The following is a 55886-nucleotide window of genomic DNA, read 5'->3' on the forward strand; positions in this document are numbered from 1 at the left end:
CGCGATCGGCGGCGAAGCCGTCGTAAGACCTGTACAGGTACTTACCTGGCTCATCGCAGGTGCATGTTTTGCGACGGCTTCGCCGCCGATCGCGGGACAAGCCCGCTCCCACGGATTCGCCGCCGATCGCGGGACAAGCCCGCTCCCACGGATTCGCCGCCGATCGCGGGACAAGCCCGCTCCCACAGGATTCGCCGCCGATCGCGAGGACGGAGCCAAGCTGTGGGCAGGCTTATCCTGCGCGACCCACCAACACCGCGCATTCCACCCGGTCGATCACCTTCACGCTGATCGAGGGATCCAGCAACCGCCCCAGCCGCGACATGTGCCGGTGCCCCATGACGATGAGCTCGCAGCCCAGCGCCTCGGCCTGGCCGACGATGGCGTCGACCGGGTCCGCCGCGACCAGCTTGCCTTCGCAGGTGAACCCGCTCTCGCGCAAGCCGGTGACGGCCTTGAGCATGGCGGCATCGCCCAGGCGCTGTTCTTCACAGGCGGCGGGATACTCCTGTTCCTCGTCCAGGCGTATGGGGGCGAGGTGGTCGTGTACGGCAAAGGTCGAGTCGATGGCCAGCAGCACGTGCAGGTGATGCGTGCCGGGCTGGCAATAGCGGCGGGCAAGGTCGAGCAGGCTGCTGGCGTCGGGGGAGGCGTCGATGGCGATCAGGACGTGGCTGGGCATGCGGTCTCCATGGGATCAAGGTCAATCCGGCATTCTTGTGCATGCACAATCATCGATAAATGGCCTGCCATGCACTCTGTAGTTGTGTCGGGCGCAAACCGGACAAGCTGGTAATATTTCCCGATCCCGTCACCGCACATGGAACCCCCGGCAATGCAGCTCCCGGATATGAACCTGCTGGTCGCACTCGATGCCCTGCTCGATGAGGGCAGCGTGGTCGGCGCGGCGCAGCGCATGAACCTCAGCCCGGCGGCCATGAGCCGCACGCTGGGGCGGATTCGCGATGCCATGGGTGACCCGATCCTGGTGCGCGCGGGCCGCGGCCTGGTGCCGACGCCCCGGGCGCTGGCACTGCGCGAACAGGTGCGGGCGCTGGTGGAGCAGGCCGGTCAGGTGTTTCGCAACGGCCCTGAGGTCGAGCTGGCCAACCTCGACCGGGCCTTCAATATCCGCACCAACGACCTGTTCATCGCCCTCTATGGCGCGCAGCTGCTGCGCATGATGCACGAGCAGGCGCCGCAGACGGTGCTGCGCTTCGTGCCCGAAAGTGGCGGCGACGATGATGCGCTGCTGCGCGATGGCCGCACTGACCTGATCATCAGCTCGACCATCGACCTGGGCCCGGAGATCAAGGTGCAGAGCCTGTTCAATACGGTCTACGTTGGCCTGGCCCGGCGCGACCACCCGATTTTCGATGACGAGATCACCCCAGAGCGCTTTGCCGCCTTCCCGCAGATCAGCGTGTCGCGGCGGGGGCGGGCCAATGGGCCTATCGATGTGGAGCTGGCCAACTACAAAGTGCGGCGTCGGGTTGCCTTGATTACCCCGAGCTTTCATTCGGCGATGTTCTCGCTGCCCGACTCTGACCTGCTGCTTCCGATGCCCGCCAATATCCTCAGCAGCGTGACCAAGCTCGGCCTGCCGCTGCGCTCGTTCCAGATCCCATTGCCGATGGAGCGGGTGACCGTGATGCAGGCCTGGCATCCACGACACGACAACGATCCCGCCCATCGCTGGCTTCGCCAGACCCTCAAGGTCTGCTGCAGCGTCGATCCATAGCCTTTCCAGAGCGCTCGATTGCGTTTGACGCAACAGTAAAGTGCCGATATGTCAGTTTTAATCAGCATTCAGGGTTCTTAAAATTGTCCCTGGAAAATTTGTTGCCGGAGATTTCATCCCATGAGTTCGCTGACCGCGCCTGCCGCTGCGCTCGCTGCCGCCCCCGTGGCCAGCCCGCCCGTGCCCGCGGCTTTCGATCTGCGCGTGGTGATCGGGCTGTTCGGCGTGCTACTGGCGGTGCTTTGCGCTGGCCTCAATGAGACGGTCACCAAGGTATCGCTGGCCGATATCCGCGGCGCGATGGGCATTGGCGCCGACGAGGGCGCCTGGCTGCTGGCGGTGTATGCCGCCGCCTCAGTGTCGGCCATGGCCTTTTCGCCCTGGCTGGCGACGACCTTTTCGTTGCGCCGCTACACCCTGTGCGCCATCGGCGCCTTTGCCGTGCTCGGCCTGGTCCAGCCGTATGCGCCGGACCTGCACAGCCTGATGCTGCTGCGGGTGCTGCAGGGCCTGGCCTCTGGTGCGATGCCGCCGATGCTGATGAGCGTAGCGCTGCGTTTTCTACCCCCGGGCATCAAGATCTATGGCTTGGCCTGCTATGCCCTGACCGCCACCTTCGGGCCGAACCTGGGTACGCCCTTGGCGGGACTCTGGACCGAATACGTCGGCTGGCAGTGGGCGTTCTGGCAGATCGTGCTGCCTTCGTTGCTGGCGATGGCCTGCGTCGCCTGGGGCCTGCCCCAGGACCCGCTGCGCCTGGAGCGCTTCAGGCAGTTCGACTGGCGCGGCGTGGTGCTTGGCCTGCCAGCGATCTGCTCGCTGGTGATCGGCCTTAGCCTGGGCGACCGCTGGGGCTGGTTCGATTCGCCGCTGATCTGCTGGCTGCTCGGCGGCGGCAGCCTCCTGCTGGTGCTGTTTCTGTTCAACGAATGGTCCGAGCCGCTGCCGTTCTTCCAACTGCGCATGCTCGGCCGGCGCAACTTGAGCTTTGCCTTGCTGACCCTGGCCGGGGTACTGATCGTGCTGTCTGGGGTGAGCAGCATTCCCTCGGGCTATCTGGCGCAGATACAGGGCTACCGCCCGGCGCAGACCAGCCCGCTGATGATGCTGGTGGCCATGCCGCAACTGCTGGCGCTGCCGCTGGTGGCGGCGCTGTGCAATATCCGCGGGGTGGATTGCCGCTGGGTGCTGGCCGCAGGCCTGGCCATGCTCGCCCTGTCGTGCCTGGGCAGCAGCCAGCTGACGTCGGAGTGGATCCGCGACGACTTCTACACGCTCTATTTGCTTCAGGTGTTTGGCCAGCCGATGGCCGTTCTGCCGCTGCTGATGCTGTCCACCAACGGCATGAGCCCGCAGGATGGTCCCTTTGCCTCCGCCTGGTTCAACACGGTCAAGGGCCTTGCGGCAGTGATCGCCGCAGGTTTGCTGGATGCCCTGGGCACCGTGCGCCGGCATTTTCACTCCAACCACCTGGTGGACAGCCTTGGCAATTCCCCGCTGGTCGATGACCGCACCCCAGGCCTGGCCCACCGCATTCATGAACAGGCCGTGGTACTGACCTCGGCCGACCTTTACCTGGTCATGGCGATGATCGCCGTGGCCCTGATCTGCCTGATTCCCTTCGTGCCTACCCGGGTCTACCCACCCCGCGCGGTGGCCTGATCCCTGGATGAGACTGCTGAAATGACCAACAACCGTAAAACCCTCCTGATCGGCTCGGTACTTGCCGTGGCCGTGCTGGCCGGCCTGTTCGGCCCCTGGCTGCTGGGCAGCGATCACGAGCAGAGCACCAACGACGCCTATGTGATTGCCGACTACACCGTGGTCGCGCCCAAGGTCGCGGGTTTCATCAAGGACGTACTGGTGCAGGACAACCAGCAAGTCAAGGCCGGCCAGTTGCTGGCGCTGATCGACGAGCGCGACTACCAGGCCGCCCTCGACGCCGCCCAGGCGCAACTGCTGGTGGCCAAGGCACAGAGTGAAGACGCCCGCGCTACCCTCGACCGCCAGGGCTCGATGATCGCCCAGGCCCAGGCCGCGGTCAGCGCCGCCCAGGCCGAGACAGCGTTCGCCAATCACGAAGTGGCCCGCTACAGCCGCCTCGCCGAGCAAGGCGCCGGCACCGTGCAGAACGCTCAACAGGCGCGCAGCCGCGTTGACCAGGCCAAGGCACGCCTGGCCAACACCCAGGCGGCATTGCTGGCAGCGCGCAAGCAGGTCGATATCCTCAACGCCCAGGTGGCCAGTGCCGACGGCCAGCTCAAGCGCGCCGAAGCCGGGGTCGAGCGGGCCAACCTCGACCTGTCCTATACGCGCATCGTGGCACCCGTCGACGGCATGGTCGGCGAGCGTGCGCTGCGTGTCGGTGCCTACGTCAATCCGGGCGCGCGCCTGCTCTCGGTAGTGCCGCTGAGCCAGGCCTATGTAGTCGGCAACTTCCAGGAAACCCAGCTGACCCATGTGCAGCCAGGCCAGCCGGTGAGCATCAGCGTCGATACCTTCTCGGGCGAAACCCTGCGCGGGCATGTCGAAAGCATCGCGCCCGCCACCGGCGTGACCTTCGCAGCGGTCAAGCCCGACAACGCCACCGGCAACTTCACCAAGGTGGTGCAACGCATCCCGGTGAAGATCGTCTTCGACGCCGACCAGCCGCTGCTCGACCGCCTGCGCGTCGGCATGTCGGTCGAGGCAGTCATCGACACCCGGGGCGACACACTGCACGGCGCAGAGGTGAGCGCACGATGAAACCTGCATTACGCCTCAGCCCCTTGCTGCTTGCACTGGCGATGGCAGGCTGCACGCTCGGCCCGGACTTCAAGCGTCCCGACGGCCAGGCGCCCAGCGACTGGGCCGCGCTGCAGGGCGAGGCCGCGCCCAGCCAGCCGGCCGCCGAGCCACTGGAAATGCGCTGGTGGGAGAACTTCCACGATGCCCGTCTCAGCGCTTTGATCGACCGGGTTGCCGAGCGCAACCTCGACCTGCGCATCGCCAGCGCGCGGCTGCTGCAAAGCCGCGCCTTGCGCAGCACCATCGCTGCCGACGAAACGCCGTCAGTGGGTCTGGATGCCGGCTACAACCGCGCCCGCAACAGCGCCGAAGGCCTGAGCGACCCGTCGGGCAACAGCGGCAAGCAGGCCTTCGATCTCTGGCAGGGCGACTTCACCGCCAGCTGGGAGCTCGACCTCTGGGGCCGTGTGCGGCGCCAGGTCGAAGCGGCGGACGCTTCGGTGCAGGTGGCCGAGAATGACCGGCGCGGAGTGCTGCTGGCATTGCTGTCGGAAACTGCGGGCGACTACATCCGGTTGCGTGCGGTACAGCGCACCTTGCAAGTGACCCATGACAACCTGGGCGTAGCCCGGCACGGTTTGAGGCTGTCGCAGCAGCGCCAGGACGAAGGTGTCGCCACCCGCCTGGACGTGGCCCAGGCCAGCGCCCAGGTGGCGTCGATCGAAGCGCGTCTACCCACCCTCGAAGCACGCCAGGCCGACCTGATAAACGCCCTGAGCCTGCTCGCCGCACAACCCCCACGCACACTCCAGGCCGAGCTGCTGCAACCCGGTGACCTGCCAGCGCCGCAGCAGCGCTTCGCCATTGGCGTGCCGTCGGAACTGGCCGAGCGCCGTCCGGACATCCGCCAGGCCGAAGCCCGGCTGCACGCCGCCACGGCGAGCATCGGCGTGGCGAAGGCCGACTTCTACCCCAGTATCCGCCTGTCCGGCAGTGTCGGTTTCCAGGCGTTGCAGCTGAGTGATTTCGGCGGTTGGGATTCACGTCGGTTCGGTATCGGCCCGCAACTGAGCCTGCCAATCTTCGAAGGCGGCCGACTCAAAGGCACGCTCGAGCTGCGCGAAGCCCAGCAGCAGGAAGCCGCGTTGCATTACCAGCAGGTGGTGCTGCATGCCTGGCACGAGATCGACGACGTGCTGCGCCTGTACAACGCCAGCCAGTTGCGCCGTGACCATCTGGCCGAGGCCGTGCGCCAGAATCGCATCGCCCTTGAAACCGCCCAGGCCCAGTACATCGAAGGCGCGGTGGATTTTCTCAACGTGCTGAGTGTGCAGAGCGCGCTGCTGGCCAGCGAAGAGCAGTGGATCGACAGCTCCGCCGCGGTGTCGCAGGCGATGGTAGGGCTGTACAAGGCGCTGGGTGGAGGGTGGCAGGCGTTCGAGGCCTGAGGGCTAGCATGGGTCGGATAGATGTTTTGTCTGTCCCGGCCTCTTCGCTGGCTTGCCAGCGAAAGGGCCGGACCTGGCGCCGGAAAAACCTGGCCTTGGCTAAAGCGGCCGCAACAACCCAAACCGCTTCTTCAGCACCGTGTCCAGCACCCGCTGCGGCAGCAGCCGGGCCAGCAGCGGCAGCGCGGTACTACCATTACCCAACCGCACCAACCCCGGCACAGGCACCTTGCGAGTCGCCGCCAGCACCCCCTGGGCAAACACCGCCGCTGCCGTGGGCCGATCCTGCGACGCCCGTGCCCGCGCCTGCACATGTTCACGCAACGGCCACCACGGCGACTCCGCTGCCAGCACCTCCTCAGCCTGACGCTGGGCGTTGCTCGCAAACTGCGAAGCGATAGCCCCCGGCTGCACCTCCATCACACTGATCGAAAACGGCGCCAGCTCCAGGCGCAAGGCATCGCTCAAGGCATGCACCGCGGCCTTCGACGCGCAGTAGGCGCCCGCGAACGGGGTGACCAGCACCCCCGAAACGCTGCCGATATTGACCACCAGCCCACGCGAGCGGCGCAGCAGCGGGAACAGCGCGCGGGTCACGCCGACCAGGGCGAAGACGTTGGTCTCGAATTGCTGGCGCATGGCATCGACACCGCCGTCCAGCAGAGGCCCCATGGCGCCGTACCCGGCATTGTTGATGAGGATATCCAGCCCGCCAAGACGGTCGTCCAGTTCCTCGGCCAGTGCTCGCAGGGCATTGGCGTCGTTCACGTCAAGCGGCCTGGCATTGAAGCCTGCGGCGGCCAGTACCTCGACATCTGCAGGCTTGCGCGCGGTCGCCCAGACCTCATGGCCCGCGTCGCGATAGGCATCGGCAAGGGCGCGGCCGATGCCGCTGGAACAACCGGTGATAAGAACGGTGGGCATGGAAGGATCTCGCGGTGGGTAATGATCAGTTGGCGAAGCTGCCTTGCAGGTGCTCGGCGCGGAATTCCAGCGTCTGCGGGCGGTAGCCCGAGCGCAGGGGTGGCAGGGGAAGGCAATCGCTCCACTCGGCGTCCGGCTGCAGTTCGCCGGGACCGCGGTAGCGAGGGGCGCTGTAGGTGTTTTCGGCAAGGTTGACCGTGTCGCCCGGCGCATACGCCGCAACCCGCCAGCGCAGTGCTTGCAGCGGGACGTCGTTGGCGTTCTTCATGCGCACCTGCAGGGCGCGGTCGGCGGGGCATTGGTCCGGGGCGTAGGCCAGGCGCAGGTCGAGGCGAGCCAGTTGCGTGGATTCGCGATTATCCTGCCAGACCACCCACAGTGCCACGAGACCGAGGCCAAGCACGGCGGACAGGGAAATGGGCAGGGCCTTGGCCGGGTAGCGCAGGAGCAGCACCAGCCAGGTGAGGATGAGCAGGGCACCGATGAGCATGGACACGGACCTTGTTGGCGCGGGGTCAGGTCATCGTAGCGGGAAATGCGGTCGGGCTCAAAAAAGCGGGAGGGCCGCTACGCGGCCATTGCGGGACAAGCCCGCTCCCACTGGTATATCGCAGTCCTGCTTTCAGCGCAGTACCTGTGGGAGCGGGCTTGTCCCGCGATAGGGCTGCCGCGTTTACTGCGCGATGGTCTTCACCGAAACCCCACGCTCGATTGGCGTGGAGCTGCGGCCATACACATCCTCGAACCGCTCGATGTCGTCCTCGCCCAGGTAGCTGCCGGATTGCACTTCGATGATTTCCAACGGGATCTTGCCCGGGTTGCGCAGGCGGTGGATCGAGGCGATGGGGATGTAGGTCGACTGGTTCTCGGTCAGCAGGAACACGTTCTCGTCACAGGTCACCTCGGCGGTGCCGGAAACCACGATCCAGTGCTCGGCGCGGTGGTGGTGCATCTGCAGCGACAGGCTGGCGCCAGGCTTGACGGTGATGTGCTTGACCTGGAAACGGCCGCCCATGTCCACCGAGTCATACGAACCCCACGGGCGGTACACCTCGCAGTGGTTCTGGGTCTCGCTGCGGCCTTGCTTGTCGAGGGTATTGACCATCTGCTTGACGCCCTGGACCTTGTCCTTGTGGGCAATCATCATCGCGTCCTTGGTCTCGACCACGACGATGTTCTCGAGCCCGATCACCGACACGAGCTTGCCGTTGCCATGGATCATGCAGTTGTGGCTGTCCTGCACCACCACATCGCCCTTGGTGACGTTGCCGTTGTCGTCTTTTTCATGCACATCCCACAGCGACGACCAGCAGCCCACATCGCTCCAGCCGGCCGACAGCGGCACCACGCACGCGCGCTGGGTCTTTTCCATCACCGCGTAGTCGATGGAGTTGTCCGGGCAGCAGGCGAAGGTCGCTTCGTCGATGGCCACGGTGTCGCCGGTCTCCTCGCTGCGCTCCAGGGTCAGCAGGCAGGTGTCGTAGATGTCCGGGTCGTGCTTTTTCAGCTCTTCGAGGAAGCGGCTGGCACGGAACAGGAACATGCCGCTGTTCCAGAAGTAGCCGCCGGCGCGGACAAACTCGTTGGCGCGTTTTTCGTCAGGCTTCTCGACAAACTGGGCAACGCGGGCAACACCCTCGGGCAGCAGGGCGTCCTGGCTCGAACGGATATAGCCGTAGCCGGTTTCGGGCTTGGTCGCCGGGACGCCGAACAGCACCATCTCGCCACGCTCTGCGGCCACGGTGGCCAAGGCCAGGGCGCGTTGCAGGGCTTTCTGGTCGTCGATCACGTGGTCGGCCGGCAGCACCAGCATCAGCTCGTCACGGCCTTCGTTGACCAGCTTCATCGCGGTGATGGCGACAGCCGGTGCAGTGTTGCGCCCGAAGGGTTCCATGAGGATGGCCTGGGTCTCCAGCTTGAGGCCGTCCAACTGCTCGTTGACGATGAACTTGTGGTCCTTGTTGCACACCACGATCGGGGTATCCATGCCTTCGAACACCAGGCGTTCCAGGGTCTGCTGGAACAAGGTGTGCTCGCCGGTCAGGGCCAGGAACTGCTTGGGGAACTGCTTGCGCGACAGAGGCCACAGACGCGAACCGCTACCACCAGAAAGAATTACCGGGATCATGTTGTTTCTCCAAAGGTTCGATAGGGGGCAGAGGATCAGTTGGTGGACACTGGGCGGGTAACCCAGACCGGCGACAGGCTGCTGCCTTTGCCGGTTACGTACAGCACGGCTGCTTCGCCGCGTTCCAGGGCGACCGGCTTGAGGTCGCTGACTTTCTTGTCGCCTTCATACAGGGCCATGTTGACCTTGACCGGGTTGATCTCGCGCTCGCCACGGCCCTTGGCGGCCACTGGCTTGACCACTTCGGTCTTGCCATCGGCGGTCTTGAGGGTCAGCGACTTGTCGGTGAGGTTCTGCACCCGCACCAGAGCCTTCTGCTTGTTCTTGAACGGCGGTTCTTCGATCAGCTGCGGGCTGCCGCTGCCGTTGTTGACCAGGGTGTAGTACTTGTCGGCGGCAAGCTTGACCGGGACGGTCTGGCTGCCGACCTTGGCGCTGTAGTCGCCTTGGGGCATGAAGCTGAAATCGCTGCTGCCCTGGGCGCCGACCTGGCTGATGGACGTGTTGCCGACATTGGCCGCCACAGGCGTGCTGGTGGCGTTGTACAGGCGCACGAAGGTCGAGCCCTTCGGCGCGCTAGGGCCGTACAAGGCAGCGTCGGCACCGGCGAATGCCTGCAGCGACAGCACGCTGAGGCCAGCGGCGAGGGTCAGGGCTTTGGCGATGGAAGTCTTGGTGGTCATGTGCGTTTTCCTCTTCAGTGGTCCGTCCGATTGGACGACAGAGCCAGGTTTTCTTCGGATTTACGGGTGTTTTTCAGCTGCGCGATCCACTGCGGATCGAACGCGCTGAGGTCGTTTTTCATTGGCAGATATCGTTCAGGAAACTCCCAGACCAGCACCTGTGGGGCATTGGTCTTGAAAGCATCGCTTTGCAGGTACTTGAGCATCGGCAGCAGCGGGCCATGGCCGTCTTCGGCGTAATTGACCACGTCGCTGCCCAGTGCCTGCTGCAAGGCGCCGAGGAAGTTCCAGTGCGGGTTGGCGCTGTAGCTGGTGCCCACCAGCGCCACCGGGATCTGGGCGTCGTCGAACAGGGCATCGCCGCTGTCGCCCGGGCCTTCGACGGGGCGGGTGCTGCGCTGCTGCAGGGTGTCGGGGTCGGGCAGCAGATTGCTGAACAGCGGGTCGAGCGGCAGGAAGTTGGTCAGGTCGCCCTTGTACGGCGCGCTGTTGCCGGTCTCGGTGACAAACGCCTGTGGCTCGCCGCTGAGCAGGCTCTGGCGGGTGACCGCTTCGGCCAGCGTCTGGGCAGCGACTTCGGCGCCCATCGGCGTCCAGTGGGTATCGGTACGCAGGAACACCTGGCCGCGGGCCTTGGCCGCTTGCATCGGTGCCAGCAGGTCCGGAGCGAACACACCGGCCTGCCGGGCATCGGCGTGGAAACGGTTGTACAGGTCGCTGTGCAGGCTGGCGGGTGCCTCGGCGCCGATATGCTCGGAGTACAGCCGCGCCTTGGCCGGGACGATCGCCAGCACCAGCTGCACGCCATTGCGTTGCAGGGTGTCGCGCACGCCGCGGATCAGGGCGAGGTTGTCTTGCATCAACTGGTCGGCGCCAGCGGTCGGCTTGAATTCCTCGTCCGAGAACAGCCATTCATCGCGACCCAGCACCACGCCAGGGCGGCCTTCGTTGAACAGCTTGAAGTCCAGCGCCGCCCACAGGTTGGTGCTGATGCGCTTGATGGGGAACTCGTCGTCGTAGTGGGTCTCGGCGGCCTTGGCCAGCTTGCCGTCGAGCACGCTCATCTGCGGGGTACGCTGGAAGCTGCTCAAGCCTCCCAGCGACCACAGTCCCAGCGCCAGCAGCAGGCCAAGAAACAGCAGCGAGTAGAAGATGCGTAAAGTCCGGGTCATGTCATCGGCCTCAGAACTGGAAGTACAGGAACGGCGAGTAGCTTTGCGCCGAGAGCTTGAGGATCGATGCCGCGAACAGCGCCAGTACCAGGGTGCGGCTCAGCACGCGGGTCCAGTCCATGCTCATCGTGCCGTCGGCATGCACCGCCACCGGGGTTGCCTTCGGCGTCGGCTTGGCATTGCGATAGAAGTCGCGCAGGCCGAAGAAGGCGAGGGTGGCGTAGGCCACGGCCAAGGTGGCGACCTGCAGGCCGGTGAGGTTGGCGCGGTTGAGCTCCGAGAGTTCCCACTCACCGAAGCTGAACATGGCGCCGTACATGCGCGCGGCCACATGCAGGTTCTCGGCGCGGAAGATTACCCAGCCGACCACGACCAGCAGGAAGGTGAAGGCCCACTTGACCGGATTGAAGCGCTGCGGATTGGTGTCCAGGCCCAGTGCCCGTTCGATCGCCAGCCACATGCCGTGCCAGGCGCCCCAGATGATGTAGGTGAAGTTGGCACCGTGCCACAGGCCGCCCAGCAGCATGGTCAGGAACAGGTTGCGGTAGGTGTTGAAGGTGCCTTTGCGGTTGCCGCCCAGGGTGATGTACAGGTAGTCGCGCAGCCAGGTCGACAGGCTGATGTGCCAGCGCCGCCAGAACTCGGTGATCGACTGGCTGATGTAGGGCTGCTTGAAGTTCTCCATGAAGCGGAAGCCCATCATCAGGCCCAGGCCGATGGCCATGTCGCTGTAGCCGGAGAAGTCGAAGTACAGCTGCGCGGTGTAGGCCAGGGCGCCAAGCCAGGCGTCGCCCGTGGTCGGGTTCTGCAGGGCGAAGCAGTGGTCGGCCACCACGGCCAGGGTGTCGGCGATGAACACTTTCTTGATGAAGCCCTGCATGAAGCGCGTGCAGCCTTCGGAGAACTTGTCCAGCGTGTGGGTGCGATGGTTGAACTGGTCGGCCAGGTCCTTGAAGCGCAGCACGGGACCGGCGATCAGGTGCGGGAAGATGGCCACGAACGCTGCGAAGTCGATCAGGTTGCGCGTGGCCGGGGTATCACCGCGGTACACGTCGATGATGTAGCTGATCGACTCGAAGACATAGAACGAGATACCGATCGGCAGCAGCACGTGGGTCAGGATGAAGGGCTCCAGGCCCATCGACGTCATGATCTCGTTGATGCTGTCGACGCCGAAGTTGGCGTACTTGAAGTAGCCCAGGATGCACAGGTCGACGGCAACGCCGAGCAGCAGCCAGCGCTGGGCCGGCTTGGTGCGCACGCCAGCGGCGCCCACTTTCAGGCCGATCCAGTAGTTCCACAGGGTGACCCCGGCGAACAGCGCCAGGAAGTCGATCCGCCACCAGGCGTAGAAGACGTAGCTGGCGAGCAGCAACAGCAGGTTGCGGTAGCGTTGCCCGCTCAGGTAGTACAGGCCGAGGAATATCGGCAAGAACAGGAACAGGAACACGTTCGATGAAAAGACCATCCCGGTTCTCCTAATTGTTGTTCATATCAGGGGCAGCAGCCCCCCCAAACCCCCCGCGCTGAAACGCAAGAGGCACATAGATCTCCTACAGGTACCGCGTTATTTCTTGTCTTCAGCCTGCGGGTCGTAGACCCGGGTCATGTCACCACCCAACCGGAAACTGTTGAACGGCTGCATGTGGTGCTTGCGCTCCAGGGTGTCGTTGTTGCACTGGTACAAGCTGCACCACGGCTCCAGCCACACGTACTTGCTGTGGATCTTGAGGTCATGCATGTTCTGCTGCTCGCCACTCTTGGCCTTGAACGCGCTGGAGTCGCGCGAGCCGAGCAGCACTTTCTGGCCCAGGCGCTGCAGCGCATTGTTGTTCTCGCTGCGCAGGTCCACGCCGTTGGCCTTGGCAAAGCTTGCGATCATCGCCAGCGGCGGCAGGGCGTAGTTGTGGTAGGCGAGGGCGCGCTTCTTGCGTTTCAGCTCGTTGGGCAGGAAACCCTGCGCATCGACCTGGTTGGCGCCAACCTTGAATTCCTTTACCGCCCAGTCGAACAGGTCGCGGCGGTCGGTGGCCACGGCGGTGGCCATCACCGACCAGGCCGCCCAGTAGCTGTGGTTGTTGATCTTCTCCAGCGGCAGGTCGCTCCAGTCGCGCACGGTCTGCTCGGCCAGCCGTGCGAACCAGCGTTCGATGGCCTCGGCCTCGGCCTGGTGCGCGGCCAGCGGCCGGGCGTTGGAGAATTTCAGGCGCAGCCACGACGAGCTCATGCTGCCCAGCGCCCATTTGCGCATCGACTTGCCGGTGTGGTTGTAGTCGGTCGACATCAGTGCATCGGCACGCGCCCAGCTGCCCAGCCACGACAGGGTGCAGTCGAGCTGTTGCGCACGGCCATCGCGCATGTACTGGCCGACCATCTTGGCCACGCCGCGCTCGAGCGTGGTGATGTCGGCGGTGGAGTCGCGGAAGGCTTTTTCCGAGACCGTGTTCAACGTCGCGCGGGCCTTGTCCGAACCCTCGTACTTGCTGCGGAACTGCAGCGAACGGGTATAGGGCGTGGGCACCGCTTCGCACGTGAAGTTGTTTTCACCGGTCTTGATCTTCTCGATCCCCGCGTAGTAACCCTGCGGGGGGACCAGGGCAGCCTGGGCGGCAGTGCCGAACAGGGCCAGGGTGAGCAAGGCCGGAGCGCCGAATTTGCGATAGGTCTTCATGTTCGCCTCACTGGCCGGCATGCGCGGTGTGTTGCGCGCTGCTGGCGAAGTTGTTGCGTTTGCAGAGCTTGGCATCGACTTTCTGGGTGCCGCTTTCCGGGCCCTGGAGTTCGACGGCGAGCAGGGTCTGGCCCGCCCAGTCCTCGTCCTCGCGCAGCTGGAAGACAAAGCGGCCGTCGGTGTCGGAGGTTTCCGGCTTGTCGATCTTGATGTCCTCGTGGCGGCCGTTGAGGTACCAGAGGGTGGCCTGCAAGGTCTTGACCGACGTGTCCTCGAAGCGGATGTCCATCTGCAGGTTGCGGTTGACCAGGTCCTTGATCACGCCGCCCTTGCCATTGACCATCAGCTCGTTCTTGCCAGGCTTGAGCGTGGTGCTGGCGCTCATCTGGGCCGGACGGTCTTCGCAGCCGTTGTCGAGCAGGCCGAGCATCTGCCGCCAGATGGTTTCCTGGTCCAGGCGGTACAGCGGCGAGAATTCCCAGACGAGGATCTTCGGCGGGTTGTTCTTGAATTCCTCGCTGCCCAGGTACTGGATCATCGCGCCTTCAAGACCGCCACCGGGGAAGGCGACGTTGAGCACGTCGGCGCCGATGTACTGCTGCAGGAAGCCCGAGAAGTTGTAGTTCTTGCCGCTGTGGCTGGTGCCGACCAGGGTGATCTGCGGGTTGCCGGAGTCGCCGAACAGGTCGTCGCCACCGCTCTCGCCCTTGGGCTCGGTGCTGAACTGGTCCATGTACTGCACCGCGTAGCTGGTGCTGCACAACTGGCCTGCGACGTTGTGCAGGGTGCCGGTCTTGCCCATGCGGCCAGAGGTGTGAGTCTCGAACTCGCGGCGCGGAATATCGGCGAAGGCAGGCATCTTGTGCACGGTGTCGGCGACGATCCTGGCCGCGCGCTCGGCGCCGTACGGTGTCCAGTGCTGGTCACCGCGGAAGTAGAAGTCCTTGCCCTGGTCGGCGGCCGCCAGCTGCTCGTTGGTCAGCGGCGACAGGTCGGGCACGTTGTACCCCATCTTGCTGAAGCGCCCGAGCATGGCCTGGTAGTTGTGCAGCGCCTTCTGGTAGTCGAAGGCGGCCTTGTCCTCTGGCTTGAGCATGTTGCGGTTCACCAGGCCACGGGTCGGCTGGTAGACCACCACCAGCTCGATGCCACGTGCCTTGAAGGCGTCGTGGATCTGCTGCAGGCGCTTGTAGCCGGCTGCGCTGGTGTCGAACTCGGTGCGCAGGTCTTCACGGGTACGGAACAGCCAGTCACCCTGGGCTTGCACCAGGGTGGTGAAGTTCTGCTGGTAGCGGGTGGTGTAGCGGCTGGCGTCGTGCGCCTCGGGGCACAGCTGGCAGCAGGGCTCGGCGGTAAAGCTTGGCGCCTGCACCGTGTCGCCTGCGCTCGCGCCATTGCTGATCGCCAGGAGAGCGGCGCCCAGGCCAAGCAGTTTGATCAGGTGTGGGGTGGTCATGGTCGGGCTTCCTCATCCAGCATATCGGTCTGGCGTTCGACCGGGTCGATCAGCACGGCTTTCTGCTGGCGTACCAGCAGGTCGAGAATTTCGTCCTGGCGCTCGCCCAGCACACCGTTCAGGCTGATGCCGTTGGACTTGCGCGGCGCCAGCATGGACACGCGGTACAGCTCCACCGAGAGCGGCGAGTCGATCGACAGGGGGCCGCTGCCGTTGGCCGCCAGCTCACCGCCGACCACCAGCAGGGACACCTTGGTGTCGAACGGGTCGAGGTCGATGTCGCGGTCGGTATCGGACAGATCCTTGATGTGCCCGTACACGCCGACCAGGCCATTGGCCATGGCGAGGTTCTCGTACAGGCGGATGTTCACGCTGTTGCGCACGCGGATCCCGTGGCGACGGTTGCTGATCAGCTTGTTGCCCCAGATCAGGTTGTCGCCGCTTTCGTACACGGTGATGCCGTCGGTGTGGTTGCGGTAGATCTCGTTGTAGGCAATGAGGTTGTTGACGCTGTTACGGTCGATCACCACGCCGGAGAGCTTGTTGTCGTAGCTCTTGTTGTTGAAGATCCAGCTGTCGTTGACCTCGCGCGAGATGATGATCCCGTGCTTTTTCTTGGTTCCATACACCGTATTGCCGGCGATGATCAGGCGGTGCGAGCGGTCGTGCGGGTCGATGCCGTAGACGATGTTGTCGCGGTAGGTACTGTCCTTGACCACGAAGTCGCTGGTCTCGTAGCAGTAGAAGCCGTACCACATGTCGCTGAATTCCGAGCCGATGATCCAGCCGGTCGGTTCGGCGCGGCCCATGCGCTTGGCCATGTTGGGCGTGTACTGCGAGATGCTCACGCCATACGACTTGCTCTTGGCGTAGCCGAAGCTGGCCATCTTGGTGTTGACGATGTACGTCTCGGTACCGCCCCAGGACAGCAGGAACGGGCGGAAGGCCGTGGGCGAGCGGAAGGTTGCGGGGCCGTTGGCCTTCTCGCGCCAGCCGGTGACCTTGGTGTCGGTGACGAACAGCTTGCCGTCGTTGACCATGAACGCGCCGCCTTCCTCGGACAGGCGCAGCTCCTTCACCTTGCCGTCGATTTCCAGCACGCCTTTCTGGCCGACCACGATCGGCAGGCGCGCCAGGAAGACGCCCGGCTCGACTTCGTTCAGGTACTGCCTGGGCACCTGCTTGCTCAACTGCGCCATGTCGACATGGCCGTCATCGACGAAGATCGCCTGGGGAATGCCGTGCTGGCGCTGGACCCATTCGGCGGCCTTGTTGTCGCCACCGATGAATTCCTTCAGCGACTCTTCCTGGAGCATGCGGCGCACGCTGACCTTGCCCTTGTGGCGGCGGTCGATCTTTTTCTGTACGGCCTCGGCGGTAAAGCCGGTCAGGTCGGGCAGCTTGGGCGGGTCGAGCAGCAGTGGCTCGATCGGCGCGCTGCTGACGGTGTAGGTCTTGGCGAGCTGAAGTTCCTTGGCGAGCGGCTTGGCCGGCTCGGCCAGGGCGATGCCACCGCTGGCGAGCAGCAGGGCACTGGCCAGCAGGCCACGGCGCAGATTGGGGTGAAGGTTCATGTCATTTCACTCTTCAAGTCATTGCCAGCATCAGAAGCGCCAGATCACATCGACAAAGGCGCGATGCATGTAAGAATCCGCTTCCTTGCCGTAAGCGTCGCCCGGCTTGAACACCCCGCCACGGAAGCGCACCAGCGCCGACGGCTCGTCGATCGACTGGCTCAGCGCGGCCGGCAGCAGGCCCTGCTTGAAGTACTTGGTCACGACCAGGTCCATTTCCTGGCCAAGGTCTTTTTCGCCACGCACCAGCGGACGGCTGATACCACCGTCGTTGACCTCGGCATTGATGCCGCTGCTGCCGATGTTCTGGTCGCCGTCGACGCGCCAGAACTTGTGGTAGACCAGGCTCGCGTCGTAGTCGTCGCGCAGCTGCCAGGAGGTGAACAGCGTGGCGGCCTGCAAGTTGCCCAGCTCGCCGCGGAAGGCTTCGCCGAAGCGGTGTACGCGCGAGCGGGTGCCGGTGAAGTTGGAGCGGTTGCTTTCAAGGCCGGTCTGCTCGAAGTTGCCCGAGCCGTCGTCGCCACCGCCGCCGCTGCCGCGGGCGTACGCGGCGCCGACCTGCCAGTTGGGGTCCAGGCGCAGGCGGATGCCAAGGTCGGTGGCCCAGGCGTTGACGTCACCGCTCTGCTTGCCGCTGGCGACCTGCTCGTTGCCCACGGTGGTGGAGTTCAGGCTGTCGCGGTCACCGGTGAGCCAGGTCAGGCTGCCCCAGTAATTGACGGTGTTCTGGTTGCGCCAGTTGTAGGCGTCGCTGTTGGCCTCCAGGCCCAACCAGGTAAGGTCACCGGTACGGGTCTTGTCGAGTGCGTCGACAGTCTCGCCAACACTCTTGAGCTTGCCGTCGTCATGGGTGTGGTGAGCGCGTACGCCAACCCAGTGGCCGGGTGTCCATTGCGTGGCGATGTCGCCATAGACGTGCAGGCGATCCTTGTCTTCAGGCGCCAGCTCGGTGAGGTCGGTGCGGTACTCGCTGAAGCGCTCGGCCACGCCCAGGTTGGCGCGCAGCAAGGTGGTGTCGAAGGTCCAGTTGAGCGCTTCGATGTTGGTGTCGCGCCACATGCCATCGTCGTTGCGCAGGCGCTGGCGGCCAAGGCGCAGCTGCTCGCCGGGGTAGGCGGTGAGGCCACTGTAGCCGACCCAGAACTCACGCATGGCCAGGTAGCTTTTGTCAGGCACGCGGCTGTCGTCCCCGGACTGCACTTCGCTGCCGTCGTCGGACTGTCGCAGGGTGTCGGTCTCGATGATGTCGGTAGCGGCGACGGCCTGGCCCATGGCGAAGGCGCTCCAGTTGCCACGCTCGCCGTACACCCATGGACGCAGGTCCAGGCCCAGACCGGCGACATCACCGCCCGAGCGGGTGCCCAGGTCGCGGTCGTCTTCGGACTGGCCGGTGATCTTCACGTCCAGGCCGAAGTTCTTTTCGGCAGTCATGTCGGCCAGGGTCGGGCACGACCACAGCAGTGCGAAGCTCAGGCCTATACCGGCCTTCATGAATGGGTTGAGCGTCATAGGGCGTCCTCACCGTCGTCTTCTTCTTGCAGCGCTTCCTGGGCCAGGGCATTGCCGCCCGGGGCCATGGCGCCGCGCGCCTGTTTTTCCTGGGCGAGCAGGCCTTGGGCCTGGCTGCGCTGTTCAGGCGTCAGTTGCTGGTCGAGTTGTTGCAGCAGTTCGGCCGATTGCGGCGATGGTGTGGCCTGCGCGAGCTGCGCGAAGACCCAGGCATTGCCAGGGTTCTGGCGAATGCCGTGGCCTTCGCTGTAGAGCTGGGCCAGGGCGTAGTCGGCGCTGAGCTGGCCACCGCGGGCGGCGCTCAGCAGGTGGTCGACGGCCTTCTGCGGCTCGACCGTGCCGAGGTAACCGCGGCGGTACAACTGGCCCAGGTAGTAATGGGCGCTGATCTCGCCGGCGTTGGCGGCGGACAGCAGGTGCTGTTCGGCCTTTTTTGCGTCGGCGGGCAGCGTCTTGCCTTCGTAGTAGAGGCGGCCCAGCAGCAAGTCGGCGCGAGGCTGCTGCGCCTCGCGGCCTTTCTCGATGTAGCCGAGCAACTGGTCGGTATCGCCCAGTTCGGGGAAGTCATAGAGCAACTGCGCCAGGCTGACCCAGGACGCCGGATTGGCCGGGGCGACCTGTTCGAGCAGGGCCTGGGCGGTTTTTTCGTCGGTCTGGCCCAAGCTGCGGTCGGCCAGCACGCGGGCAACGCTGTCAACCCGGCTGGCCGGTACGGCGCCACGGGCGTGGGCGCTTTTCAGCTGTTCGATCAGCGCGGCCTGCTGCTCGGCCTGGGCGCGTTTCTGGTAGACGGTGGCCAGCTCCACGTAGCAGATGTCGGTGCTCTGCAAGGCGGCCTTGCAGATGCTCTCGACCTCGTCCAGGTGCTGGTCGTAGGTGTTCTGGGTGCGGTACAGGAGCACCTGGGCCAGGCCCGCTTCGGGATTGCCGGCCGCGCGCCACTGATCGATCTGCTGCTGGGCGTTGACCTCAGGGAAACTCTGCGGGTATTGCAGGTAGAGCATCGCCAGCGGGATCAGGGTATTGCTTTCGCCCTGGGTGGCAGCCTGCTTGAGCAGGGTCTCGGCTTCTTCACGCTCGGCCTGGGTGCTGTCGGGCTTGGCCACCAGCAGGCGGCCAAGGCGGGCCTGGGCGCGGGACGAAGTCGCGGCTGCGGCGCGGTATGTCGCCTCGGCCTGCTTGATCTTGGCCGGGTCCTGGGTGGCGACCTGGATGTCCGCGAGGCCAACCTGGGCCTCGCTGTAGCCCAGGTCGGCCAGGGCCTTGTAGTTTTGCTCGGCCAGGGCGGTGTCGCCGCGCTTCATGGCCTCGTTGGCCAGGCGCTGGTCGGGCAGGCCGGCACAGCCGGCCACGGCGACGGCCAGTGCACACAGCCCCAGCCAGCCACAGGTCCCTCGGTGTCCTGAACGCATCATCAGATCCTCTTAGAGCCCGCGAGCCGCGGCCTTGTCGATCAGCCAGTCCAGGGATGGCCCACGGTCGCTGTTCACCGACGCCGGACGACCGGCCAGTTCGGCAGGCAACGCACCATCAGGCTTGATCTGCACACGGATGTCCGAGGCCAGGTCTTCGCTGTTCAGGCTGGAACTGCTGACGATCAGGCCAGTGCGCACTTCGTCTTCGCCGGCCACCTGGAAGTTGACCCGGGTACCTGGCTTGACTTCGTCGAACTGGCGGTAGGTGAAGCGCGCTTCCACGGTTGGCACGGTGGTGCGTGGCACCAGTTGGAAGATCACCTGGCCTTTGCTGGCGTACTGGCCGTCGTCCACCAGCTGGCGCGACACCACGCAGTCGCATGGGCTGGTCAGGGTGCCGCTGAGCTGCTTGCCGAACAGTTCCTCGACCTTCGAAGGCTCCAGTTGCTGGTCATCCAGGTGACCCTTGAGCAGGTCGAGCATGCTGGTGCTGAACGATGCAAGCGGCGCGCCCTTGATCACATCACCACCGCCCTGCACCAGGCTCTGCACGGTACCGTCGCGGGGCATGGTGACATTGGTGGTGGGCACCGCGACCACGCCGGCCTGGGCGTGGCTGACGAAGTAGAGGCCATACATCGACTTGGCGATGAAACCGAACGCCGCCACACCGACCACGAACACGCCGAGGCTGCCCGCCACCGCACGCAGGCGGCCGAAGGCGCTCATGCCCGCGCCGCCGTCCTTCTGCTTGCGCGCCTTGGTGAAGTTGTCGCGCTGCAGGGTGCTGAGCACGTCACCCACGCTGATCAGCTCGCCCGAGAGGTGCGAGGTGATGATGTGGCGCAGGGTGGAGATGTCACGCGGCTCAAGGTTCTGGAACTGCGCGCCGGTACGTCCGTCAGCGCTGTTGAACGAGCGCACCTGGAACTCGATGTCCATCGCCAGGCCCAGGTTGTCGACCACGAACTGCAGGCGGCCGCGCAGCACTTCGCCGACCTTCAGCGGCTGCTTGGCATGGAAGCACAGGCCACCGGCCGACAGGTCCTCGACCTTCACTTCCTGGGTCTCGCGGTTAGCCCCCAGGTAACGCAGCTTGGCCGGAATTTTCACCCGGGCGTGCTGGCGCTGGGCTTCGGACTCATGCACGACATTGACGTTCACGGCGGTATTCATGGCGATTTTGTTCCTGTTAGATCTGATCCGGGTTGGGCTCACACGACCATGAACAGCACAGCCACGAAGATGCTGGCCGCCGAGAAGGTCATGGTCCGCGAGGACCAGGTGTTGAACCATTGTTGAAAGCTGGCAAGGTCACGCTTGAGGGCAGTGGGCTGGCGAGTCCAGGACTGCTTGTCGAGGCGGAAGAACACGTAGATCTTCATCATTGCGCCGACGATCTGGTTGTAATAGAGGATCAGCGGGTAGGCCGGCCCTACGCTGTGGCCGGAGCACAGCAGCATGATGGTGAGGATCAGGCGGGTGATGCCGATCCACAGCAGGTACACCAGCAGGAAGCCCAGACCGAACTTGAAGCTGGCGATGACCGCGACGGTCAGGCCCAGCAGGCTGGTCCACATCGACACGCGCTGGTCGAACAGCACCACGCTGGTGAACAGTCCAAGGCGCTTGACGCCAAGGCCCAGGGCGCGGGAGTTCTGCCGCAGGTTGTTGCCGTACCAGCGGTACATCAGCTTGCGGCTGGCCTTGAGGAAGCTCTTTTCCGGCGGGTGCTCGACCGTGTTGATCGCCGCATCCGGCACGTAGAAAGTGTCGTAGCCCAGGCGCATGAGGCTGAACCAGCTCGACTTGTCGTCACCGGTCAGGAACTTGAAGCGGCCCAGGCGCCAGTGCTGCAGCGAGTCGCTTTCGACATCGGCGATGAACTCGGGGTTGGTGACCACGCTTGCGCGGAACATCGACATGCGGCCGGTCATGGTCAGCACGCGCTTGGACAAGGCCATCGAGCACATGTTGATGTGGCGTTGGGCGAAGCGCAGCTTGTGCCACTCGCTCATGATGTAGCCGCCACGCACTTCACAGAATTCGTTGGTGGTAAGGCCACCGACCGTAGGAAACAGCTTGAACCAGGGCACCGTCTTGCGCACCACGCCGTCACCCAGCACGGTATCGCCGTCGATCACCGCGACCACGGCGTGCTGGTCTGGCAGCATCCGCGAAATGGCGCGGAAGCCGAAGGCCAGGCCATCGCGCTTGCCGGTACCGGCGATGCGCACGATGTCCAGCTTGACGTGCTCGGGCGGGTTGTACTTGGCCCACAGGCTCTTGACCAGCAGCTCATCGGACATCTCCACCAGCGAGCAGACCACGGTAGTCGGGAAGCCGCAGTTGATCGCTTCGCGGATCACCGAGCTGTAGACCTGCGCGGTGGTCAGCGCATCGATGCGGAAACTGGTGACCATCAGGTAGACGTGCGACGGATCGGCCGCCTCACCCAGCTTGCGCACCTTGCGCCGCAGGTAGGGGTAGACGCCGTAGAGGAAGATCATCCCGCGCACGAAATGGGTCGCGCCCATGGAGTAGCGCCAGATACCGACGGCGCCCACCAGGAAGATGAAGTGCTTCGACTGCGGGTCGAAGATATCGCTGGGCAAGGCCAGGGCGATCAACATGAGCAAGCTCACGTAGAACAGCCACCCGGCGCTTTGCAACAGCACTGTCTTGAGCCTTTGCATGTTCTGCATCCGTCGCGAGAAAAAAGGGGCGGGGTGCGGCGCCAGACGGCCCGCACCCCTGCCTGGGTTTACCAGCAGATGCCTTCGGTACGGCTGACAGGGCAGGTTGCCGCGCCCATGAAGCCAACCAGGTCGATCACCTGCTTGCCGGCCGGAGCCTGCTGAGCCAAGGCGCGGAACTTCTCGTCACGGTTGCCCAGCACGATGATGTCGGCGTTGTTGATCACTTGCTCGAAGTCGGCGTTGAGCAAGGACGACACGTGCGGGATCTTCGACTCGATGTACTCTTTGTTGGCGCCGTGGACGCGGGCGTACTCGACGTTGCTGTCGTAGATGTTCAGCTCGTAGCCCTTGCCGATCAGGCGCTCGGCCAGTTCGACCAGCGGGCTTTCACGCAGGTCATCGGTGCCTGCCTTGAAGCTCAGGCCCAGCAGGGCGACCTTGCGCTTGTCGTGGCTTTCGATGATGTCGAAGGCGTTCTGCACCTGAGATTCGTTGCTGCGCATCAGCGAGTCGAGCAGCGGTGCCTTCACGTCCAGGCTGCTGGCGCGGTAGGTCAGGGCGCGTACGTCCTTGGGCAGGCACGAGCCGCCGAAGGCAAAGCCTGGGCGCATGTAGTACTGAGACAGGTTGAGCGTCTTGTCCTGGCAGACGACGTCCATCACTTCGCGGCCATCGACGCCGACCGCCTTGGCGATGTTGCCGATCTCGTTGGCGAAGGTCACCTTGGTGGCGTGCCAGACGTTGCAGGTGTACTTGATCATCTCGGCCACTTCGATCGGCTTGCGGATGACCGGTGCGTCCAGTTCTTCGTACAGAGCCTGCAGCACATCACCGCTGGCGCTGTCGAGTTCGCCGATGACAGTCATTGGTGGCTGGTCGTAGTCCTGGATCGCCGTGCTTTCACGCAGGAACTCAGGGTTGACCGCCACGCCGAAGTCGACGCCGGCTTTCTTGCCCGAGCACGCTTCGAGCATCGGGATCACCACGTTCTTCACGGTGCCCGGCAGCACGGTGCTGCGCACCACGATGGTGTGGCGGCGAGTAGTGTCGCGCAGTACGTTGCCGATCTCGCGGCACACCGCTTCGATGTACTCAAGGCCCAGGTCGCCGTTCTTCTTGCTCGGCGTGCCGACGCAGATCATCGACACGTCGCTGGCGCGGATGGCCTCGGCGAAGTCGGTTGTGCCACGCAGACGACCGTTGGCGATGCCCTGTTGCAACAGCGCCTCGAGCCCTGGTTCGACGATGGGCGACTTGCCCTGGTTGATCAGGTCGATCTTGGTCTGTGAAACATCCACACCAATCACTTCATGACCGCGTGCCGACAGGCAGCCAGCACAGACTGCACCCACATAACCCAAACCAAAGATGCTGATACGCATCGCATTCACCTCGTGTGTTTTTCACGCCGGCTCGATAAGCAAAAGAGCCAGACCTGTTGATTGATCAGCAGTATCCGGGCGCACGGAGTTGTGGCAGTAATAGTCACTGCTCCGAACGCAGGCATATAAATACGGAGTGCAAAAGTTATGCACTCGAAGTTGGCAGCCAAAGGCCAAAAGTTTGAAGGCGTGCCCTGTTATGTCGCCGTCTTTATTACAGAGCGCTCACTGCGCGCTGCTGTGCTTGTGTTTTCAAGTGAAGTAAATCCTTTGAAATCAACCACTAGGACGATTTGAAGGGGCGCGTCTCTCCTTGCTCTGAACGGGGGCATCGGGTCGATGCGCGGGTCCGTTAAGTTTATGGGCAGATAGCGGATATCTGCCACAGTCCCTGTGTAAGTCATTTCGTACGTCGCCGCATGAAATTCGTTACGGGTCCTATGAGCGGATAAAAAGACCTAAGTTCCTGCACGGCCTGAGGGGGTATGAAAGATTTCTGAATATTTCTTCAGGCGAAGATAGTTTCATTATGATGGCACAGCAGGAGGGCGCCCTTGCATATAAAGGGCCAGAATGGGGTGAGATGGTTTTGTGCCAGTATCGAAAAAAAATTTTCAGAATTCGTCAAAAAACTACGAACGGTCTTATGTCGTTTTGCGATTATTAGAAGTGTGATAGTTTTTTGGCGTCGAAATTATGGCGTAGTGGCGTGGTGATTCAGGCCCTTTTTTGGTGCCTGATGTATTGTAGGGCCGCTTCGCAGCCCCCAATTCATCAATCCACCAAAGAACTACGCACCCACCTCATCCCGCAGGAACACCAGCTTGTCCCCGGAGGACTGCTCCGCACTGTAGTAATACCCCTGCGCATCAAACCCCTTCAGCCGCTCCGGATCCCCGATCCGCTCCTGGATCACGAACCGGCTCATCAATCCACGCGCCTTCTTGGCGTAGAAGCTGATGATCTTGTACTGCCCGTTCTTCCAGTCCCGGAACTCGATGTCGATCACCCGCGCCTTGAGCGAACTGCGCTTCACCGCGCTGAAATATTCGTTGCTGGCGAGGTTCAGCAGCAGGTCATCGCCCTGGTCGACCAGCGCCTGGTTGATCCACTCGCTGATCCGGGTGCCCCAGAATGCATACAGATCCTTGCCGCGTGCATTGGCAAGCTTGGTACCCATCTCCAGGCGATACGGCTGCATCAGGTCGAGCGGTCGCAACAGCCCGTAAAGCCCCGACAGCATGCGCAAGTGATCCTGGGCATACGTGAAGTCATCCTCGCTCAGGCTTTCGGCGTCGAGCCCGGTATATACGTCCCCTTTGAACGCCAGCAGCGCTTGCTTGGCGTTGGCTGGGGTGAAGTCCGGAGTCCAGCTGCCGAAGCGCGCCGCGTTGAGCCCGGCCAGCTTGTCAGAGAGGTGCATCAGCTCGCTGATCTGCACGGGCGAGAGCTTGCGCAGCTGCTCGATGAGCACCTGGGAGTCATCCAGATATTGCGGCAAGGTGTGGCGCTGGGTTACCGGGGGAGTGTCGTAGTCGAGGGTCTTGGCGGGGGAAATCACCGTCAGCATTGGGTTCGGCTCCTGAAGTCTTGGCCGCGATTCTACGGGGGCAGGGCGGTGATCTCCAGCTATGGGCACAATAGCCACAGACCATCCGCCCGGCAGCCGTTATAGTGCGCGGCATGCCCTTGGGAGAGTCCGAACGTGCGCATTGCCCTGATCCTGCTGGCAGGCCTGCTGAGCCTGACCACACAGGCCGCCCCGTTGCCCTTTGTCAGTATCGACCGCGGCGTCTGGCCCGAGCAGCTGGAGAGCCCGGTGTTGTTCGATGTCGCCTCGCGCGCCGAGATTCTCTCGTTTGCCCAGGTGCTGCAGGAAAGCGAAATGCTCGACGAGGCCCAGCTGGCCACGCGGCTGCAGCTCAGGCAGGTCAATCTGCAGATGATCCGCGCCGTGAGGGCGCGCATGTGGCAGCGGCTCTGGCAAAACTACGACCATGCGCGGCAAAGCTGCGAGCAGGATGCGTCGTTCTGCTACCCGGTCGAGTCCATCGCCGACTTGCAGGCACAAGCCGCGACGTTCGCCGCCAATGTCGGCGAGTTCTACACGCAATGGGTCGAGCCCGCGCGGCAATTCCATACCCGCTATCTCAACGAGCAACTGCGCAAGGCGGCGGTATTTGCCCAGACTGGCAGCGAGATCGAGCGCTATTCGGAGGACGAGCGCAACGGCGACGAACTCAATGACCGGCTGTTTCTGCTGACCTTCGCGGGCGGACCGGGCCCGCAGGGCGGGGCCACCGATGCACTTGCCGACTACCTGCGGCGGCAGAAGCTCGCGGCGACCTTTTTTGTCCTCGGCAACCGTTTCGATCAACGCCGCGCAGCTTCCGCTGGCGACGGCTTGCGCACCCTCTATGCCGGTCAGTGCGTCGGGATTCAAGGCTGGGAATACCGCTCCCATGCACAGTGGCAGGACTGGCAGGACTCGCTGCGCCGCAGCCAGGCGCGGGTGCAAAGCGAAGTCCCGGATCAGTACGTGCCGCTGTTCCGCCCACCCTATGGCCAACGCCGCGCAGACGGCCAGGCCTTCATGGCCAGCCAGCAGCTGCAGGTGTCGCTGTGGGATATCGATGCGCAGGACGAAGGACCTCTAACCGCTGAAGAGTCGGCCCAGCGCGTGCTCAGCCTGATGCTGCTCTGGCGCAGGGGCGTGATCCAGTTCCATGACAGCCTGCCCAAGGCGCAGCCAGCGGTGGAGTGGCTGCTGCAGCATACGGCGCGCAGCGGGATTGGCTGGCAGGATTGTCAGGCGTACAGATGAATGGAGAAGGTGCCGATCTCTGAATGAAGAGGGTGCTGATCCTTGAATGTAGCGTCAGTCTGACCATCCGCCAAGCCCGGTCAGTCAATCGGAAAAATAAACTTCACTTGCATGTAAAAATGCTTTTTACGTTCACAGGTTTGCGGTATCAAGGAGTCAGACAGCCGAGCCCTGCAGCACAGGTGGCGTCATCGGGCCCCACCTTGCTCGGAGTCCTCCCTACCCGTAACAACGCGGGTGCGGGGAGACCGGCGGTCACTCTGCGGCGCTGCCCTGCGGCGCCGTCTGGCTCTTGCATAAGGTGACCGAGTATGGATGACCATGGACGCACCCCTTCCTCCACCCAGCCAATCCTGTATGTGCTCGATACCAATGTACTGATTCACGATCCCAACGCTTTGCTGAACTTCGAGGAGCACCACGTCGCGATTCCGATGACGGTGCTGGAGGAACTCGACAAGCTCAAGACGGGCAAGCATACCGTCGCTGCAGAATGCCGCCAGGCCATCCGTCTGATCGACCAGACCCTGGGCGATGCCTCGCCGGCGGACGTCGAGCTGGGTGTGCCGATCCAGCGCAACAAGAGCGGACCCAAGGGTTTCCTGTCGATCCTGATGAGCCCGCGCAATGAGCCAAACCGCCTGCTGCCGGAAAACCTGAACGACAACATCATCATCAACCAGCTCCTGGAATTGCGTGCCACGCGCAAGGACGTGGACGTGGTGCTGGTGACCAAAGACATCAACATGCGCCTCAAGGCCCGCGCCTGTGGGATCGCGGCGGAAGACTACAGCACCGACCAACTGGTTGACGACGTGTCGTTGCTGTCCAAGGGTTACCACTCGGTGACAGGGTCGTTCTGGGACCGGGTCAGCAAGGTCGAGACCCGTCAGGAGCGCGGGCGTACCTGGCACCGTGTGCAACTGACCGACAACCTGCCGGCTGTGCACGTCAATGAGTTCATCATCGACGAGCAAGGCTTCGTCGGCTGGATCAAGGGCATCAGGGAGGACGAGCTGCTGCTGCTCGACCTGCACCAGGAGCCTTTGCTGCACCAGGAAGCGTGGGGCCTCAAGCCACGCGACATCCACCAGAGCCTGGCGCTGTTCGCCTTGCTCGACCCGGATATCCACCTGGTCAACCTGACCGGCGCCGCGGGCTCCGGCAAGACCATCCTGGCCCTCGCCGCGGCCATCGAGCAGACCATGGTGAGCAAGCGCTATCGCCGTATCATCGCGACCCGCAGCGTGCAGGGGCTGGACCAGGAGATCGGTTTCCTGCCGGGCACCGAGGCAGAAAAGATGGAGCCTTGGCTGGGCGCCATCACCGACAACCTCGAAGCGTTGCACATGGATGACGAGAGCACCCACGGCAGCGTCGAGTACATCCTCGAGCGCGTGCCGCTGCAGTTCAAATCGCTCAATTACATCCGGGGGCGCAGCTTCCAGCAGAGCCTGATCCTGATCGATGAATGCCAGAATCTCACCCCGCACCAGATGAAAACCATCATCACCCGTGCCGGCGCCGGATCGAAGGTGGTCTGCCTGGGCAACCTGGCGCAGATCGACACGCCTTACCTGTCCGCCACCAGCTCCGGCCTGACCTACCTGACCGAGCGCTTCAAGGACTTCCCCCACGGCGTGCACATCACCCTGCAAGGGGTGCCGCGTTCGGTGCTGGCCGAATACGCCGAAGGGCATTTGTAATCCCCACGCCGGGCGGCTACTCGCCCGGCTTCTTTTCGCTCACAAAAGCTGACCTGCGGGTTTACACTCTTTGCTCCTGAACAGGAGGAAAGCTGTGCTGACTCATCTCGATTCCCAGGGGCGCGCCACGATGGTCGACGTCACCGAAAAAGCCGTGACCCAGCGCGAGGCGGTAGCCGAAGCGCGGGTGCGCATGTTGCCGCCGACCTTGCAGATGATTGTCGACGGGGAACACCCCAAGGGTGATGTGTTCGCCGTGGCGCGCATCGCCGGTATCCAGGCGGCGAAGAAGACCAGCGACCTGATCCCGCTGTGCCATCCGCTGATGCTCACCAGCGTCAAGGTCGAGCTCAGCGCCGAGGGCAGCGACTGCGTGCACATCGTCGCCCGTTGCAAGCTCGCCGGGCAGACCGGCGTGGAGATGGAGGCACTGACGGCCGCGAGTGTCGCCGCGCTGACGATCTACGACATGTGCAAGGCCGTCGACAAGGGCATGGTCATCGAGCAGGTGCGCTTGCTGGAAAAGACAGGCGGCAAGAGCGGCGACTATCAGGTGCAGGCACGATGAACATCCAGGTGGTGTATTTCGCCCGTTACCGCGAGGCGCTGGGGCAGGATGGTGAGGCGCTTGCCGGTGATTTTCTCAAGCTCGACGACGTCCGCCAGGCGTTGCTGGCCCGTGGGGGCAAGTACGCGCTGCTCGCGGAACAGAACCTTATGTGCGCCCGTAACCAGGACCTGTGCAAGCTTGACGAGCCTGTGGCCGAAGGCGACGAAGTGGCGTTCTTCCCGCCTGTGACCGGGGGTTGAGATGAGCGTTCGTGTGCAGCAGGAGCAGTTTGATCCGGGGCATGAGGTCAATGCCATGCATGCCGCCAATGTCGGTGTGGGGGCGGTGGTCGGCTTTGTCGGCTACGTGCGCGATTTCAATGATGGCCGCGAGGTGGCCGGGATGCTCCTGGAGCATTATCCGGGGATGACGGAAAAGGCGCTGGGCAAGATCGTCGATGAGGCCAATGGCCGCTGGCCGCTGCTCAAGGTCGAAGTGCTGCACCGCATCGGCGCCCTCGAACCGGGCGAACCGATCGTGTTCGTCGGGGTGGCCAGTGCCCATCGGCAGGCGGCGTTCGATGCCTGCAATTTCATCATGGACTACCTGAAGACCCGGGCGCCGTTCTGGAAGAAGGAGACGACGGGGGACGGGCCGAGGTGGGTTGAGGGCAAGGCAAGTGACCAGGAGGCGGCGGGGCGCTGGTAAGTGCCCGCCGTGGTTCGGTGGTGCCGATTCGCTCCTACACCATGTGAAGGCCCGTGAGGACTAGCTATGCTTGCGCGGCACCGGCTTGATCAACTCGTCCGGGGGCATTTCGCAGGCGATCTTGCGCCCTAGCAGCGCTTCGATGCCTGGCAGCTGGTAGGAATCGTCCTCGCCGGCAAAGCTGATCGACACGCCGCTGCTCCCGGCACGGCCGGTACGGCCGATACGGTGTACGTAATCGTCCGGATCTTCGGGCAGGGTGAAGTTGATCACGTGGCTGATGCCATCGATGTGAATCCCCCGGCCGGCCACGTCGGTTGCCACCAGCACGGTGATACGCCCTTCACGGAACGCTTCCAGCGTGCGGATGCGCTTGTGCTGCGGCACATCGCCCGACAGCTGCGCGGCGTTGACGCCATCGCGCACCAGGCGCTCTTCGATGCGCCGGACTTCGTCCTTGCGGTTGGCAAAGACCATGACCCGTTCCCACTTGTTGATGGTCACCAGGTTGTACAGCAGCTTGTACTTGTCGCTGCCGGCCACGGCATAGACGTGCTGCTCGACGCTGTCGCTGGCGACGTTCTCGGGCTCGATCTCGACGATGGCAGGGTCGGTGGTCCACTGCTTGGCGAGGTTCATCACGTCATCGGTGAACGTGGCGGAGAACAGCAATGTCTGGCGTTCGCTCTTGGGCGGGGTCTGGCGGATGATCTGCCGTACCTGCGGGATGAAGCCCATGTCGAGCATGCGGTCGGCTTCGTCGAGCACCATCACCTCGACCATGTCCAGGTGCACCTCGCCGCGCTGGTTGAAGTCCAGCAGGCGGCCCGGGGTGGCGACCAGGATGTCGCAGTGACGCGCTTCCAGTGACTTGAGCTGCTTGTCGAAGTCCATGCCGCCCACAAAGCTCATCACGTTGAGGCCGGTGTATCGGGTCAGGGCCTCGGCGTCCTTGGCGATCTGCACCACCAGCTCACGGGTCGGGGCGATGATCAGCGCGCGCGGCTCGCCCATGAAGCGTTCCTTGGGCGGCGGCGTCTGTTGCAGCTGGGAAATGATCGAGATCAGGAAGGCCGCGGTCTTGCCCGTGCCGGTCTGGGCCCGGCCGATGGCGTCCTGGCCGCGCAGGGTGTAGCCCAGCACTTCGGCCTGGATCGGGGTGCAATAAGGAAAGCCCAGGTCATGGATGGCGTGCATCACTTCGGGCGAGAGCTTGAAGTCGTGGAAGCGGGTCTTGCCTTCCTGCGGCTCGACCACGAAGTCCTCGAGCTTCCACAGCGACGCCTGTGGCTTGGGCTTGCGCTCGCGGCGCGGTTTTTCGGCTGTGGGTCTTGCGGCAGCCGGTTGATCGGCAACCGGTGTTTCCACTACAGCAGGAGAGGGCGCGGCGACTGCTTCGGCCTGGATCGGGGCTGGGGCCAAGGCCGGAGCGGGGGCAGGGCGGGCAGGGGCGGCGGGCGGTGTCACGCTGGCAATGGGCTCGGGGGCCTGTGGCTCACCCTCGCTTTTGCCGAATATTTTCTTGAGTGCCTTGAGCACGGTCATCTCATCAATTGATTAAGGAATGTACGCCGGGCAGTGTAATGCAAGAATCGGGCGCGGCGTAGTGGAATGCTCGAGCAGCTACATCAGCGGCGTTTCAGCGCAGGCGTTCGCTGAGCCAGTGGTAGACATCGCTGATTTCCTGCTGCACCACCTCGTGTTCCATGGGGTACTCCAGCCAGTCGACGGTAACGCCCCATTGCTTGAGGTGCTCGTAGGCCGTGCGGCCCATCGACGGAATCACCACCTGGTCATGCACGCCATGCAGGCAAAGCGCGGGCGTGCGCTGCTGGCAAGCGGTCAGCTCGATGTCCTCGGCAAAGGTGGGGGCATAGGTGGACAGCGCGAGCACCCCACCGAGCGCTTCCTGCCACTTTATATAGGCAGTGTGCAGCACCACTGCGCCACCTTGGGAAAACCCGGCCAGAACGATGCGCGCCAGGTCGATGCCCTTGGCGCGCTCGGCCTCGATCAGTGCGATGACCTGGTCTGCAGACTCTTCGAGCTGGTCCTGGTCGATGGCGCGCGCGGGGCTCATGGCCTTGATGTCGTACCAGCTGGGCATGGCGTAGCCGCCATTGATCGTCACGGCGCGGGTCGGCGCCTGGGGCATGATGAAGCGGGTGCTGACCAGATGCTCCTGCAACGCTTCTGCCACCGGTAGGAAGTCGTAACGGTCCGCGCCAAGGCCATGCAACCAGATCACACAGGCATCAGCGGTTTTCTGCGGTTCGAGAATCAGCGGGTTGGTCATGACTGCTCCGTATGAGTGCGCACGGTCTTATTGAGTGCATGGAAATGTGGCGTTGCATGGAAATCTCAGAAATAGATGTCGCAACTCTAAAACTTTTCCTACTTGACTGTCGCTTAATCGCTTAAGCCTGCAACTGTGGTACGCGCTTTGCTTATTCACAACTCGATGCAAAGGAAAGCGGTTGCGACGGTAACACCCTTCGCACCGGTGAAGGCTGTCACAGAACGGCCCATTGCGCCAATTGACCCAAAAACAAGCCAACAAGGGGTCGGGTGCGCCTCATAAGGGTGCGGTGCAATTCCGGCTCGTACAACAAGAGCGATTGGAGGTTGTGAATGAAGTTTCTGAAATCCACCCTGGCAGTGCTGGCCGCTGCAACCGCCCTCGGCGCCACCGGCCTGGCCCAGGCAGGAGCAACCCTGGATGCAGTCAAGAAGAAAGGATTTGTCCAGTGTGGCGTGAGTGATGGCTTGCCGGGCTTCTCGGTCCCGGATGCCAAGGGCAACATCGTCGGCATCGACGCCGACGTCTGCCGCGCCGTGGCCGCCGCCGTGTTCGGCGACGCGACCAAGATCAAGTTCAGCCAGCTCAACGCCAAGGAACGCTTCACCGCGCTGCAGTCGGGCGAAGTCGACGTCCTGTCCCGCAACACGACCTGGACCAGCTCGCGAGATGCCGGCATGGGCCTGGTGTTCGCCGGCGTGACCTACTACGACGGCATCGGCTTCCTGGTCAACAAGAAGCTCGGCGTTTCCAGCGCCAAGGAACTCGATGGCGCGACCATCTGCATCCAGGCCGGCACCACCACCGAGCTCAACGTCTCCGACTACTTCCGGGCCAATGGGCTGAAGTACACGCCGATCACCTTCGACACCTCCGATGAAAGCGCCAAGTCGCTGGAATCCGGCCGTTGCGACGTGCTGACCTCCGACAAGTCGCAGCTGTACGCACAGCGCTCCAAGCTGGCTGCGCCGACCGAGTATGTCGTGCTGCCCGAAACCATCTCCAAGGAGCCCCTGGGCCCGGTGGTGCGCAAGGGCGACGAAGAGTGGTTCAGCATTGTCAAGTGGACGCTCTACGCCATGCTCAATGCCGAGGAAATGGGCGTCACCTCGAAAAACGTCGAGTCCGAGGCCAAGGGCACCAAGAACCCTGACGTGGCCCGCATGCTGGGCGCCGATGGCGAGTACGGCAAGGACCTGAAACTGCCGAAGGACTGGGTCGTGCAGATCGTCAAGCAGGTCGGCAACTACGGCGAAGTCTTCGAGAAGAACCTGGGCAAGGAAACCCCGCTGCAGATCGACCGCGGCCTGAACGCGCTGTGGAACAACGGCGGCATCCAGTACGCACCACCGGTGCGCTGATGGCTGCACCTTGCGGTGGCGAAGGCCGCCGCAAGGTGTTCGGTTCCCTTTCTACCGGGGCATTTCATGCAAAATCAAATCGGCGCACCCAAGGGGTTTTCCCTGAGTGATCCACGTGTGCGCGCGTGGCTGTTCCAGATCCTGACGGTGGCCTTCGTGGTCGGCCTGGGCTGGTACCTGTTCCACAACACCCAGACCAACCTGCAACACCGGGGCATCACCTCCGGTTTCGACTTTCTCGAGCGCAGCGCCGGCTTCGGCATCGCCCAGCACCTGATCGACTACACCGAGTCCGACAGCTATGCCCGGGTGTTTGTCATCGGCCTGCTCAATACCCTGCTGGTCACCTTCATCGGGGTCATACTGGCTACGCTGCTGGGCTTCGTCATCGGTGTGGCGCGTCTGTCGCCCAACTGGATGATCAACAAGCTGGCGACGGTCTACGTTGAGATCTTCCGTAACATCCCGCCATTGCTGCAGATCCTGTTCTGGTACTTCGCGGTCTTCCTGACCCTGCCGGGACCGCGGGGCAGCATCAACATCGGCGACTCCTTCTTCATCAGCAACCGTGGCCTGAACATGCCTGGCGCCAACATGGCCGAGGGCTTCTGGCCGTTCGTGCTGGGCCTGGTGCTGGCAGTGCTGGCGATCGTGCTGATGGTGCGCCTGGCCAACCGCCGTTTCGAGGAAACCGGCCAGCCCTTCCACAAGGCATGGGTGGGCCTTGCGCTGTTTATCGGTATTCCTGGCCTGTGCGTGCTGCTGTTCGGCAGCCCGGTGACCTGGGAGACGCCGCAGCTCAAGGGCTTCAACTTCACCGGCGGCTGGGTGCTGATTCCCGAGCTGCTGGCTCTGACCCTGGCGCTGACGATCTATACCGCGGCCTTTATCGCCGAGATCGTGCGCTCGGGCATCCGTTCGGTCAGCCATGGGCAGACCGAGGCCGCTCGTTCCCTGGGCCTGCGTGAAGGGCCGACCTTGCGCAAGGTGATCATTCCCCAGGCGCTGCGGGTGATCATTCCGCCGCTCACCAGCCAGTATCTGAACCTTGCGAAAAACTCATCGCTGGCGGCGGGCATCGGCTATCCGGAAATGGTCTCGCTGTTCGCCGGGACCGTGCTCAACCAGACCGGCCAGGCCATCGAGGTGATCGCCATCACCATGAGCGTCTACCTGGCGATCAGCATCAGCATTTCGCTGCTGATGAACTGGTACAACAAGCGCATAGCGCTGATCGAGCGGTGAGGATTCGCGCATGAATGCACATGTTTTCAAACCTGACATGCCGCCACCGGCCAAAGCCGTGGGCGTGCTGGCGTGGATGCGCGCCAACCTGTTTTCCAGCTGGCTCAACACCCTGCTGACCCTGCTTGCCGTTTACCTGGTCTGGCTGGTCGTGCCGCCGCTGTTGCAGTGGTCGATCTTCGACGCCAACTGGGTCGGCACGACACGCGCCGACTGCACCAAGGAAGGCGCTTGCTGGGTGTTCATCCAGCAGCGCTTCGGCCAGTTCATGTATGGCTACTACCCAACCGAGCTGCGCTGGCGGGTCGACCTGACCGTGTGGCTGGCGGTGGTCGGCGCTGCGCCGCTTTTCATCCCGCGTATGCCGCGCAAGGCTGTCTACGGGCTGGGTTTCCTGGTGTTGTACCCGATCCTTGCCTACACCCTGCTGCACGGCGGGCATCTGGGCCTGGCAACGGTACCCACCAGCCAGTGGGGCGGGCTGATGCTGACCCTGGTGATCGCCACCGTTGGCATCGTCGGCGCCTTGCCACTGGGGATTCTGCTGGCACTGGGGCGGCGCTCGAACATGCCAGCGGTGAAGGTGGTCTGCGTGACCTTCATCGAGTTCTGGCGAGGCGTGCCGCTGATCACCGTGCTGTTCATGTCCTCGGTGATGCTGCCGCTGTTCCTGCCCGAGGGCATGAGCTTCGACAAGCTACTGCGGGCGATGATCGGGGTGATCCTGTTCCAGTCGGCCTATATCGCCGAAGTGGTGCGGGGCGGTCTGCAGGCCATTCCCAAGGGTCAGTACGAAGCGGCTGCGGCCATGGGCCTGGGGTACTGGCGCTCGATGGGCCTGGTGGTCTTGCCGCAAGCCCTGAAGCTGGTGATTCCCGGCATCGTCAACACCTTCATTGCACTGTTCAAGGACACCAGCCTGGTGATCATCATCGGCCTGTTCGACCTGCTCAACAGTGTCAAGCAGGCAGCGGCTGACCCGGCCTGGCTGGGCATGGCAACCGAGGGCTACGTGTTCGCGGCCCTGGTGTTCTGGATTTTCTGTTTCGGTATGTCCCGCTACTCCATGCATCTGGAGCGCAAGCTGGACACAGGCCACAAGCGTTAGGAGTGTTCGAGATGAGTGAAGCGATCAAGCAGCCTGTGGGCCCTGAAGGCATTATCCAGATGCAGGGCGTGAACAAGTGGTACGGCCAGTTCCACGTGCTCAAGGACATCAATCTCAACGTGCGCCAGGGTGAGCGTATCGTCCTGTGCGGGCCCTCGGGCTCGGGCAAGTCGACCACCATCCGCTGCCTGAACCGGCTTGAGGAGCATCAGCAGGGGCGCATCGTGGTCGATGGGGTCGAGCTGACCAATGACCTCAAGCAGATCGAGGCGATCCGCCGCGAGGTGGGCATGGTGTTCCAGCACTTCAACCTCTTCCCGCACCTGACCATCCTGGAAAACTGCACCCTGGCCCCGATGTGGGTGCGCAAGCTGCCCAAGCGCAAGGCCGAGGAAATTGCCATGCACTATCTTGAGCGGGTGCGGATTCCGGAGCAGGCCAACAAGTTTCCGGGGCAGTTGTCCGGAGGCCAGCAGCAGCGCGTGGCGATTGCCCGCGCCCTGTGCATGAAGCCCAAGATCATGCTGTTCGACGAACCGACCTCGGCGCTCGATCCGGAGATGGTCAAGGAAGTGCTCGACACGATGGTCAGCCTGGCCGAGGACGGCATGACCATGCTCTGCGTGACCCACGAGATGGGCTTCGCCCGGACCGTGGCGAACCGGGTGATCTTCATGGACAAGGGCGAGATCGTCGAGCAGGCGGCGCCGGATGACTTCTTCGACCGGCCGAGGAACGAGCGGACGAAACTGTTCCTGAGCCAGATCCTGCATTGATGCATCCGGGGGCGCTTGTGGGGAAGGCGCCTGCGGGAGCGGGCTAGTCACGCGAGGGGGCGCCTGTGGGAGCGGGCTAGTCCCGCGATGGGGCGCAAGGCGCCCCCCCCCACTGCCCAGTATTACTTCTCTTCCTTGCTCACCACCGGCGCCGGTGGCGGACGCAGGCCCACCTCGGCGACCATCTTCAGCTGCTTGCCATTGCGCATCACCTCGATGCTGATCTTCTCGTTCGGCTTGATCCGCGCCACCTGGTTCATCGACCGGCGGCCGTCGCCGGCGGGTTCGCCATTGATCGCCATGATCACATCACCCAGCTGCAGCCCGGCCTTCTGCGCCGGACCGTCGCGGAAGATCCCCGCCACCACGATGCCCGGACGGCCCTGCATGCCGAACGATTCGGCCAGGTCCTGGCTTAGCGGCTGCACCTCGATGCCCAGCCAGCCGCGGATCACCTGGCCGTGCTCGATGATCGATTTCATCACCTCGAGCGCCAGCTTGGTCGGGATGGCGAAGCCGATGCCTTGCGAGCCCCCTGACTTGGAGAAGATCGCGGTGTTGATGCCAGTGAGGTTGCCGCTGGCATCCACCAGCGCACCGCCGGAGTTGCCCGGGTTGATCGCCGCGTCGGTCTGGATGAAGTCTTCGTAGTTGTTCAGGCCAAGCTGGTTGCGGCCAGTGGCACTGATGATGCCCATGGTGACAGTCTGGCCGACGCCGAAGGGGTTGCCGATGGCCAGCGCGACGTCGCCGATATGGATATTGTCTGAGCGGCCGATGGTGATTGCCGGCAGGTCCTTCAGGTCGATCTTCAGCACCGCGAGGTCGGTCTCGGGGTCGCTGCCGATCACCCGCGCCAGGGTCTCGCGGCCGTCCTTGAGCGCGACCACGATCTGGTCGGCACCCGAAGTCACGTGGTTGTTGGTCAGCAGGTAGCCTTCCGGGCTCATGATCACCGCGGAGCCCAGGCTCGACTCCCAGCGACGCTGCTTGGGCAGGTTGTCGCCGAAGAAGCGCCGGAACTGCGGGTCTTCGAAGAGCGGGTGGGCAGCCTTGTTGACCACCTTGGTGGTGTACAGGTTGGCCACGGCGGGCGCGGCAATGGCCACGGCGTCGGCGTAGGACACCGGGCCTTGCATGATGCGAGTGGTTTGCGGCGCCTGCTGCAGGTTGACGTCCTGGCTGGGCAGGCCGACCCATTGCGGGAAGCGCTGGATCACCAGCATGGCGATCAGTACGCCGGTCAGCAGTGGCCAGCCAAAGTAACGCAAAGCCTTGTGCATTGAACGAATCCTGGAAGTGGGAAGGGGCCGCATCAGTGCGACCCGGGGTGCGAGCGCGCGCGATCATACTGCGAAACAGGCTGGTCGGCGATGCTCCCCGGTGACTGCCGCAGGTTTCCCCCGAACCTGCGACGGCCCATAATGGCCGCCATTATACGGGCCTTGATGCCCGGCAAAACCGCTGATTTGAGGAGACTTTTCATGGCCGTTGCCCTGAGCACCCTGGTTGAGGAGGCCGAGCGCTACCTGTCGAGCTCGAAAATCCAGGATTACTGCCCTAACGGCCTGCAGGTCGAGGGCCGCCCCCACGTCAGCCGCATCGTCAGCGGTGTGACCGCGAGCCAGGCTTTGCTGGACGCGGCGGTCGAAGCCGAGGCCGACCTGGTGCTGGTGCATCACGGTTATTTCTGGAAGGGCGAAAACCCCTGTATCACCGGCATGAAGCAGCGCCGCCTCAAGACCCTGCTCAAGCACGATGTCAGTCTGCTGGCCTTCCACTTGCCGCTGGACCTGCACCCTGAGGTGGGCAACAACGTGCAGCTTGCCCGCCAGCTGGATATCACCGTGGAAGGCCCCTTGGCCCCCAGCGACCCGCGGGTGGTCGGCCTGGTCGGCTCCCTGGCCGAACCGATGTCGGCGCGTGATTTCGCCCGGCGTGTACAGGAAGTGATGGGGCGTGAACCGTTGCTCATCGAAGGCGACCAGGTGATCCGCCGGGTTGGCTGGTGCACCGGAGGTGGCCAGGGGTACATCGATCAGGCGATCGCCGCGGGTGTCGACCTGTTCATCAGCGGCGAGGCCTCTGAGCAGACCTATCACAGTGCCCGGGAAAACGGCATCAGTTTCATTGCGGCCGGCCATCACGCTACCGAGCGCTACGGTGTCCAGGCACTGGGTGACTACCTGGCGCGGCATTTTGCGCTGGAGCACCTGTTCATCGATTGTCCGAATCCGATCTGAAGGCGCCAAACACACAGGCATATTCTTAGATTGTTTCGTTCTAGCCCGGCGTCTAAATAGAATGTGTCGCTGTGATAAAGTGGCTCGCTCGAACACGGCCCGCTGGCCGTCCATAAGATCGTTTTTCGTGAGTAGCCATGGTCGACAAACTGACGCACTTGAAACAGCTGGAGGCGGAAAGCATCCACATCATCCGCGAGGTGGCCGCTGAGTTCGACAACCCGGTCATGCTGTACTCGATCGGCAAGGATTCCGCCGTGATGCTGCACCTGGCGCGCAAGGCCTTCTTCCCGGGCAAACTGCCGTTTCCCGTGATGCACGTCGACACCCAGTGGAAATTCCAGGAGATGTACAGCTTCCGCGACAAGATGGTCGAGGAAATGGGTCTCGAACTGATCACCCACGTCAACCCGGAAGGTGTGGCGCAGGGCATCAACCCGTTCACCCACGGCAGCTCCAAGCACACCGACATCATGAAGACCCAGGGCCTGAAGCAGGCGCTGGACAAGCACGGCTTCGACGCAGCCTTCGGCGGCGCGCGCCGCGACGAAGAGAAGTCCCGCGCCAAGGAACGTGTCTACTCCTTCCGCGACAGCAAGCACCGCTGGGACCCGAAGAACCAGCGTCCCGAGTTGTGGAACGTGTACAACGGCAAGGTCAACAAGGGCGAATCGATCCGCGTCTTCCCCCTGTCGAACTGGACCGAGCTGGACATCTGGCAGTACATCTACCTGGAAGGCATCCCGATCGTCCCCCTGTACTTCGCCGCCGAGCGTGAAGTCATCGAGAAGAACGGCACCCTGATCATGATCGACGATGATCGCATCCTCGAGCACCTTTCCGACGAGGACAAGGCGCGCATCGTCAAGAAGAAGGTGCGTTTCCGTACCCTCGGCTGCTACCCGTTGACGGGCGCCGTCGAGTCCGAAGCCGAGACCCTGACGGACATCATCCAGGAAATGCTCCTGACGCGAACGTCCGAACGTCAGGGCCGTGTCATCGACCACGATGGCGCCGGTTCCATGGAAGACAAGAAACGCCAGGGCTACTTCTAATTTCAGGGTTACTCCATGTCGCACCAATCTGATCTGATCAGCGAGGATATCCTCGCCTACCTGGCCCAGCACGAGCGCAAGGAACTGCTGCGCTTCCTGACCTGCGGCAACGTTGATGACGGCAAGAGCACCCTGATCGGGCGCCTGCTGCACGACTCGAAGATGATCTACGAGGACCACCTCGAAGCCATCACCCGTGATTCGAAGAAGTCCGGCACCACCGGTGAGGAAGTCGACCTGGCGCTGCTGGTCGACGGCCTGCAGGCCGAGCGCGAGCAGGGCATCACCATCGATGTCGCCTATCGCTACTTCTCGACCGCCAAGCGCAAGTTCATCATTGCCGACACTCCGGGTCACGAGCAGTACACCCGCAACATGGCCACTGGTGCCTCGACCTGCGACCTGGCGATCATCCTTGTCGATGCCCGCTACGGCGTCCAGACCCAGACCCGCCGGCACAGCTACATCGCCTCGTTGCTGGGCATCAAGCACATCGTCGTGGCCATCAACAAGATGGACCTCAAGGGCTTTGACGAGCAGGTCTTCGAGTCGATCAAGGCTGACTACCTGAAATTCGCCGAAGCCATCAACCTGGCGCCGAGCAGCCTGCACTTCGTGCCAATGTCGGCGCTCAAGGGCGACAACGTGGTCAACCGCAGCGAGCGTTCGCCGTGGTACACCGGCCCTGCCTTGATGGAGATCCTGGAAACCGTCGAAGTCGCGGCCGACCGCAACTTCACCGACCTGCGCTTCCCGGTGCAGTACGTCAACCGCCCGAACCTGAACTTCCGTGGCTTTGCCGGCACCCTGGCCAGCGGCGTCGTGCACAAGGGCGACGAAGTCGTCGTGCTGCCGTCGGGCAAGAGCAGCCGGGTCAAGTCCATCGTCACCTACGAAGGTGAGCTGGAGCACGCCGGCCCAGGCCAGGCCGTGACCCTGACCATGGAAGACGAGATCGACATCTCCCGTGGCGACTTGCTGGTGCATGCCGACAACGTCCCACCGGTGACCGATCAGTTCGACGCCATGCTGGTGTGGATGTCCGAGGAGCCGATGCTTCCCGGCAAGAAGTACGACATCAAGCGTGCCACCAGCTATGTGCCAGGCTCGATCGCCAGCATCACCCACAAGGTCGATGTGAACACCCTTGAGCTGGGTGCGGCCAGCGCCTTGCAGCTCAACGAGATCGGCCGGGTCAAGGTCGCGCTCGATGCCTCGATCGCTCTGGATGGTTACGAAAGCAACCGTACTACCGGCGCCTTCATCGTGATCGATCGCCTCACCAACGGCACTGTCGGCGCCGGCATGATCATCGCGCCGCCGGTATTGCCGCATGGCACCGCCAGCCAGCACGGCAGCCTGTGCCACGTCTCCACCGAAGAGCGCGCGCTGCGTCTTGGCCAGCAACCGGCCACCGTGCTGTTCAGCGGCCTGTCGGGGGCTGGCAAGAGCACCCTGGCCTACGCCGTGGAGCGCAAGCTGTTCGACCTGGGCCGTGCGGTTTATGTCCTCGACGGTCAGAACCTGCGCCACGACCTGAACAAGGGACTGCCTCAGGACCGCACCGGCCGTACCGAGAACTGGCGCCGCGCCGCCCATGTGGCGCGCCAGTTCAACGAAGCCGGCCTGCTGACGCTGGCTGCGTTCGTGGCTCCAGATGCCGAAGGCCGTGAGCAGGCCAAGGCGCTGATCGGCAAGGAACGTCTGCTGACCGTCTACGTCCAGGCTTCACCGCTGGTCTGCCGCGAGCGCGACCCGCAGGGCCTGTATGCCGCCGGTGGCGACAACATCCCGGGTGAAGGCTTCCCGTACGACGTGCCGCTGGATGCCGATCTGGTGATCGACACCCAGAACTCGAGCGTGGAAGAGGGCGTCAGGCAGGTGCTGGAACTGCTGCGCACGCGTGGCGCGATCTAAGCGTTCTGCTTGAGCGAAAAACCCGCCACGGCGATGAGCCTGGCGGGTTTTTTCATGGCCGCTAAACAGCCACATTGCTGCTCTCGGAAAAATCCGGCGCTGACTATGGCATTTTCGCTGTAGGGGCTCTGCCAATGCCGATAGTGCGTGGAACTGCCGAACTTACACTTGCACGGTACATTTCGTACAAAACAAGAAAGTGGAGTAAGGCAATGACGTTTGGCAAGACCCTGGTAGCTGCAACCCTGGCTTTCGTGGCAATTCCAGCAATCGCGGGCGACGCTGGCGGGCAATGCTGCCCGTTCAGCGACAAGAGCCTGAAGAGCTCGGTCAAGCCGCTGGAAGGCTCGACGCAGCAACTGATGCAACTCAACGGTGTTCAGTTCACCTGGAAAGACTCCGGCCGCGAAGACGTCGGCCTGATCGCCCAGGACGTGCAGAAGGTATACCCGCAAGTGGTCCACGAGAAACAAGGCCTGCTGACAGTGGACTACCAGAAGCTGGTCGCCCCATTGATCGAGTCGGTGCGTGAGCTGAACGCACGGATCGAAGTGCTGGAAAAAGTACAGGCTCAGTAAGCCGGCAAGGGGTTTCGTGCCGGTCAAAGGCCGCTGTGCCTTTCCGGGAGCGAATTCCCCCTCACACCTTCAGTCGTCTGTTGAGCGCGCGGATCACTCCCGTGGCATAAGCTTATAACAAACGACTGGAGGCATGAGGCCATGAGCGATGCTGACAACCGCTGCGGTTTTTCCACGCGGGCCATTCATCACGGCTACGATCCTCAGTCCCATCAAGGCGCTCTGGTGCCACCTGTCTACCAGACAGCGACCTATGCATTTCCCACCGTCGAGTACGGCGCCGCCTGCTTTGCCGGCGAGGCGGAGGGGCACGTCTACAGCCGCATTTCGAATCCGACCCTTGCCTTGCTCGAAACGCGCATGGCCTCGCTGGAAGGCGGGGAGGCGGGCCTGGCATTGGCTTCCGGCATGGGCGCCATCACTTCGACGATGTGGACCCTGCTGCGACCTGGCGACGAGTTGATCGTTGGCCGGACGGTATACGGATGCACCTTTGGTTTCCTGCACCACGGCATCGCCGAGTTTGGCATAAAAGTCCGTCACGTAGACCTGAACGATGCCCTGGCCTTGCGCGGCGCGATCAGCCCGGCGACCCGCATGATCTATTTCGAAACCCCATCCAACCCTGACATGCAGCTGGTGGATATTGCCGCGGTGAGCCACATGGCCCGTGAGCACGGCATCCTGGTCGTAGTCGACAACACCTACTGCACGCCGTACCTGCAACGCCCCCTGGAGATAGGAGCGGACCTCGTGGTGCACTCGGCGACCAAGTACCTGAGTGGGCATGGGGATATCACCGCGGGGTTGGTGGTAGGGCGCAAGACACTCGTGGACCGCATTCGCCTGCAAGGGCTGAAGGACATGACTGGCGCGGTGTTATCGCCCCAGGACGCCTCGCTGCTCATGCGCGGTATCAAGACCCTGTCGCTGCGGATGGACCGTCATTGCGCGAACGCCCAGCAGGTCGCCGAATTCATCGAGAGTCACCCCCTGGTCGAGCTGATCCACTATCCAGGGTTGTCCAGTTTTCCACAGTACGAGCTGGCGCAGCGGCAGATGCGGCTGCCTGGCGGGATGATTGCCTTCGAGCTCAAGGGCGGCATAGGGGCGGGGAGGCGTTTCATGAATGCGCTGAAGCTGTTCAGCCGGGCGGTCAGCCTGGGGGATGCAGAATCACTGGCCCAGCATCCCGCGAGCATGACGCATTCCGCCTACAGCCCGCAGGAGCGTGCGGAGCATGGTATTTCGGAGGGATTGGTAAGGATTTCGGTAGGGCTGGAGGATATTGACGACCTGATCGCCGATATCGACCAGGCCCTCAACACACCGCCTTGATGTAGGAGCGGCCTTGTGTCGCGAAGCGGCCGCTTCGCGACACCAGGCCGCTCCTACACACACACAAAGACGTTTAGCGCTTCAGCCCATACTGCTCATCAAGCATGCCTGGCGAGTTCGGCGACTTTGGTGCGTAGTCGCGTGGCACTTCGGCGGTGTCCTTGGGTGGCGTCAGGCGGTCACGCGGGCCCTGCGCTGCATCGGAATGCAACGAAGCCAGCAGGCGCTGGCGGGTCAGCTCGTCGAGCGCCAGGCGGTTGGCGCCGTCGGCCAGGTGATCCTGGACATCCTGATAGCTCTGGGTGAGCCTCTTGACCAGCGAAGCGGTGCTGTTGAAGTGGGTGACCACCTCATTCTGATAACTGTCGAAACGCTGCTGGATGTCATCCAGCTGGCGCTGTGTGCTGCTCGGTGCCGCGTTGGGCAGCACGCGGGCAACCACGAAACCGATGACCACGCCCACGACGAGGGCCAGGGTCGGCAACAACCAAACCAAGAGCGAGAGTTCCACGAGTCCTTCCTCTATAAACGGCTTTGCTTTACGTTAACGGCTCGGACCTGCGCTGTATACCGCGAACGATCGCAAATATCTCAGAACAGAATTCTTTCAGCTAGACGAGCCGACCCATTCCGAGGTCACGGAGTAGTGCCTTGCTTATCCGCGAAACCCCCTTGTTCATCGATGGCCCGAGTGGCCAGCTGGAAGCCTTGTACCTGGATGCCCCCGAGCCACGAGGCGTGGTATTGATCTGCCATCCCAACCCAGTCCAGGGTGGCACCATGCTCAACAAGGTTGTTTCGACCCTGCAGCGTACCGCCCGCGACGCTGGCTACATTACCCTGCGCTTCAACTACCGGGGCGTCGGGCAGAGCGCAGGCAGCCATGACATGGGCAGTGGCGAGGTCGATGACGCCCATGCTGCCGCCCTCTGGCTGCGTGCAAGACACCCTGAACTGCCGCTGGTGCTGATGGGCTTCTCCTTTGGCGGCTTCGTCGCGGCAAGCCTCTCGGGCCGGCTTGAGGCCCAGGGCGTGGAGCTGCAACATCTGTTCATGATTGCCCCGGCAGTCATGCGCCTGAGCGCCGAGCACAGCCTGGCGCGGAACTGCCCGCTGACCCTGGTGCAGCCGGACACCGACGAAGTGGTCGAGCCCCATCTGGTGTACGACTGGTCCGACGCACTGCCGCGCCCCCATGAGCTGCTGAAAGTGGCAGAATGCGGACACTTCTTTCATGGCAAGCTGACCGATCTCAAGGATCTGGTGCTGCCGCGTCTCTCGAACTGAGCCAAGCCTGATCAAGCGATAACCCATGACTACGCGCATTCTTACCGGTATCACCACCACCGGCACCCCGCACCTGGGCAACTACGCCGGTGCCATCCGGCCGGCGATCCTCGCCAGCCAGCAGCCCGGTGCAGACTCGTTCTACTTCCTGGCCGACTACCACGCCCTGATCAAGTGCGATGACCCGCTGCGCATCCAGCGCTCTCGGCTCGAAATCGCCGCGACCTGGCTGGCCGGTGGCCTGGACCCGGACAGGGTCACCTTCTATCGCCAGTCCGACATCCCCGAGATTCCCGAGCTTACCTGGCTGCTGACCTGCGTCGCCGCCAAGGGCCTGCTCAACCGCGCGCACGCCTACAAGGCCTCGGTGGACAAGAACGTTGAAAACGGCGAAGACCCGGACGCCGGCGTGACCATGGGCCTGTTCAGCTACCCGGTGCTGATGGCCGCCGACATCCTGATGTTCAACGCGCACAAGGTCCCGGTCGGCCGTGACCAGATCCAGCACGTGGAAATGGCCCGCGATATCGGCCAGCGCTTCAACCACCTGTTCGGCAAGGGCAAGGAATTCTTTGTCATGCCCGAGGCGGTGATCGAGGAGAGCGTGGCGACCCTGCCGGGCCTGGACGGCCGCAAGATGTCCAAGAGCTACGACAACACGATCCCACTGTTCAGCAGTGCCAAGGAAATGAAAGACGCGATCTCGCGCATCGTCACCGACTCGCGCGCGCCGGGCGAGCCGAAGGATCCCGATGCCTCGCACCTCTTCACCCTGTATCAGGCTTTCGCCACGCCTGCGCAGGCCGCCGAGCTGCGCGAAGAGCTGCTCCAGGGTCTTGGCTGGGGCGAGGCCAAGCAGCGCCTGTTCCAGCGTCTCGATAGCCAGCTGGGCGAGGCCCGCGAGCGGTATCACCAACTGATCGCCCGTCCGGCGGACCTCGAGGACATCCTCTTGGCGGGCGCAGCGAAGGCGCGCAAGACCGCCAGTCCATTCCTGGAGCAGCTGCGCGAAGCCGTGGGCCTGCGCTCGTTCCGCAGCAGTGTGCAGGCCGCTGGCGAAGCGAAGAAGAAGGCCGCGAAGAGCGCTCGCTTCATCAGCTTCCGTGACGAAGACGGCAGCTTCCGCTTCCGCCTGCTGGCGGCTGATGGCGAACAGCTGCTGCTGTCGCGCAGCTTCGCCGACGGCAAGAGCGCTGGCGGCGTAAGCAAGCAGCTGCAGCAGGGCGGCGAGCTGGACGTGCGTGTCGAGCCCTTGAGCTTCAGCCTGTGGCTGGATGGCGAGAGCGTCGCCGAAGGCCCACAGTTCAATGATGCCAGCGCTCGCGACGACGCCATCGCAAGCCTGCGCGCCGCGCTTCAGCCACAAGCGGACTGAGGCAATTTGCCGCAAGTCCGATTGCCATTATCCAGGGCCGTCGTTACAGTGACGGCCCGCTTTTGTTGCCTTGCTAACGAATTATGACGCCCCTAGAACGATATCAAGCAGATCTCAAACGTCCCGATTTCTTCCATGACGCGGCGCAGGAAACAGCGGTCCGTCACCTGCAGCGTCTCTACGACGACCTGGTGAACGCGCAGAACAGCAAGCCCGGCATATTCGGCAAGCTGTTCGGCAAGAAAGAGCAGGCACCCGTCAAGGGCCTGTATTTCTGGGGCGGAGTGGGGCGGGGCAAGACGTATCTGGTCGACACCTTCTTCGAAGCGTTGCCGTTCAAGCAGAAAGTCCGCACCCACTTCCACCGCTTCATGAAGCGCGTGCATGAGGAAATGAGGACGCTCAAGGGCGAAAAGAACCCGCTGACGATCATCGCCAAGCGTTTCTCCGACGAAGCGCGTGTGATCTGCTTCGATGAATTCTTCGTCTCCGACATCACCGACGCCATGATCCTTGGCACCCTGATGGAAGAGCTGTTCAAGAACGGCGTGACCCTGGTGGCGACGTCCAACATCGTGCCGGACGGCCTGTACAAGGACGGCCTGCAGCGCGCGCGCTTCCTGCCGGCGATTGCCTTGATCAAGCAGAACACCGAGATCGTCAACGTCGACAGCGGCGTGGACTACCGTCTGCGTCACCTGGAGCAGGCCGAGCTGTTCCACTATCCGCTCGACGAAGCCGCCCAGCAAAGCCTGCGCCAGAGCTTCAAGGCGCTGACCCCGGAGTGCACCCAGGCCGTCGAGAACGACGTGCTGATGATCGAGAACCGCGAGATTCTTGCTTTGCGTACCTGCGACGACGTCGCCTGGTTCGATTTCCGCGCCCTGTGCGACGGTCCACGCAGCCAGAACGACTACATCGAGCTGGGCAAGATCTTCCATGCCGTGCTGATCAGCGGCGTCGAGCAGATGGGCGTGGCCACGGACGACATTGCCCGGCGCTTCATCAACATGGTCGACGAATTCTACGACCGTAACGTCAAGCTGATCATCTCGGCGGAAGTCGAGCTCAAGGACCTGTACACCGGTGGCCGCCTGACCTTCGAGTTCCAGCGTACCCTCAGCCGCCTGCTGGAAATGCAGTCCCACGAGTTCCTGGCACGGGCGCACAAGCCCTGACCAGGCGCCGGCGCTAGCCCGCTTCTTGCACGAACTGTTGCCGATACTGGTTCGGCGACAGCTCCGTATGCTGGCGAAACAGCCGGGCGAAGAAGCTGGCGTCGTCGTAGCCTACCTCGTAGCTGATGGTCTTGATGCTCTTGCGGGTGCTCGACAACAGCCCCTTGGCCGTTTCGATGCGCAAACGCTGCAGGTAGTGCAGCGGCTTGTCGCCCGTGGCGCTCTGGAAGCGGCGCATGAAGTTGCGGATGCTCATGCCGTGGTTGCGCGCCACGTCCTCGAAGCGGAACTTGTCCGCGAAGTGCTCCTCGAGCCAGTGCTGGATCTGCAGGATGATCAGGTCCTGATGCAGCTTCTGGCCACCAAACCCCATGCGCCCCGGCGTATAGCTGCGCTGCACCTCGTAGAGGATGTCGCGGGCCACCGCCTGGGCGACGTTGGCCCCGCAGAAACGCTCGATCAGATAGATGTACAGGTCGCAGGCCGAGGTGGTGCCGCCAGCGCAATACACATTGTCGGCATCTGTCAGGTGCTTGTCCTGATTCAGGCGGACCTTGGGAAAGCGCTCGACGAAACTGTTGAAGAATCGCCAGTAGGTGGTCGCTTCCTTGCCATCCAGCAGCCCGGCCTCGGCCAGCCAGAACACGCCGCTGGCCTCGCCGCACAGGACCGCGCCCCGGGCGTGCTGCTCGCGCAGCCAGTCAAGGACCTGCGGGTAGCGCTGGCACAATGTGTCGAAGTTGTCCGAGAAGGCCGGGAGGATGATGATGTCGGCGTGTTCCAGTCCGCCGTCGACCGGCAGCTGGACATTGCTGAAGCTGTCCACAGGCAGCCCGTCCGGGCTTACCAGGCGGGTCTCGAACAGCGGCTGCAGGCCCAGGCCCATCTGCCTGCCATAGCGCAGGCTGGCCAGGTGGAAGAAGTCCTTGGCTTGCATCAGGGTCGATGCGAACACTTTATCGACGGCCAGGATACTGACGCGCCGCAGGGATGCGGTGGGTTGGGTAAGCATCATTTGTCGTTGTTCTTATAAGGTAGAGTGGTCAATCACCGGCTGGATCGTCTTATTTTTTGATGATCGTGTCTACCCTGGGGCTCCCGCGCCATGCGCGGGAACCCTCCGGGGCTTCAAGGCGCGGGGTTGGGCTGCTCCTGATGAATAGCCTCGATGGCCGCCAGCAGCTCATCGCCAAGGGTCAGCTCGAGGCTGGCCAGGTTGCTGCGCAGCTGCTCGATGCTGGTCGCGCCAATGATGTTGCTGGTCACGAAAGGCTGCCGCGTGACAAAGGCCAGGGCCATCTGCGCCGGGTCCAGGCCATGGGCCTGTGCCAGGCTCACATAGCGGCTGCAGGCAGCCACGGTCTGTGGGTTGGAGTAACGGGCGAAGCGGCTGAACAGCGTCAGGCGCGCGTGCTCTGGCCTGGCGCCATTCTCATACTTGCCCGACAGCATGCCGAAGGCCAGCGGCGAATACGCCAGCAGGCCGCATTGCTCGCGGATGGCGATTTCCGCCAGGCCTACCTCGAAACTGCGGTTGAGGAGGTTGTAGGGGTTCTGGATCGACACCGCGCGCGGCCAGCCACGGCTCTCGGCCAGCTGCAGGAACTTCATGGTGCCCCATGGCGTTTCGTTGGAGAGGCCTATGTGGCGGATCTTGCCGGCACGTACCTGGTCGTCCAGCACCTCGAGGGTTTCCTCCAGGGGCGTGAAATGATCCTGCGGCAGATGCTGATAGCCAAGCTTGCCGAAGAAGTTGGTGCTGCGCTCGGGCCAGTGCAGTTGGTAGAGGTCGATGCGGTCGGTCCGCAGGCGCGCCAGGCTGTCGTCGAGGGCGCTGACGATGTGCTGGCGGTTGTGCTTGAGCTGACCGTCGCGGATGTGGCTGATGCCATTGCCGGGGCCGGCGATCTTGCTGGCCAGGACCCAGTCGTCGCGATCGCCGTTGGCCGCGAACCAGTTGCCAATGATGCGCTCGGTGGCGGCGTAGGTTTCAGGGCGGGGCGGCACCGGATACATCTCGGCGGTGTCGATGAAATTGATGCCGCCGGCCTTGGCTTCGGCGATCTGGGCGAAGGCCTGGGCCTGGTCGTTCTGCTCGCCCCAGGTCATGGTGCCCAGGCACAGCGCGCTGACGTTCAGGTCGGTTCGGCCCAGCTTGCGATAGTCCATGATTCTCTCCCTGGTAAAATAAGCATCAAAGCAGGTTGTAATTTTTCGTGCAATCTGGATAATTCTGTCCCTCTCCGTGTGTGGAAGTGATGCCCCGCCCTCTGGAGTAACCCTGCCGAATATTGGACGCGCTGACCCGAGCCCCCGATAGCGTCCGTATGCGGCTGCGCGCTTGAACTTGTCAAGCGAAGCACTATCCAGTAAGATCCGCCGTCTTATTTTCGCTGGGCGGCCCCTGAGGCTATAAAGAATGAAAACTTTTACTGCTAAACCGGAAACAGTAAAGCGCGACTGGTTCGTAGTTGACGCCGCTGGTCAGACCCTGGGTCGTCTGGCTACCGAAATCGCTAGCCGTCTGCGTGGCAAGCACAAGCCAGAATACACTCCTCACGTTGACACCGGCGACTACATCGTCGTCATCAACGCCGAGCAGATCCGTGTGACTGGTGCCAAGACTACGGACAAAATGTACTACTCCCACTCCGGTTTCCCGGGCGGTATCAAGGAAATCAACTTCGAGAAGTTGATCGCCAAGGCGCCTGAGCGCGTGATCGAGACCGCGGTCAAGGGCATGCTGCCCAAGAACCCGCTGGGTCGCGACATGTACCGTAAGCTGAAAGTCTATGCGGGCGCTGCTCACCCTCATACTGCTCAGCAGCCTCAAGAACTGAAGATTTAACGGAATAGTTCATTATGTCGGCGACTCAAAATTACGGCACTGGCCGTCGCAAGACCGCAACCGCTCGCGTTTTCCTGCGTCCTGGTACCGGTAACATCTCCATCAACAACCGTTCTCTGGACACGTTCTTCGGCCGCGAAACCGCTCGCATGGTTGTTCGCCAGCCGCTGGAACTGACCGAGACCACCCAGAAGTTCGACATCTACGTCACCGTTATCGGTGGTGGTGTCAGCGGTCAGGCTGGTGCAATCCGTCACGGTATCACCCGTGCACTGATGGACTACGACGAATCCCTGCGTGGCGCTCTGCGTCGTGCTGGCTTCGTCACCCGCGACGCTCGTGAAGTTGAGCGTAAGAAAGTGGGTCTGCGTAAAGCACGTAAGCGTCCTCAGTACTCCAAGCGTTAATTTCGCTTCGGCAGTCAAAAGCCCGGTTCCGGAAGGAACCGGGCTTTTTTTTTGGCTTGAACTAACCTGACAGACATGTCCATGGCCACTTGCCGCATAGACGCAGGTCAAGGAATGCACGGGTTGTAGCCCAAGGCCCGGCTATTCACCTTGTCACTGTAAGGTCTTTTTAATTACCATTCGGCCAAATTTTTGGTGCCACAGACGTTACTTGATTAGACGCCTGTTTCAACAGGCCACAAAGCTGATGGGAGATGACTGAATGAGCAATGACGGCGTCAATGCTGGCCGGCGTCGCTTTCTCGTGGCTGCCACATCCGTGGTAGGTGCGGCGGGGGCGGTGGGGGCGGCGGTCCCGTTCGTGGGGTCATGGTTTCCCAGCGCCAAGGCCAAGGCTGCGGGTGCCCCGGTGAAGGTCAACATCGCCAAGGTCGAGCCGGGTCAGCAGATGGTGGCCGAATGGCGTGGCCAACCCGTGTTCATCGTGCGGCGCACGCAAGAGATCCTTGGCAACCTGAAAAAGATCGCCGGCGAGCTCTCGGATCCCGAATCCAAGGCCTCGGACCAACCCAGCTACGTCGACCCCGAAAACCGCTCGATCAAGCCCGAGATACTGCTTCTTGTCGGCCTGTGCACTCACCTGGGTTGCTCGCCGGTTTTCCGTCCTGAAGTCGCCCCTGCGGACCTTGGCCCCAAATGGGTCGGTGGCTACTTCTGCCCCTGTCACGGTTCGCACTACGACCTGGCCGGGCGCGTCTACAAGTCCCAGCCGGCCCCGCTGAATCTGCCGGTGCCACCGCACTCGTACGAGACAGATGATGTGATTGTCATTGGCGTCGATCAGGAGAACGCGTGATGAGCAAGTTCATGGACTGGGTGGATGCCCGCTTCCCTGCCACGCGGATGTGGGAAGAGCACCTGAGCAAATACTACGCGCCGAAGAATTTCAATTTCCTGTATTTCTTTGGATCGCTGGCGCTGCTGGTGCTGGTCAACCAGATCATCACCGGTGTATGGCTGACCATGAGTTTCACGCCATCGGCCGAAGAGGCATTCGCCTCGGTCGAATACATCATGCGTGATGTCGAGTACGGCTGGATCCTGCGCTACCTGCACTCCACAGGCGCCTCGGCGTTTTTCATCGTGGTGTACCTGCACATGTTCCGCGGCTTGCTCTACGGCTCGTACCAGAAGCCCCGGGAGCTGGTCTGGCTGTTCGGCATGCTGATCTACCTGGCGCTGATGGCCGAAGCGTTCATGGGTTACCTGCTGCCCTGGGGGCAGATGTCGTATTGGGGGGCTCAGGTGATCATTTCGCTGTTCGGTGCGATCCCGGTGATCGGCGCGGACCTTACCCAGTGGATCCGCGGCGACTACCTGATCTCCGGCATCACCCTCAACCGCTTCTTTGCCCTGCACGTGATAGCCCTGCCGATCGTCATTCTGGGGCTTGTGGTGCTGCACATCCTGGCGCTGCACGAGGTCGGCTCGAACAATCCGGATGGCGTCGACATCAAGAAGCACAAGGATGAAAACGGTGTACCGCATGACGGTATCCCCTTCCATCCGTACTACACGGTCAAGGACCTGGTGGGAGTAGTGGTCTTCCTCTTCGTGTTCTGCGCGGTGGTGTTCTTCTTCCCGGAAATGGGTGGGTACTTCCTGGAAAAACCCAACTTCGAACAGGCCAACGCCTTCAAGACGCCAGAGCACATCGCACCTGTCTGGTACTTCACGCCTTTCTACGCAATCTTGCGAGCCGTGCCTGACAAACTCTTCGGCGTCATGGCCATGGGGGCGGCAATCGCGGTGCTCTTCGTGCTGCCCTGGCTCGACCGCAGTCCGGTGCGCTCGATGCGCTACAAGGGCTGGCTGAGCAAGGTCTGGCTCGTGGTGTTCTGCGTGTCGTTCGTGATCCTTGGCATGCTGGGTGTCCAGGCGCCGACGCCGGGCCGGACCTTGCTGGCCCAGATCTGCACCCTGCTGTATTTCGCCTACTTCATCCTGATGCCGTTCTATACCAGGCTCGAGAAGACCAAACCGGTTCCGGAAAGGGTGACTGGCTGATGAAAAAGCTTATCGCGGTAATGATCCTGGCAGTGCTGCCCGCTTTCTCGTTTGCTGCCGAGCATTCCCTGGTACTGGACAAGGTGGATATCGATCTGTCCGACAAGGCCGCCATGCAGGATGGCGCGCGCACCTTCGCCAACTACTGCATGGGATGTCACAGCGCCAAGTTCCAACGCTATGAACGGGTGGCCGATGACCTGGGCATCCCCCATGAACTGATGCTCGAAAAAATGGTGTTCACGGGCGCCAAGATCGGTGACCACATGAATATCGGCATGCAGGTCAACGACGCCAAGGCCTGGTTTGGGGCCGCGCCGCCGGACCTGACGCTGGTGGCCAGGGTGCGCGGCGATGACTGGCTCTACAGCTATCTGCGCAGTTTCTATGCCGATCCGTCCCGGCCGTTTGGCTCAAACAACAAGGTGTTCCCCAACGTCGGCATGCCTAACGTGCTGGTCGGCCTGCAAGGCAACCAGGTGATCGGTTGCAAGCAGGTACAGACCGAGGTCGACGGCAAGCGGCAGTTCGACCCGTTGACTGGCAGCCCATTGACCCATGAAGCGTGTGATCAGCTGACCATCGAGCCGAATTCCGGTACCCTGACGCCAGAGCAGTTCGACGAGAAGGTCAAGAACCTCGTGACCTTCCTGGCCTACTCGGCCAACCCGGTCAAGCTGGAAAGCCAGCGCATCGGTACCTATGTGCTGTTGTTCCTGGCTTTCTTCTTCGTGTTCGCGTATTTGCTCAAGCGTGAATACTGGAAGGACGTGCACTGATCACGCAGTAGTTTCTGGTAGTTGAATGCGCCCTGGGGCGCTCCTGCAGAAGCAGGAGTGGCCCCAGGGCGCGTTTGCATTTGCAGTTGAAAAACATGTCGTTTCGAAAGCCCCTGCGAGGAGGACCACCATGGGCGTGACCAACAGGTTAGCCTGCTACTCCGACCCCGCTGACCATTATTCTCATCGGGTACGCCTCGTTCTCGCCGAGAAGGGCGTCAGTGTGCAGATCATCGATGTCGATGTCGGCCGCTTGCCCCCGAAGCTGATCGAAGTGAACCCTTATGGAAGCGTGCCAACCCTCGTCGACCGAGACCTGGCGTTGTACGAGTCGACCGTGGTGATGGAATACCTCGACGAGCGTTATCCGCATCCGCCGTTGTTGCCGGTGTATCCGGTGGGACGTGGCAACAGTCGTCTGCTGATGCACCGCATCCAGCGCGACTGGTGTGTCCTGGTGGATGTCATTCTCGACCCGCGCAGCAAGGACAGCGCGCGCACTCAGGCGCGCAAGGAGCTGCGCGAGAGCCTTACCGGGGTGTCACCGCTTTTCGCGGAGATGTCCTGTTTCATGAGTGAGGAGCAAAGCCTCGTCGATTGTTGTCTACTGCCCATACTCTGGCGTTTGCCAGTGATGGGAATTGAACTGCCGCGGCAAGCCAAGCCGCTGCTTGATTACATGGAGCGACAGTTTGCCCGGGAGGCATTCCAGGCAAGCCTGTCCGCTGCTGAGCGCGATATGCGCAAGTTTTGAAGGAGCCGTTGATGAACTCCAGTCGCCCTTATCTGGTACGAGCGCTGTACGAGTGGATCGTCGACAACGATTGCACGCCCCATATGCTGGTCAATGCCGAATATCCGGCGGTCCAGGTGCCCCAGGGTTTTGCCAGTGATGGCCAGATCGTTCTGAATATTTCGCCAAGCGCTGTCCGCCAGTTGCACATGGACAACGATGCGGTGAGCTTCGAAGGGCGATTTGGCGGCGTGGCCCACACGCTCTATGTGCCAAGCGCCGCGATCCTGGGCATTTATGCCCGGGAGAATGGCCAAGGCATGGTCTTCGAGCTAGAGCCGCCGCTGATGGACAGCGATGAGCTGGAAGAAGAGAGCATCGAGCCGGATGACGATGGGCCGCCTGCCGGGGGCAGCCAGCCGCCGCGTCCGACCGGGCGACCGAGCCTGAAGGTGGTCAAGTAACAAAAAAGGCGATCCTTGCGGATCGCCTTTTTCATGGGCAGGCGGCGGGGTTTCCCGGTCAGTCGATGTACTCGAACAGCTTTACGATCTTCTGCACGCCCGAAACGTTCTGCACCACGCTGGTGGCACGGGCGGCTTCCTGCTGGGTCAGCAGCCCGAGCAGATAGACGATGCCGTTTTCCGTGATTACCTTGATCCGCGAACCCGGCACATTGGCGTCTGCCAGCATCTGGGTCTTGATCTTGGTGGTCAGCCAGGCGTCATTGTTTCGCGCGAGGATGGAAGAGGGCTGGATGACCTGCAGCTCGTTATGCACCTTCTTCACCCGCTGAACCTGGCTGGCAGCCTGTTCCGCCATGCTCTTGAGGTCGGCCCGCGGAGTCTGGCCGGCAAGCAGCACGACACCGTTGTAGCTGCTGACGACGACATGCGAACCCTTGTCGAGGTCAGGGCTGGCCTTGGCGACGTTGACCGCCACCTTGGTCTCGATCAATGAGTCATCGATCTTGCTGCCGATGGTGCGGGTGCCGCGGTCATCTTCGATCGGCTTTTCGCGTGAGGCGGTGAGCACCGAGGTGCAGCCGCCGATGCTCAGGCACAACGTCAGGGCCATCAGGCCAAAGCGCTTGGGGATCATTCTTCACTCCCGAACAATTGGCTGTCGATCAGATCGCACAAGCAATGGATCGCCAGCAGGTGGACTTCCTGGATACGTGCCGTGACCGTGGACGGTACACGGATCTCGACGTCTTCGGGCAGCAGCAGAGAAGCCATGCCGCCACCATCGCGTCCCGTCATTGCTACGACAGTCATTTCGCGATCATGTGCGGCCTGGATCGCCTGGATCACGTTGGCCGAGTTGCCGCTGGTGGAAATGGCCAGCAGCACGTCGCCGGGTTGACCCAGCGCGCGGATCTGCTTGGAGAAGACCTCGTTGTAGCTGTAGTCGTTGGCGATCGAGGTGATGGTCGAGCTGTCGGTTGTCAGCGCGATGGCTGGGAGGCTCGGGCGCTCACGCTCGAAGCGGTTGAGCAGCTCCGAGGAAAAGTGCTGGGCATCACCCGCGGAGCCGCCATTGCCACACGCGAGCATCTTGCCCTCGTTGAGCATTGCATTGACCATCACCTGGCTTGCCAGTTCGATGTGCGGTGCCAGGATGTCCATAGCCTGTTGCTTGGTATCGATGCTGGCCTGGAACAGCCGGCGAATTCGGGATTGCATGTCCATCTGGTGTGACCTTAAGTGGGGCGGTGGCCAGCGCGACGCGCGGCAACAGGCCAGCCCGCGAAACACGGAGCGAAAAAGTTGAATGGGTTCAGCATTCGAAGGCGTTTTTCAGCCATTGGAGCGGTTGGCCTGCATGGCGGCTGCCCTGCAGGGCGACAACGTCGAAGCGGCAGGGATAACTGGCCCAGCGGGACTCCTTTTGCAGGAAAAGAGTGGCGGCCAGCACCAATCGTTTCTGCTTGCGCCCATCGATGCTGCCGAGGGCGCCGCCGAAATCCGCATGC

53 protein-coding genes (1 of these 53 running past the window's edge) are annotated in these 55886 nt (G+C 62.9%); 28 read left to right on the forward strand and 25 right to left on the reverse strand.

The window, feature by feature from the left end:
* Positions 1–232: 232 nt before the first annotated feature.
* On the reverse strand, positions 233–682 hold the full coding sequence (locus tag AC0ZZU_RS03435; protein WP_476339134.1) for a universal stress protein: 450 nt from the start codon (positions 680–682) through the stop codon (positions 233–235).
* A 153-nt stretch (positions 683–835) separates the two neighbouring features.
* Here AC0ZZU_RS03435 and AC0ZZU_RS03440 point away from each other — a divergent pair, with 153 nt between their 5' ends.
* The 4 genes from AC0ZZU_RS03440 (at position 836) to AC0ZZU_RS03455 (ending at position 5916) form a co-directional block, all read left to right on the forward strand.
* Complete coding sequence (locus AC0ZZU_RS03440) at positions 836–1741, forward strand: LysR family transcriptional regulator (protein ID WP_476339136.1); 906 nt, start codon at positions 836–838, stop codon at positions 1739–1741.
* 120 nt (positions 1742–1861) lie between these two features.
* Positions 1862–3403: an MFS transporter gene (locus tag AC0ZZU_RS03445; RefSeq protein ID WP_476339138.1), complete on the forward strand. Its 1542-nt coding sequence runs from the start codon at positions 1862–1864 to the stop codon at positions 3401–3403.
* Between the two features lie 21 nt (positions 3404–3424).
* Positions 3425–4486 (forward strand): HlyD family secretion protein, encoded by a 1062-nt coding sequence (locus AC0ZZU_RS03450; protein ID WP_476339140.1) that lies wholly within the window; start codon positions 3425–3427, stop codon positions 4484–4486.
* Positions 4483–5916: an efflux transporter outer membrane subunit gene (locus tag AC0ZZU_RS03455; protein WP_476339141.1), complete on the forward strand. Its 1434-nt coding sequence runs from the start codon at positions 4483–4485 to the stop codon at positions 5914–5916. Before AC0ZZU_RS03450 ends, AC0ZZU_RS03455 begins: the two co-directional genes overlap by 4 nt.
* Positions 5917–6015: 99 nt before the next feature.
* Here the strand turns inward: AC0ZZU_RS03455 and AC0ZZU_RS03460 are convergent, their stop codons facing one another.
* The 15 genes from AC0ZZU_RS03460 to yaaA form a co-directional block, all read right to left on the reverse strand.
* Positions 6016–6840 (reverse strand): SDR family oxidoreductase, encoded by an 825-nt coding sequence (locus AC0ZZU_RS03460; protein ID WP_476339143.1) that lies wholly within the window; start codon positions 6838–6840, stop codon positions 6016–6018.
* Between the two features lie 25 nt (positions 6841–6865).
* Positions 6866–7330, reverse strand: a complete 465-nt coding sequence (locus AC0ZZU_RS03465) for a multidrug transporter (protein WP_476339145.1) — start codon at positions 7328–7330, stop codon at positions 6866–6868.
* Between the two features lie 183 nt (positions 7331–7513).
* Positions 7514–8968, reverse strand: a complete 1455-nt coding sequence (locus AC0ZZU_RS03470) for a mannose-1-phosphate guanylyltransferase/mannose-6-phosphate isomerase (protein ID WP_476339147.1) — start codon at positions 8966–8968, stop codon at positions 7514–7516.
* 35 nt (positions 8969–9003) lie between these two features.
* Positions 9004–9651, reverse strand: a complete 648-nt coding sequence (locus AC0ZZU_RS03475) for an alginate O-acetyltransferase AlgF (RefSeq protein ID WP_476339149.1) — start codon at positions 9649–9651, stop codon at positions 9004–9006.
* A gap of 14 nt (positions 9652–9665) precedes the next feature.
* Positions 9666–10823 (reverse strand): alginate O-acetyltransferase, encoded by a 1158-nt coding sequence (locus AC0ZZU_RS03480; RefSeq protein WP_476339151.1) that lies wholly within the window; start codon positions 10821–10823, stop codon positions 9666–9668.
* A gap of 10 nt (positions 10824–10833) precedes the next feature.
* A complete protein-coding gene (locus tag AC0ZZU_RS03485; RefSeq protein ID WP_158459909.1) occupies positions 10834–12291 on the reverse strand; it encodes an MBOAT family O-acyltransferase in 1458 nt (485 codons plus the stop codon).
* Positions 12292–12390: 99 nt separating this feature from the next.
* Positions 12391–13494 carry a mannuronate-specific alginate lyase gene (locus AC0ZZU_RS03490; protein ID WP_476339153.1) on the reverse strand — a complete coding sequence of 368 codons (1104 nt, stop codon included), beginning with the start codon at positions 13492–13494 and terminating at the stop codon, positions 12391–12393.
* 7 nt (positions 13495–13501) lie between these two features.
* Positions 13502–14950, reverse strand: coding sequence for an alginate O-acetyltransferase (locus tag AC0ZZU_RS03495; RefSeq protein WP_476339155.1), 1449 nt, complete (start codon positions 14948–14950; stop codon positions 13502–13504).
* Positions 14947–16524 (reverse strand): mannuronan 5-epimerase AlgG, encoded by a 1578-nt coding sequence (algG, locus tag AC0ZZU_RS03500; RefSeq protein WP_476339157.1) that lies wholly within the window; start codon positions 16522–16524, stop codon positions 14947–14949. Before algG ends, AC0ZZU_RS03495 begins: the two co-directional genes overlap by 4 nt.
* A 30-nt stretch (positions 16525–16554) precedes the next feature.
* On the reverse strand, positions 16555–18033 hold the full coding sequence (locus AC0ZZU_RS03505) for an alginate export family protein (protein WP_476339159.1): 1479 nt from the start codon (positions 18031–18033) through the stop codon (positions 16555–16557).
* On the reverse strand, positions 18030–19445 hold the full coding sequence (gene algK, locus AC0ZZU_RS03510) for an alginate biosynthesis TPR repeat lipoprotein AlgK (protein WP_476339489.1): 1416 nt from the start codon (positions 19443–19445) through the stop codon (positions 18030–18032). Before algK ends, AC0ZZU_RS03505 begins: the two co-directional genes overlap by 4 nt.
* A gap of 12 nt (positions 19446–19457) precedes the next feature.
* Positions 19458–20624 carry a PilZ domain-containing protein gene (locus AC0ZZU_RS03515; protein WP_476339161.1) on the reverse strand — a complete coding sequence of 389 codons (1167 nt, stop codon included), beginning with the start codon at positions 20622–20624 and terminating at the stop codon, positions 19458–19460.
* 38 nt (positions 20625–20662) lie between these two features.
* Positions 20663–22144 (reverse strand): glycosyltransferase family 2 protein, encoded by a 1482-nt coding sequence (locus AC0ZZU_RS03520; protein WP_476339163.1) that lies wholly within the window; start codon positions 22142–22144, stop codon positions 20663–20665.
* A gap of 68 nt (positions 22145–22212) precedes the next feature.
* Complete coding sequence (locus AC0ZZU_RS03525; RefSeq protein WP_158459916.1) at positions 22213–23529, reverse strand: nucleotide sugar dehydrogenase; 1317 nt, start codon at positions 23527–23529, stop codon at positions 22213–22215.
* A 790-nt stretch (positions 23530–24319) separates the two neighbouring features.
* On the reverse strand, positions 24320–25099 hold the full coding sequence (yaaA, locus tag AC0ZZU_RS03530; protein ID WP_476339165.1) for a peroxide stress protein YaaA: 780 nt from the start codon (positions 25097–25099) through the stop codon (positions 24320–24322).
* Between the two features lie 135 nt (positions 25100–25234).
* On the opposite strand from yaaA, the gene AC0ZZU_RS03535 reads away from it, so the two are divergent.
* The 5 genes from AC0ZZU_RS03535 to moaE all read left to right on the forward strand — a co-directional run bounded on the left by AC0ZZU_RS03535 (position 25235) and on the right by moaE (position 29317).
* The gene (locus AC0ZZU_RS03535; RefSeq protein ID WP_476339167.1) at positions 25235–26353 is read left to right on the forward strand and encodes a polysaccharide deacetylase family protein; all 1119 of its coding nucleotides are present in this window, start codon (positions 25235–25237) and stop codon (positions 26351–26353) included.
* Positions 26354–26664: 311 nt separating this feature from the next.
* A complete protein-coding gene (locus AC0ZZU_RS03540) occupies positions 26665–28059 on the forward strand; it encodes a PhoH family protein (RefSeq protein ID WP_476339169.1) in 1395 nt (464 codons plus the stop codon).
* A 94-nt stretch (positions 28060–28153) separates the two neighbouring features.
* Complete coding sequence (gene moaC / locus AC0ZZU_RS03545) at positions 28154–28627, forward strand: cyclic pyranopterin monophosphate synthase MoaC (protein ID WP_158459920.1); 474 nt, start codon at positions 28154–28156, stop codon at positions 28625–28627.
* Positions 28624–28869: a MoaD/ThiS family protein gene (locus tag AC0ZZU_RS03550; protein ID WP_476339171.1), complete on the forward strand. Its 246-nt coding sequence runs from the start codon at positions 28624–28626 to the stop codon at positions 28867–28869. The genes moaC and AC0ZZU_RS03550 overlap by 4 nt, the downstream gene beginning before the upstream one ends.
* 1 nt (position 28870) lies before the next feature.
* Positions 28871–29317, forward strand: coding sequence for a molybdopterin synthase catalytic subunit MoaE (moaE, locus tag AC0ZZU_RS03555; protein ID WP_476339173.1), 447 nt, complete (start codon positions 28871–28873; stop codon positions 29315–29317).
* A 60-nt stretch (positions 29318–29377) separates the two neighbouring features.
* Here the strand turns inward: moaE and rhlB are convergent, their stop codons facing one another.
* On the reverse strand, positions 29378–30856 hold the full coding sequence (gene rhlB / locus AC0ZZU_RS03560; protein WP_476339175.1) for an ATP-dependent RNA helicase RhlB: 1479 nt from the start codon (positions 30854–30856) through the stop codon (positions 29378–29380).
* Between the two features lie 100 nt (positions 30857–30956).
* Positions 30957–31613, reverse strand: a complete 657-nt coding sequence (locus AC0ZZU_RS03565; RefSeq protein WP_476339177.1) for an alpha/beta hydrolase — start codon at positions 31611–31613, stop codon at positions 30957–30959.
* Positions 31614–31948: 335 nt separating this feature from the next.
* Between AC0ZZU_RS03565 and AC0ZZU_RS03570 the strand changes: the two genes are divergently transcribed.
* The 4 genes from AC0ZZU_RS03570 (at position 31949) to AC0ZZU_RS03585 (ending at position 36106) form a co-directional block, all read left to right on the forward strand.
* Positions 31949–32977, forward strand: coding sequence for an amino acid ABC transporter substrate-binding protein (locus AC0ZZU_RS03570; RefSeq protein WP_476339179.1), 1029 nt, complete (start codon positions 31949–31951; stop codon positions 32975–32977).
* Between the two features lie 66 nt (positions 32978–33043).
* Positions 33044–34222 carry an amino acid ABC transporter permease gene (locus AC0ZZU_RS03575; protein WP_476339181.1) on the forward strand — a complete coding sequence of 393 codons (1179 nt, stop codon included), beginning with the start codon at positions 33044–33046 and terminating at the stop codon, positions 34220–34222.
* A 10-nt stretch (positions 34223–34232) separates the two neighbouring features.
* Complete coding sequence (locus AC0ZZU_RS03580) at positions 34233–35330, forward strand: amino acid ABC transporter permease (RefSeq protein ID WP_476339183.1); 1098 nt, start codon at positions 34233–34235, stop codon at positions 35328–35330.
* An 11-nt stretch (positions 35331–35341) separates the two neighbouring features.
* Positions 35342–36106, forward strand: coding sequence for an amino acid ABC transporter ATP-binding protein (locus AC0ZZU_RS03585; RefSeq protein ID WP_476339185.1), 765 nt, complete (start codon positions 35342–35344; stop codon positions 36104–36106).
* Positions 36107–36228: 122 nt separating this feature from the next.
* On the opposite strand, the gene algW is transcribed toward AC0ZZU_RS03585, so the two are convergent.
* Complete coding sequence (algW, locus tag AC0ZZU_RS03590; protein ID WP_476339187.1) at positions 36229–37389, reverse strand: Do family serine endopeptidase AlgW; 1161 nt, start codon at positions 37387–37389, stop codon at positions 36229–36231.
* Between the two features lie 201 nt (positions 37390–37590).
* Here algW and AC0ZZU_RS03595 point away from each other — a divergent pair, with 201 nt between their 5' ends.
* The 5 genes from AC0ZZU_RS03595 to AC0ZZU_RS03615 all read left to right on the forward strand — a co-directional run bounded on the left by AC0ZZU_RS03595 (position 37591) and on the right by AC0ZZU_RS03615 (position 43237).
* A complete protein-coding gene (locus AC0ZZU_RS03595; protein ID WP_476339189.1) occupies positions 37591–38349 on the forward strand; it encodes a Nif3-like dinuclear metal center hexameric protein in 759 nt (252 codons plus the stop codon).
* 137 nt (positions 38350–38486) lie between these two features.
* Positions 38487–39404, forward strand: a complete 918-nt coding sequence (gene cysD, locus AC0ZZU_RS03600; protein ID WP_158459931.1) for a sulfate adenylyltransferase subunit CysD — start codon at positions 38487–38489, stop codon at positions 39402–39404.
* 15 nt (positions 39405–39419) lie between these two features.
* A complete protein-coding gene (gene cysN / locus AC0ZZU_RS03605) occupies positions 39420–41321 on the forward strand; it encodes a sulfate adenylyltransferase subunit CysN (protein WP_476339191.1) in 1902 nt (633 codons plus the stop codon).
* Between the two features lie 212 nt (positions 41322–41533).
* Positions 41534–41899, forward strand: a complete 366-nt coding sequence (locus tag AC0ZZU_RS03610; RefSeq protein ID WP_476339193.1) for a tail fiber domain-containing protein — start codon at positions 41534–41536, stop codon at positions 41897–41899.
* A gap of 141 nt (positions 41900–42040) precedes the next feature.
* On the forward strand, positions 42041–43237 hold the full coding sequence (locus AC0ZZU_RS03615; protein ID WP_476339195.1) for a methionine gamma-lyase: 1197 nt from the start codon (positions 42041–42043) through the stop codon (positions 43235–43237).
* Positions 43238–43310: 73 nt separating this feature from the next.
* On the opposite strand, the gene AC0ZZU_RS03620 is transcribed toward AC0ZZU_RS03615, so the two are convergent.
* On the reverse strand, positions 43311–43748 hold the full coding sequence (locus AC0ZZU_RS03620; RefSeq protein ID WP_476339197.1) for a Z-ring associated ZapG family protein: 438 nt from the start codon (positions 43746–43748) through the stop codon (positions 43311–43313).
* A 140-nt stretch (positions 43749–43888) separates the two neighbouring features.
* Between AC0ZZU_RS03620 and AC0ZZU_RS03625 the strand changes: the two genes are divergently transcribed.
* The 3 genes from AC0ZZU_RS03625 to zapE all read left to right on the forward strand — a co-directional run bounded on the left by AC0ZZU_RS03625 (position 43889) and on the right by zapE (position 47077).
* Positions 43889–44524: an alpha/beta hydrolase gene (locus tag AC0ZZU_RS03625; protein WP_476339199.1), complete on the forward strand. Its 636-nt coding sequence runs from the start codon at positions 43889–43891 to the stop codon at positions 44522–44524.
* 25 nt (positions 44525–44549) lie between these two features.
* Positions 44550–45899: a tryptophan--tRNA ligase gene (locus AC0ZZU_RS03630; RefSeq protein WP_476339201.1), complete on the forward strand. Its 1350-nt coding sequence runs from the start codon at positions 44550–44552 to the stop codon at positions 45897–45899.
* Positions 45900–45982: 83 nt separating this feature from the next.
* Positions 45983–47077: a cell division protein ZapE gene (gene zapE / locus AC0ZZU_RS03635; RefSeq protein ID WP_476339203.1), complete on the forward strand. Its 1095-nt coding sequence runs from the start codon at positions 45983–45985 to the stop codon at positions 47075–47077.
* A gap of 13 nt (positions 47078–47090) precedes the next feature.
* Here the strand turns inward: zapE and AC0ZZU_RS03640 are convergent, their stop codons facing one another.
* Positions 47091–47990 (reverse strand): GlxA family transcriptional regulator, encoded by a 900-nt coding sequence (locus AC0ZZU_RS03640; RefSeq protein WP_476339490.1) that lies wholly within the window; start codon positions 47988–47990, stop codon positions 47091–47093.
* A gap of 215 nt (positions 47991–48205) precedes the next feature.
* Positions 48206–49246: an NADP(H)-dependent aldo-keto reductase gene (locus tag AC0ZZU_RS03645; RefSeq protein ID WP_476339205.1), complete on the reverse strand. Its 1041-nt coding sequence runs from the start codon at positions 49244–49246 to the stop codon at positions 48206–48208.
* Between the two features lie 250 nt (positions 49247–49496).
* Between AC0ZZU_RS03645 and rplM the strand changes: the two genes are divergently transcribed.
* The 7 genes from rplM (at position 49497) to AC0ZZU_RS03680 (ending at position 54375) form a co-directional block, all read left to right on the forward strand.
* Positions 49497–49925 (forward strand): 50S ribosomal protein L13, encoded by a 429-nt coding sequence (gene rplM / locus AC0ZZU_RS03650; RefSeq protein ID WP_158459941.1) that lies wholly within the window; start codon positions 49497–49499, stop codon positions 49923–49925.
* A gap of 14 nt (positions 49926–49939) precedes the next feature.
* Positions 49940–50332: a 30S ribosomal protein S9 gene (rpsI, locus tag AC0ZZU_RS03655; protein WP_158459942.1), complete on the forward strand. Its 393-nt coding sequence runs from the start codon at positions 49940–49942 to the stop codon at positions 50330–50332.
* A 262-nt stretch (positions 50333–50594) separates the two neighbouring features.
* Positions 50595–51188, forward strand: a complete 594-nt coding sequence (gene petA, locus AC0ZZU_RS03660) for a ubiquinol-cytochrome c reductase iron-sulfur subunit (protein ID WP_476339207.1) — start codon at positions 50595–50597, stop codon at positions 51186–51188.
* A complete protein-coding gene (locus AC0ZZU_RS03665; protein ID WP_476339209.1) occupies positions 51188–52399 on the forward strand; it encodes a cytochrome b in 1212 nt (403 codons plus the stop codon). Before petA ends, AC0ZZU_RS03665 begins: the two co-directional genes overlap by 1 nt.
* Complete coding sequence (locus tag AC0ZZU_RS03670; RefSeq protein WP_476339211.1) at positions 52399–53178, forward strand: cytochrome c1; 780 nt, start codon at positions 52399–52401, stop codon at positions 53176–53178. The genes AC0ZZU_RS03665 and AC0ZZU_RS03670 overlap by 1 nt, the downstream gene beginning before the upstream one ends.
* Before the next feature lie 130 nt (positions 53179–53308).
* Entirely contained in the window at positions 53309–53932 is a 624-nt protein-coding gene (locus AC0ZZU_RS03675; protein ID WP_476339213.1) for a glutathione S-transferase N-terminal domain-containing protein, read from the forward strand.
* A gap of 11 nt (positions 53933–53943) precedes the next feature.
* Entirely contained in the window at positions 53944–54375 is a 432-nt protein-coding gene (locus tag AC0ZZU_RS03680; protein WP_476339215.1) for a ClpXP protease specificity-enhancing factor, read from the forward strand.
* Between the two features lie 58 nt (positions 54376–54433).
* Here AC0ZZU_RS03680 and AC0ZZU_RS03685 read toward each other — a convergent pair whose 3' ends face one another.
* The 3 genes from AC0ZZU_RS03685 to AC0ZZU_RS03695 all read right to left on the reverse strand — a co-directional run.
* Positions 54434–55012 (reverse strand): BON domain-containing protein, encoded by a 579-nt coding sequence (locus AC0ZZU_RS03685; RefSeq protein ID WP_158459948.1) that lies wholly within the window; start codon positions 55010–55012, stop codon positions 54434–54436.
* Positions 55009–55602: a phosphoheptose isomerase gene (locus tag AC0ZZU_RS03690; protein WP_158459949.1), complete on the reverse strand. Its 594-nt coding sequence runs from the start codon at positions 55600–55602 to the stop codon at positions 55009–55011. Before AC0ZZU_RS03690 ends, AC0ZZU_RS03685 begins: the two co-directional genes overlap by 4 nt.
* 88 nt (positions 55603–55690) lie before the next feature.
* Positions 55691–55886 carry the 3' portion of a YraN family protein gene (locus tag AC0ZZU_RS03695; protein ID WP_476339216.1) on the reverse strand. Its footprint extends 176 nt past the window's final position, so the window shows 196 of its 372 coding nt (coding positions 177–372); its start codon lies off the right edge, out of view; the stop codon is at positions 55691–55693.

The organism is Pseudomonas sp. JE3303 (assembly GCF_056312565.1).

Coding starts and splice junctions, on each gene's coding strand:
- AC0ZZU_RS03550 (WP_476339171.1), top strand. CDS start 28,624: ATGAACATCCAGGTGGTGTATTTCGCCCGTTACCGCGAGGCGCTGGGG.
- AC0ZZU_RS03475 (WP_476339149.1), bottom strand. CDS start 9,651: ATGACCACCAAGACTTCCATCGCCAAAGCCCTGACCCTCGCCGCTGGC.
- AC0ZZU_RS03595 (WP_476339189.1), top strand. CDS start 37,591: ATGGCCGTTGCCCTGAGCACCCTGGTTGAGGAGGCCGAGCGCTACCTG.
- AC0ZZU_RS03570 (WP_476339179.1), top strand. CDS start 31,949: ATGAAGTTTCTGAAATCCACCCTGGCAGTGCTGGCCGCTGCAACCGCC.
- moaE (WP_476339173.1), top strand. CDS start 28,871: ATGAGCGTTCGTGTGCAGCAGGAGCAGTTTGATCCGGGGCATGAGGTC.
- algG (WP_476339157.1), bottom strand. CDS start 16,524: ATGAACCTTCACCCCAATCTGCGCCGTGGCCTGCTGGCCAGTGCCCTG.
- AC0ZZU_RS03480 (WP_476339151.1), bottom strand. CDS start 10,823: ATGACCCGGACTTTACGCATCTTCTACTCGCTGCTGTTTCTTGGCCTG.
- rpsI (WP_158459942.1), top strand. CDS start 49,940: ATGTCGGCGACTCAAAATTACGGCACTGGCCGTCGCAAGACCGCAACC.
- AC0ZZU_RS03495 (WP_476339155.1), bottom strand. CDS start 14,950: ATGACCACCCCACACCTGATCAAACTGCTTGGCCTGGGCGCCGCTCTC.
- AC0ZZU_RS03435 (WP_476339134.1), bottom strand. CDS start 682: ATGCCCAGCCACGTCCTGATCGCCATCGACGCCTCCCCCGACGCCAGC.
- cysN (WP_476339191.1), top strand. CDS start 39,420: ATGTCGCACCAATCTGATCTGATCAGCGAGGATATCCTCGCCTACCTG.
- AC0ZZU_RS03460 (WP_476339143.1), bottom strand. CDS start 6,840: ATGCCCACCGTTCTTATCACCGGTTGTTCCAGCGGCATCGGCCGCGCC.
- AC0ZZU_RS03445 (WP_476339138.1), top strand. CDS start 1,862: ATGAGTTCGCTGACCGCGCCTGCCGCTGCGCTCGCTGCCGCCCCCGTG.
- AC0ZZU_RS03440 (WP_476339136.1), top strand. CDS start 836: ATGCAGCTCCCGGATATGAACCTGCTGGTCGCACTCGATGCCCTGCTC.
- AC0ZZU_RS03490 (WP_476339153.1), bottom strand. CDS start 13,494: ATGAAGACCTATCGCAAATTCGGCGCTCCGGCCTTGCTCACCCTGGCC.
- AC0ZZU_RS03615 (WP_476339195.1), top strand. CDS start 42,041: ATGAGCGATGCTGACAACCGCTGCGGTTTTTCCACGCGGGCCATTCAT.
- AC0ZZU_RS03665 (WP_476339209.1), top strand. CDS start 51,188: ATGAGCAAGTTCATGGACTGGGTGGATGCCCGCTTCCCTGCCACGCGG.
- AC0ZZU_RS03645 (WP_476339205.1), bottom strand. CDS start 49,246: ATGGACTATCGCAAGCTGGGCCGAACCGACCTGAACGTCAGCGCGCTG.
- AC0ZZU_RS03465 (WP_476339145.1), bottom strand. CDS start 7,330: ATGCTCATCGGTGCCCTGCTCATCCTCACCTGGCTGGTGCTGCTCCTG.
- algK (WP_476339489.1), bottom strand. CDS start 19,445: ATGCGTTCAGGACACCGAGGGACCTGTGGCTGGCTGGGGCTGTGTGCA.
- cysD (WP_158459931.1), top strand. CDS start 38,487: ATGGTCGACAAACTGACGCACTTGAAACAGCTGGAGGCGGAAAGCATC.
- petA (WP_476339207.1), top strand. CDS start 50,595: ATGAGCAATGACGGCGTCAATGCTGGCCGGCGTCGCTTTCTCGTGGCT.
- yaaA (WP_476339165.1), bottom strand. CDS start 25,099: ATGCTGACGGTGATTTCCCCCGCCAAGACCCTCGACTACGACACTCCC.
- AC0ZZU_RS03520 (WP_476339163.1), bottom strand. CDS start 22,144: ATGCAAAGGCTCAAGACAGTGCTGTTGCAAAGCGCCGGGTGGCTGTTC.
- AC0ZZU_RS03680 (WP_476339215.1), top strand. CDS start 53,944: ATGAACTCCAGTCGCCCTTATCTGGTACGAGCGCTGTACGAGTGGATC.
- AC0ZZU_RS03485 (WP_158459909.1), bottom strand. CDS start 12,291: ATGGTCTTTTCATCGAACGTGTTCCTGTTCCTGTTCTTGCCGATATTC.
- AC0ZZU_RS03505 (WP_476339159.1), bottom strand. CDS start 18,033: ATGACGCTCAACCCATTCATGAAGGCCGGTATAGGCCTGAGCTTCGCA.
- AC0ZZU_RS03690 (WP_158459949.1), bottom strand. CDS start 55,602: ATGGACATGCAATCCCGAATTCGCCGGCTGTTCCAGGCCAGCATCGAT.
- AC0ZZU_RS03565 (WP_476339177.1), bottom strand. CDS start 31,613: ATGACCAACCCGCTGATTCTCGAACCGCAGAAAACCGCTGATGCCTGT.
- AC0ZZU_RS03685 (WP_158459948.1), bottom strand. CDS start 55,012: ATGATCCCCAAGCGCTTTGGCCTGATGGCCCTGACGTTGTGCCTGAGC.
- AC0ZZU_RS03450 (WP_476339140.1), top strand. CDS start 3,425: ATGACCAACAACCGTAAAACCCTCCTGATCGGCTCGGTACTTGCCGTG.
- AC0ZZU_RS03675 (WP_476339213.1), top strand. CDS start 53,309: ATGGGCGTGACCAACAGGTTAGCCTGCTACTCCGACCCCGCTGACCAT.
- rplM (WP_158459941.1), top strand. CDS start 49,497: ATGAAAACTTTTACTGCTAAACCGGAAACAGTAAAGCGCGACTGGTTC.
- AC0ZZU_RS03630 (WP_476339201.1), top strand. CDS start 44,550: ATGACTACGCGCATTCTTACCGGTATCACCACCACCGGCACCCCGCAC.
- AC0ZZU_RS03575 (WP_476339181.1), top strand. CDS start 33,044: ATGCAAAATCAAATCGGCGCACCCAAGGGGTTTTCCCTGAGTGATCCA.
- AC0ZZU_RS03580 (WP_476339183.1), top strand. CDS start 34,233: ATGAATGCACATGTTTTCAAACCTGACATGCCGCCACCGGCCAAAGCC.
- AC0ZZU_RS03670 (WP_476339211.1), top strand. CDS start 52,399: ATGAAAAAGCTTATCGCGGTAATGATCCTGGCAGTGCTGCCCGCTTTC.
- AC0ZZU_RS03540 (WP_476339169.1), top strand. CDS start 26,665: ATGGATGACCATGGACGCACCCCTTCCTCCACCCAGCCAATCCTGTAT.
- algW (WP_476339187.1), bottom strand. CDS start 37,389: ATGCACAAGGCTTTGCGTTACTTTGGCTGGCCACTGCTGACCGGCGTA.
- AC0ZZU_RS03470 (WP_476339147.1), bottom strand. CDS start 8,968: ATGATCCCGGTAATTCTTTCTGGTGGTAGCGGTTCGCGTCTGTGGCCT.
- AC0ZZU_RS03585 (WP_476339185.1), top strand. CDS start 35,342: ATGAGTGAAGCGATCAAGCAGCCTGTGGGCCCTGAAGGCATTATCCAG.
- zapE (WP_476339203.1), top strand. CDS start 45,983: ATGACGCCCCTAGAACGATATCAAGCAGATCTCAAACGTCCCGATTTC.
- AC0ZZU_RS03525 (WP_158459916.1), bottom strand. CDS start 23,529: ATGCGTATCAGCATCTTTGGTTTGGGTTATGTGGGTGCAGTCTGTGCT.
- AC0ZZU_RS03610 (WP_476339193.1), top strand. CDS start 41,534: ATGACGTTTGGCAAGACCCTGGTAGCTGCAACCCTGGCTTTCGTGGCA.
- AC0ZZU_RS03515 (WP_476339161.1), bottom strand. CDS start 20,624: ATGAATACCGCCGTGAACGTCAATGTCGTGCATGAGTCCGAAGCCCAG.
- AC0ZZU_RS03455 (WP_476339141.1), top strand. CDS start 4,483: ATGAAACCTGCATTACGCCTCAGCCCCTTGCTGCTTGCACTGGCGATG.